The 56,033-nt window shown below is 56.6% G+C and carries 54 protein-coding genes and 2 tRNA genes (2 of these 56 running past the window's edge); 31 read left to right on the plus strand and 25 right to left on the minus strand.

Annotation, left to right across the window (positions count from 1 at the left end; genetic code table 11):
• Positions 1-711, plus strand: partial view of a vitamin B12-dependent ribonucleotide reductase gene (locus ACR0AH_RS02835; protein WP_480590258.1) — the end only. It extends 2,907 nt beyond the left edge of the window; only the last 711 of its 3,618 coding nucleotides appear in the window; its start codon lies off the left edge, out of view; it ends in the stop codon at positions 709-711.
• A gap of 544 nt (positions 712-1,255) precedes the next feature.
• Positions 1,256-1,501, plus strand: a complete 246-nt coding sequence (locus ACR0AH_RS02840; protein ID WP_170405941.1) for an EF-hand domain-containing protein — start codon at positions 1,256-1,258, stop codon at positions 1,499-1,501.
• Positions 1,502-1,555: 54 nt separating this feature from the next.
• Here ACR0AH_RS02840 and ACR0AH_RS02845 read toward each other — a convergent pair whose 3' ends face one another.
• Entirely contained in the window at positions 1,556-3,100 is a 1,545-nt protein-coding gene (locus tag ACR0AH_RS02845; RefSeq protein WP_170510158.1) for a trimethylamine methyltransferase family protein, read from the minus strand.
• Between the two features lie 413 nt (positions 3,101-3,513).
• Between ACR0AH_RS02845 and ACR0AH_RS02850 the strand changes: the two genes are divergently transcribed.
• The gene (locus tag ACR0AH_RS02850) at positions 3,514-4,032 is read left to right on the plus strand and encodes an outer membrane beta-barrel protein (RefSeq protein ID WP_170510161.1); all 519 of its coding nucleotides are present in this window, start codon (positions 3,514-3,516) and stop codon (positions 4,030-4,032) included.
• Between the two features lie 17 nt (positions 4,033-4,049).
• Here ACR0AH_RS02850 and ACR0AH_RS02855 read toward each other — a convergent pair whose 3' ends face one another.
• Complete coding sequence (locus ACR0AH_RS02855) at positions 4,050-5,225, minus strand: pyridoxal phosphate-dependent aminotransferase (protein ID WP_480590260.1); 1,176 nt, start codon at positions 5,223-5,225, stop codon at positions 4,050-4,052.
• A 57-nt stretch (positions 5,226-5,282) separates the two neighbouring features.
• Entirely contained in the window at positions 5,283-5,627 is a 345-nt protein-coding gene (locus tag ACR0AH_RS02860) for an MmcQ/YjbR family DNA-binding protein (protein ID WP_170800744.1), read from the minus strand.
• 218 nt (positions 5,628-5,845) lie between these two features.
• On the opposite strand from ACR0AH_RS02860, the gene cysS reads away from it, so the two are divergent.
• The 3 genes from cysS to ACR0AH_RS02875 are packed head-to-tail and all read left to right on the plus strand — an operon-like array spanning position 5,846 to position 9,655.
• On the plus strand, positions 5,846-7,246 hold the full coding sequence (cysS, locus tag ACR0AH_RS02865; RefSeq protein WP_170595537.1) for a cysteine--tRNA ligase: 1,401 nt from the start codon (positions 5,846-5,848) through the stop codon (positions 7,244-7,246).
• Positions 7,243-8,877, plus strand: a complete 1,635-nt coding sequence (gene cimA, locus ACR0AH_RS02870; RefSeq protein ID WP_170595539.1) for a citramalate synthase — start codon at positions 7,243-7,245, stop codon at positions 8,875-8,877. Before cysS ends, cimA begins: the two co-directional genes overlap by 4 nt.
• A 1-nt stretch (position 8,878) precedes the next feature.
• Entirely contained in the window at positions 8,879-9,655 is a 777-nt protein-coding gene (locus ACR0AH_RS02875; RefSeq protein ID WP_480590263.1) for a squalene/phytoene synthase family protein, read from the plus strand.
• Between the two features lie 2 nt (positions 9,656-9,657).
• Here the strand turns inward: ACR0AH_RS02875 and ACR0AH_RS02880 are convergent, their stop codons facing one another.
• Entirely contained in the window at positions 9,658-10,884 is a 1,227-nt protein-coding gene (locus ACR0AH_RS02880) for an MFS transporter (protein ID WP_223118012.1), read from the minus strand.
• A 98-nt stretch (positions 10,885-10,982) separates the two neighbouring features.
• Here ACR0AH_RS02880 and ACR0AH_RS02885 point away from each other — a divergent pair, with 98 nt between their 5' ends.
• Genes ACR0AH_RS02885 through ACR0AH_RS02895 form a run of 3 tightly spaced genes read left to right on the plus strand, consistent with a single transcriptional unit; the run spans position 10,983 to position 12,607 of the window.
• Positions 10,983-11,615 (plus strand): DNA-3-methyladenine glycosylase family protein, encoded by a 633-nt coding sequence (locus ACR0AH_RS02885; RefSeq protein WP_480590265.1) that lies wholly within the window; start codon positions 10,983-10,985, stop codon positions 11,613-11,615.
• Positions 11,612-12,277 (plus strand): alpha/beta fold hydrolase, encoded by a 666-nt coding sequence (locus ACR0AH_RS02890; protein ID WP_170392997.1) that lies wholly within the window; start codon positions 11,612-11,614, stop codon positions 12,275-12,277. Before ACR0AH_RS02885 ends, ACR0AH_RS02890 begins: the two co-directional genes overlap by 4 nt.
• 27 nt (positions 12,278-12,304) lie before the next feature.
• Entirely contained in the window at positions 12,305-12,607 is a 303-nt protein-coding gene (locus ACR0AH_RS02895; RefSeq protein ID WP_170625868.1) for a putative quinol monooxygenase, read from the plus strand.
• 4 nt (positions 12,608-12,611) lie between these two features.
• Here the strand turns inward: ACR0AH_RS02895 and ACR0AH_RS02900 are convergent, their stop codons facing one another.
• Both ACR0AH_RS02900 and ACR0AH_RS02905 read right to left on the minus strand, forming a co-directional pair.
• The gene (locus ACR0AH_RS02900; RefSeq protein ID WP_170392999.1) at positions 12,612-13,037 is read right to left on the minus strand and encodes a VOC family protein; all 426 of its coding nucleotides are present in this window, start codon (positions 13,035-13,037) and stop codon (positions 12,612-12,614) included.
• Positions 13,038-13,068: 31 nt separating this feature from the next.
• Positions 13,069-13,674: an rRNA large subunit pseudouridine synthase E gene (locus tag ACR0AH_RS02905; protein WP_480590267.1), complete on the minus strand. Its 606-nt coding sequence runs from the start codon at positions 13,672-13,674 to the stop codon at positions 13,069-13,071.
• 211 nt (positions 13,675-13,885) lie between these two features.
• Between ACR0AH_RS02905 and ACR0AH_RS02910 the strand changes: the two genes are divergently transcribed.
• Positions 13,886-14,473: an HNH endonuclease gene (locus ACR0AH_RS02910; RefSeq protein ID WP_170405905.1), complete on the plus strand. Its 588-nt coding sequence runs from the start codon at positions 13,886-13,888 to the stop codon at positions 14,471-14,473.
• Positions 14,474-14,476: 3 nt separating this feature from the next.
• Here ACR0AH_RS02910 and ACR0AH_RS02915 read toward each other — a convergent pair whose 3' ends face one another.
• Positions 14,477-14,941: a disulfide bond formation protein B gene (locus ACR0AH_RS02915; protein ID WP_170405901.1), complete on the minus strand. Its 465-nt coding sequence runs from the start codon at positions 14,939-14,941 to the stop codon at positions 14,477-14,479.
• Entirely contained in the window at positions 14,938-15,516 is a 579-nt protein-coding gene (locus ACR0AH_RS02920; protein WP_170393003.1) for a YqaA family protein, read from the minus strand. The genes ACR0AH_RS02915 and ACR0AH_RS02920 overlap by 4 nt, the downstream gene beginning before the upstream one ends.
• Positions 15,517-15,661: 145 nt before the next feature.
• Between ACR0AH_RS02920 and ACR0AH_RS02925 the strand changes: the two genes are divergently transcribed.
• A tRNA-Leu gene (locus ACR0AH_RS02925) sits at positions 15,662-15,747 on the plus strand.
• Between the two features lie 33 nt (positions 15,748-15,780).
• On the opposite strand, the gene ACR0AH_RS02930 is transcribed toward ACR0AH_RS02925, so the two are convergent.
• The 3 genes from ACR0AH_RS02930 to ACR0AH_RS02940 are packed head-to-tail and all read right to left on the minus strand — an operon-like array spanning position 15,781 to position 19,863.
• Positions 15,781-16,815 carry a lipocalin-like domain-containing protein gene (locus ACR0AH_RS02930; protein WP_480590270.1) on the minus strand — a complete coding sequence of 345 codons (1,035 nt, stop codon included), beginning with the start codon at positions 16,813-16,815 and terminating at the stop codon, positions 15,781-15,783.
• Positions 16,805-19,219 (minus strand): FtsX-like permease family protein, encoded by a 2,415-nt coding sequence (locus tag ACR0AH_RS02935; protein ID WP_480590272.1) that lies wholly within the window; start codon positions 19,217-19,219, stop codon positions 16,805-16,807. The genes ACR0AH_RS02930 and ACR0AH_RS02935 overlap by 11 nt, the downstream gene beginning before the upstream one ends.
• The gene (locus ACR0AH_RS02940; protein ID WP_170776191.1) at positions 19,216-19,863 is read right to left on the minus strand and encodes an ABC transporter ATP-binding protein; all 648 of its coding nucleotides are present in this window, start codon (positions 19,861-19,863) and stop codon (positions 19,216-19,218) included. The genes ACR0AH_RS02935 and ACR0AH_RS02940 overlap by 4 nt, the downstream gene beginning before the upstream one ends.
• Between ACR0AH_RS02940 and ACR0AH_RS02945 the strand changes: the two genes are divergently transcribed.
• Positions 19,862-20,464 carry a potassium channel family protein gene (locus ACR0AH_RS02945; RefSeq protein ID WP_370644421.1) on the plus strand — a complete coding sequence of 201 codons (603 nt, stop codon included), beginning with the start codon at positions 19,862-19,864 and terminating at the stop codon, positions 20,462-20,464. The genes ACR0AH_RS02940 and ACR0AH_RS02945 overlap by 2 nt on opposite strands.
• On the opposite strand, the gene cls is transcribed toward ACR0AH_RS02945, so the two are convergent.
• Genes cls through ACR0AH_RS02960 form a run of 3 tightly spaced genes read right to left on the minus strand, consistent with a single transcriptional unit; the run spans position 20,461 to position 24,542 of the window.
• Complete coding sequence (gene cls, locus ACR0AH_RS02950; protein ID WP_170662620.1) at positions 20,461-21,873, minus strand: cardiolipin synthase; 1,413 nt, start codon at positions 21,871-21,873, stop codon at positions 20,461-20,463. The two genes, ACR0AH_RS02945 and cls, sit on opposite strands and share 4 nt — an antisense overlap.
• Positions 21,874-21,896: 23 nt before the next feature.
• The gene (locus ACR0AH_RS02955; protein WP_170732262.1) at positions 21,897-22,871 is read right to left on the minus strand and encodes an HAD family hydrolase; all 975 of its coding nucleotides are present in this window, start codon (positions 22,869-22,871) and stop codon (positions 21,897-21,899) included.
• Positions 22,872-22,931: 60 nt separating this feature from the next.
• Complete coding sequence (locus ACR0AH_RS02960) at positions 22,932-24,542, minus strand: arylsulfatase (RefSeq protein WP_255612093.1); 1,611 nt, start codon at positions 24,540-24,542, stop codon at positions 22,932-22,934.
• Positions 24,543-24,733: 191 nt separating this feature from the next.
• On the opposite strand from ACR0AH_RS02960, the gene ACR0AH_RS02965 reads away from it, so the two are divergent.
• On the plus strand, positions 24,734-25,414 hold the full coding sequence (locus ACR0AH_RS02965) for a Crp/Fnr family transcriptional regulator (RefSeq protein ID WP_170510220.1): 681 nt from the start codon (positions 24,734-24,736) through the stop codon (positions 25,412-25,414).
• A gap of 7 nt (positions 25,415-25,421) precedes the next feature.
• Here the strand turns inward: ACR0AH_RS02965 and ACR0AH_RS02970 are convergent, their stop codons facing one another.
• Positions 25,422-26,513, minus strand: a complete 1,092-nt coding sequence (locus tag ACR0AH_RS02970; RefSeq protein WP_170393011.1) for an AI-2E family transporter — start codon at positions 26,511-26,513, stop codon at positions 25,422-25,424.
• 158 nt (positions 26,514-26,671) lie between these two features.
• Between ACR0AH_RS02970 and ACR0AH_RS02975 the strand changes: the two genes are divergently transcribed.
• The 3 genes from ACR0AH_RS02975 (at position 26,672) to ACR0AH_RS02985 (ending at position 29,719) form a co-directional block, all read left to right on the plus strand.
• Positions 26,672-27,529 (plus strand): YihY/virulence factor BrkB family protein, encoded by an 858-nt coding sequence (locus ACR0AH_RS02975; RefSeq protein WP_170393012.1) that lies wholly within the window; start codon positions 26,672-26,674, stop codon positions 27,527-27,529.
• Positions 27,529-29,433, plus strand: a complete 1,905-nt coding sequence (locus ACR0AH_RS02980; protein WP_480590853.1) for a cytochrome c3 family protein — start codon at positions 27,529-27,531, stop codon at positions 29,431-29,433. Before ACR0AH_RS02975 ends, ACR0AH_RS02980 begins: the two co-directional genes overlap by 1 nt.
• Before the next feature lie 91 nt (positions 29,434-29,524).
• Positions 29,525-29,719 carry a hypothetical protein gene (locus ACR0AH_RS02985; protein WP_480590275.1) on the plus strand — a complete coding sequence of 65 codons (195 nt, stop codon included), beginning with the start codon at positions 29,525-29,527 and terminating at the stop codon, positions 29,717-29,719.
• A gap of 6 nt (positions 29,720-29,725) precedes the next feature.
• On the opposite strand, the gene ACR0AH_RS02990 is transcribed toward ACR0AH_RS02985, so the two are convergent.
• Together ACR0AH_RS02990 and ACR0AH_RS02995 are read right to left on the minus strand one after the other, a co-directional pair.
• Positions 29,726-30,442 (minus strand): RlmE family RNA methyltransferase, encoded by a 717-nt coding sequence (locus ACR0AH_RS02990; protein ID WP_170393014.1) that lies wholly within the window; start codon positions 30,440-30,442, stop codon positions 29,726-29,728.
• Positions 30,442-31,554 (minus strand): Ppx/GppA phosphatase family protein, encoded by a 1,113-nt coding sequence (locus ACR0AH_RS02995; RefSeq protein ID WP_170393015.1) that lies wholly within the window; start codon positions 31,552-31,554, stop codon positions 30,442-30,444. Before ACR0AH_RS02995 ends, ACR0AH_RS02990 begins: the two co-directional genes overlap by 1 nt.
• Before the next feature lie 241 nt (positions 31,555-31,795).
• On the opposite strand from ACR0AH_RS02995, the gene ACR0AH_RS03000 reads away from it, so the two are divergent.
• The 4 genes from ACR0AH_RS03000 to ACR0AH_RS03015 all read left to right on the plus strand — a co-directional run bounded on the left by ACR0AH_RS03000 (position 31,796) and on the right by ACR0AH_RS03015 (position 34,304).
• Entirely contained in the window at positions 31,796-32,092 is a 297-nt protein-coding gene (locus tag ACR0AH_RS03000) for a virulence factor (RefSeq protein ID WP_170393016.1), read from the plus strand.
• 26 nt (positions 32,093-32,118) lie between these two features.
• On the plus strand, positions 32,119-33,045 hold the full coding sequence (locus ACR0AH_RS03005) for a methylenetetrahydrofolate reductase (protein ID WP_170393017.1): 927 nt from the start codon (positions 32,119-32,121) through the stop codon (positions 33,043-33,045).
• A 9-nt stretch (positions 33,046-33,054) separates the two neighbouring features.
• A complete protein-coding gene (locus ACR0AH_RS03010) occupies positions 33,055-34,119 on the plus strand; it encodes a methyltetrahydrofolate cobalamin methyltransferase (protein WP_170393018.1) in 1,065 nt (354 codons plus the stop codon).
• 111 nt (positions 34,120-34,230) lie between these two features.
• Positions 34,231-34,304: transfer RNA gene (locus ACR0AH_RS03015), tRNA-Gly, on the plus strand.
• A 1-nt stretch (position 34,305) separates the two neighbouring features.
• On the opposite strand, the gene ACR0AH_RS03020 is transcribed toward ACR0AH_RS03015, so the two are convergent.
• Positions 34,306-35,163, minus strand: coding sequence for a class I SAM-dependent methyltransferase (locus ACR0AH_RS03020; RefSeq protein ID WP_480590277.1), 858 nt, complete (start codon positions 35,161-35,163; stop codon positions 34,306-34,308).
• 24 nt (positions 35,164-35,187) lie between these two features.
• The gene (locus ACR0AH_RS03025; RefSeq protein ID WP_480590279.1) at positions 35,188-37,233 is read right to left on the minus strand and encodes an ASKHA domain-containing protein; all 2,046 of its coding nucleotides are present in this window, start codon (positions 37,231-37,233) and stop codon (positions 35,188-35,190) included.
• Positions 37,234-37,448: 215 nt separating this feature from the next.
• On the opposite strand from ACR0AH_RS03025, the gene guaB reads away from it, so the two are divergent.
• From guaB to ACR0AH_RS03040, 3 genes are all read left to right on the plus strand, one after another.
• Positions 37,449-38,897 carry an IMP dehydrogenase gene (gene guaB, locus ACR0AH_RS03030; RefSeq protein WP_170509791.1) on the plus strand — a complete coding sequence of 483 codons (1,449 nt, stop codon included), beginning with the start codon at positions 37,449-37,451 and terminating at the stop codon, positions 38,895-38,897.
• 60 nt (positions 38,898-38,957) lie between these two features.
• The gene (locus ACR0AH_RS03035; protein ID WP_480590282.1) at positions 38,958-40,121 is read left to right on the plus strand and encodes an RsmB/NOP family class I SAM-dependent RNA methyltransferase; all 1,164 of its coding nucleotides are present in this window, start codon (positions 38,958-38,960) and stop codon (positions 40,119-40,121) included.
• Positions 40,122-40,224: 103 nt separating this feature from the next.
• Positions 40,225-42,516, plus strand: a complete 2,292-nt coding sequence (locus ACR0AH_RS03040) for an ATP-binding protein (RefSeq protein WP_480590284.1) — start codon at positions 40,225-40,227, stop codon at positions 42,514-42,516.
• Positions 42,517-42,521: 5 nt separating this feature from the next.
• On the opposite strand, the gene ACR0AH_RS03045 is transcribed toward ACR0AH_RS03040, so the two are convergent.
• Positions 42,522-43,115 (minus strand): sulfotransferase family 2 domain-containing protein, encoded by a 594-nt coding sequence (locus ACR0AH_RS03045; RefSeq protein WP_170405857.1) that lies wholly within the window; start codon positions 43,113-43,115, stop codon positions 42,522-42,524.
• Between the two features lie 190 nt (positions 43,116-43,305).
• On the opposite strand from ACR0AH_RS03045, the gene recA reads away from it, so the two are divergent.
• From recA to ACR0AH_RS03065, 4 genes are all read left to right on the plus strand, one after another.
• Positions 43,306-44,370, plus strand: a complete 1,065-nt coding sequence (recA, locus tag ACR0AH_RS03050) for a recombinase RecA (RefSeq protein WP_170393025.1) — start codon at positions 43,306-43,308, stop codon at positions 44,368-44,370.
• Positions 44,371-44,550: 180 nt separating this feature from the next.
• Positions 44,551-47,223 carry an alanine--tRNA ligase gene (alaS, locus tag ACR0AH_RS03055; protein WP_480590855.1) on the plus strand — a complete coding sequence of 891 codons (2,673 nt, stop codon included), beginning with the start codon at positions 44,551-44,553 and terminating at the stop codon, positions 47,221-47,223.
• Position 47,224: 1 nt separating this feature from the next.
• A complete protein-coding gene (locus ACR0AH_RS03060; protein ID WP_170393026.1) occupies positions 47,225-47,512 on the plus strand; it encodes a DUF1330 domain-containing protein in 288 nt (95 codons plus the stop codon).
• A gap of 359 nt (positions 47,513-47,871) precedes the next feature.
• Positions 47,872-48,492 carry a transglutaminase-like cysteine peptidase gene (locus ACR0AH_RS03065; RefSeq protein ID WP_480590286.1) on the plus strand — a complete coding sequence of 207 codons (621 nt, stop codon included), beginning with the start codon at positions 47,872-47,874 and terminating at the stop codon, positions 48,490-48,492.
• Between the two features lie 53 nt (positions 48,493-48,545).
• Here ACR0AH_RS03065 and ACR0AH_RS03070 read toward each other — a convergent pair whose 3' ends face one another.
• The 3 genes from ACR0AH_RS03070 to ACR0AH_RS03080 form a co-directional block, all read right to left on the minus strand.
• The gene (locus ACR0AH_RS03070; RefSeq protein WP_480590288.1) at positions 48,546-49,244 is read right to left on the minus strand and encodes a hypothetical protein; all 699 of its coding nucleotides are present in this window, start codon (positions 49,242-49,244) and stop codon (positions 48,546-48,548) included.
• A 273-nt stretch (positions 49,245-49,517) separates the two neighbouring features.
• Complete coding sequence (gene typA, locus ACR0AH_RS03075; protein ID WP_480590290.1) at positions 49,518-51,335, minus strand: translational GTPase TypA; 1,818 nt, start codon at positions 51,333-51,335, stop codon at positions 49,518-49,520.
• A 136-nt stretch (positions 51,336-51,471) separates the two neighbouring features.
• On the minus strand, positions 51,472-51,747 hold the full coding sequence (locus ACR0AH_RS03080) for a DMT family transporter (RefSeq protein ID WP_480590292.1): 276 nt from the start codon (positions 51,745-51,747) through the stop codon (positions 51,472-51,474).
• 186 nt (positions 51,748-51,933) lie between these two features.
• Between ACR0AH_RS03080 and ACR0AH_RS03085 the strand changes: the two genes are divergently transcribed.
• Entirely contained in the window at positions 51,934-52,065 is a 132-nt protein-coding gene (locus ACR0AH_RS03085) for a hypothetical protein (protein ID WP_480590294.1), read from the plus strand.
• A gap of 72 nt (positions 52,066-52,137) precedes the next feature.
• Here ACR0AH_RS03085 and ACR0AH_RS03090 read toward each other — a convergent pair whose 3' ends face one another.
• Both ACR0AH_RS03090 and ACR0AH_RS03095 read right to left on the minus strand, forming a co-directional pair.
• Entirely contained in the window at positions 52,138-52,383 is a 246-nt protein-coding gene (locus ACR0AH_RS03090; protein WP_480590296.1) for a hypothetical protein, read from the minus strand.
• Positions 52,383-53,036 carry an alpha/beta hydrolase gene (locus ACR0AH_RS03095; RefSeq protein WP_480590298.1) on the minus strand — a complete coding sequence of 218 codons (654 nt, stop codon included), beginning with the start codon at positions 53,034-53,036 and terminating at the stop codon, positions 52,383-52,385. Before ACR0AH_RS03095 ends, ACR0AH_RS03090 begins: the two co-directional genes overlap by 1 nt.
• A gap of 178 nt (positions 53,037-53,214) precedes the next feature.
• On the opposite strand from ACR0AH_RS03095, the gene iscR reads away from it, so the two are divergent.
• The 3 genes in view from iscR to sufB are tightly spaced (at most 54 nt apart) and all read left to right on the plus strand, a layout consistent with a single transcriptional unit that may run on beyond the window.
• Positions 53,215-53,673 carry a Fe-S cluster assembly transcriptional regulator IscR gene (iscR, locus tag ACR0AH_RS03100; protein WP_170393031.1) on the plus strand — a complete coding sequence of 153 codons (459 nt, stop codon included), beginning with the start codon at positions 53,215-53,217 and terminating at the stop codon, positions 53,671-53,673.
• 54 nt (positions 53,674-53,727) lie between these two features.
• Positions 53,728-54,771: a cysteine desulfurase family protein gene (locus tag ACR0AH_RS03105; RefSeq protein WP_480590300.1), complete on the plus strand. Its 1,044-nt coding sequence runs from the start codon at positions 53,728-53,730 to the stop codon at positions 54,769-54,771.
• A gap of 18 nt (positions 54,772-54,789) precedes the next feature.
• Positions 54,790-56,033, plus strand: the 5' portion of a protein-coding gene (sufB, locus tag ACR0AH_RS03110; RefSeq protein ID WP_170393033.1) for a Fe-S cluster assembly protein SufB. It continues 277 nt past the right edge of the window; only the first 1,244 of its 1,521 coding nucleotides appear in the window; it begins with the start codon at positions 54,790-54,792; its stop codon lies beyond the right edge, outside the window.

Genomic DNA, 56,033 nt, shown 5'->3' on the forward strand with positions numbered 1-56,033 from the left:
CAAAAGGCGATCGTTGGCGGCCACAAGGTCTATCTGCGGACTGGCGAGTTCGAAGACGGCAAATTGGGCGAGATTTTCATCGACATGCATAAGGAAGGCGCTGGCTTCCGGGCGATGATGAACAACTTTGCCATCGCTGTGTCGGTTGGCCTGCAATACGGCGTGCCGCTGGAGGAGTTCGTCGACGCTTTCACCTTCACCAAGTTCGAACCGGCCGGGATGGTGCAGGGCAACGACTCGATCAAAAACGCGACGTCGATCCTTGATTACATCTTCCGCGAACTGGCTGTGTCCTATCTGGACCGCACCGATCTGGCGCATGTCAAACCCGAAGGCGCAACCTTCGACGATCTGGGTCGCGGCGAAGAGGATGGTCTGTCCAACGTATCGGAAATCAGTGAAAGCGCGGCAACCAAATCTCTGGAAGTGCTGAAACAAATCAGCTCGACTGGGTATCTGCGCAAGCGGCTACCGCAGGATCTGATGGTCTTCAATGGTGGTCAAGCCGACGTGTCCGGTATGGCCGAAACCGCAGCGACATTCGAAGCACCCGCTGAGACGGCGGTTGCGACCGGAATGGACGCCCGTACCAAAGCCAAGATGCAAGGGTACGAGGGCGATCCATGCGGCGAATGCGGAAACTACACGCTGGTGCGCAACGGCACCTGCATGAAATGCAACACTTGCGGCGCAACTAGCGGGTGTAGCTGAGTTTAGCGCCCCGGCAACCCGGGGTGCAGGGGTCGGATGCTGCCACAGTAACCGGCCCCGACGAATACGAAGCAAGGCGCTGAGACTTACCATCGATGCCTTGTTTCACTCGGCCGACATGCCCGTGTCGGCCGGGAACAGGGTGGGGCGGAATATTTGCTCCCTCCCACTCTCTCACGGGACGGGTGCGCTCGTCCCATGCGCAGTCCAGGCCGCAGGCAAAAAAACACCGGGCGGTCAACGAAATGAGCCTGGAAGGCGAAACTGACAGGGGGCTTCGGCCCCCTTTCTTTTTTTCAACCCCGAGTCGTGGATTTGAGCAGGGCATTGCCGGATCATCCTGTTTGGATCGGGCAAGAGTTGCCGAAGCCACGACTGGCCATTTCGTCCGGCAATCGTCCGCAAATGCGACTCAGTCAAACACGCAAAGATTGGCTTGAAAGCAGCCATATCAATCTGAGCGGGTGACACGCCTACAGGATGGCCTTTTTTTGGCGCTTGTCCGGACGCAAACACTCAAGAAAACGCAATCAGGAGGCATAACATGAAACCGCAAATTCTGGCCCTTATCTCAACCTTCGCACTTGGCCTGCCGACATTGGCTGTTGGCCAAAGTGCTGCCGATACCAACGGCGACGGCGTACTGACGATCGATGAAGTTCAGGCCGTCGTGCCTGACGTTGATGCCGAAGGCTTTGCGCAGATGGACGCAAACGGCGACGGTGCGCTGGATCAGGATGAGATCACCATCGCTGAACAAGCGGGCCTGCTGCCGCCGTCCAACGGTTGATCAAGCAGGAATACTGGCGGCCCGGAGGCCCCGGGCCGCTTATTTTTCAGTGTCTTACGCGGGTAAGTAAATGTTGAACTTGCTGCGAATTTCCGCGTCCAGAAGCGGGTCGAATCTGGCCGGGGATGGCACGGCGAGGATCTCTTCCTTCCGCTTCACCGCCTTTTCGATCAGATCTGGTTTGCCAAGCTCAACCCATTCCTTCGGAGATGATCGGTCACCAAAGGTAGGATAGACGTAATCTGCCTGCATACGGCCTAGCGTCGCATCGGTGCCAAGATAATGCCCAGGACCACCCATGCAGACTTCGGCCATCTGGTCCAGTGCCAGTGTCTCGTCCGTCACCTCAATTCCGCGCACACAGCGCTGTGCCTGTCCGATCAGGTCATCGCTCAGGATCAGGCTCTCGTGGCAGAACCCCAGCAATGAGGCATGCATGCCTGCGGCCTCATACACCATGTTCAGGCCCGATAGCCCAGCCATGACGTTCGAACACATTTGTTCCCAACCGGCCTGCATGTCGGGCAATTTCGCGTCCGATGCACCAGCTGCGGCACCACCGGGCAGATCGTAAAACTGGTGCATTTGCGCGCAGCCCGCGGTTAGCAGAGCTTGTTCACCCGATCCGATGGACATAGCACCGGTGCGCAGGTCCAGACCAAAAGGCCAAGTGCCAAAAATCGCGGGTGCACCGGGCTTTACGGCGTTTACATAAACCAAACCCGCCAGACATTCGGCGGTGGCTTGTGTGATCGCTCCGGCAACGGTCGAGGGTGCGGTAGCTCCTGCCATGCCCGCAGAAAGCAACAAAACCGGCATTCCGGCCTTGATGCATTCTTCCATCACCTCGCAGCTTTCGGTGGCGAATTTCATCGGGGGCACAACGAAGCAGTTGGAGTTGGACATGAAGGGCCGCTCGCGCCACTTGTCCTCTCCGCCCGCGATCATGTGCAGCATCTCGATGGCGGGGGCCACATGGCTGGGCTCTGTGAACGACGTACCGATGTGTTTGAACGTGCCTGAGGTGGTGGCGTAGACCGTGTTCAGATCCATCTCAAGGTTGTCGGCGATATCTCGGCACACCATGGGGCGTTGAACAAAGTGAATGTTTTCAAGCTGTTCACAGATGCGAGTCGCGTCATGCAGGTCCTGCAGGGTCGAGTCGCGATATTCCTGCCCATGCACGTCGACCATGCTGACCGCTGCGCCTGCGGTGCCATAATGGACACGCGTTCCCGACAGCTCCAGATCCGATTTGCCGTCCCGGCTGTGCAGAGTGATCGAGCGATTGGCCTTGGCGATTGTGTCCTCGACCAATGCGCGCGGAAAGCGGATGCGGCCATCGTCGCCCAAGGTGCATCCCGCAGCCACGAGATAGTCGATCCCACTTTGTGGCGCATCAGCAAGGCCGATGGTTTCCAGTGCGGTCAGAGCGGCCTCGTGGATGCGTTCGATCTGTGCTTGGGTCAGAACCTTCAGGGTTCCGCCCTCCATACCAGGCCGAATCGGGCGAAGATGTTCCGGAAGAGCTGACGCACGGGCGGCACGACGCGCTGCGCGGCCACCGCTGCGGGATGAGTTTCGGGTTTGTTCGTTCATGTGTGTGTCCGGTCAAAAAAGTACGTTGTGGGTGAGTGTACCTAGACCAGTGCTGGCCGTCCTCGTGCCGCACGACCGCGATCCGCACCAATGGTGCGGCTGACCAGCCGAATTTTCCAAACTTCGTTATTCATCAACTTCCTCAGTCTGATGCGCCCATTGTTTCAATGCACTTTTGGACAATCTGTTCTGTTTGCGACTTTGGACTAATTTTATTGGGCCATCAGTCAAAATGAACTGGGCGCAAATCCTCGTGACTAAATGTTTTTTTCCAATTGCGGTAAGAATCTGTTAATCTGCACGTAGTTATTTGGATTTGTACCTTAGGTTTAAGTAAATACTGGGGTTGGCTGATCAGCAGATCGCTGCCTCGGGGATGCGCCCAAACCGGCAACGGATGTTTGGAGGTCTGCATGAAGTCATTACTGGCCGCACTCGCCGCAGCACTGATAACAGGTGCAGGGCAGGTTGTGGCAGAAGACTGGACAGGCGCGTACGCTGGTTTCAGCTTTGGTTATGCAGATGTTGATGGGTCCGGAGGGGCAGGCGGAAGCGGGGGCAGTTTTGGCCCGCTGATCGGATACGACTATGATTTTGGAAATTTCGTACTTGGCGGTGAGTTGGAATATAACCGCCTGAATCTTGATCTGGGACAATCCGAAGGAAGCCTTGATAGTATGTCGCGATTGAAGTTGCGCGGCGGCTACGACTTTGGATCAGCCCTTGGCTATGTTGTCTTGGGAACCGCGCGGGCCAGTACGTCGGGTGACAGTGATACGGCAGCCGTCTACGGGATCGGTGTTGCCTATCCGCTTGGCGAACGGTTTGTAATCAGTGGCGAAGCGCTGCGGCAGAACTTCGATGATATACCGGAGTCTGGTCGAAGCCTCGACGCAAATGTGTTCAACTTGCGCACCACATTCCGCTTCTGAAACTCGGTGGTCGATTGTCATCCCTCTGCCAATTGAGCGGCAAATTCGCATAGGGTCTGTAGCGATGTGACGAATTTCTCGTCATCGATTGTCATGGCCACGCGGATGTGACCTGCGGCGGCAGAACCAAAGCTTTCACCGGGCATCACAGCGATGGCATGCGTGTCCAGCAGCGCATTTGCGAACACATCACCGCTAAGACGCGTAGCCCGGATATCCAGCATCAGATACATCGCGCCTTGCGCCGGTATTAAGGTGACGACCTGCTGCGCAGCCAGCACTTCAATCGCCAGAGCGCGGCGGCGGCGAAACGGCGCGGCAATTTTGTCTTCGAGAGGTTGTCCCACGCTCAGCGCATAGTTGGCCGCATCCTGTATAAAGCCGGGCACACCATAGGTTGTGTGTGTTGCCAAGTTGATCAGGTGGTCGATCACGCCTTCCGGAGCAACGATCCACCCACAACGCGAGCCAGTCATGGCATGAGATTTCGACATTGAACCCACGACCAGAGTGCGCTCAGCCATGCCGGGTAGGGCGCGCGGTGACAGGTGTTCACCCTCCCAAACCTGCGTATCGTAGACTTCATCGGAAATCAGCCATAGATCGCGGCGCTGACAAACCTCGGCGATGGCAGAAAGTGTTTCGGCGGAATAGACCACACCAGTTGGATTGTTTGGGGAGTTTATCAGCAGCGACACCGCCCCGCCTGCCGCGCCATCGATATCGGAAGCGCGAGGTTGGAACAAATCTTCGGCGCGTGTTTCTATGCGTTTGGCTACCGCTCCAACGCCACGGATCGTGCCGGGGTAGGTGGCATAATACGGATCCAGGTAGAGCGCGATATCGCCCGGATCGCAAAGCGCGGTGTGCGCCGCAAACAATGCGGCCTGACCGCCAGGGGTGATGATAACGTTGTTGCGTGTGGTCGCTACACCTGTTCGCATTTGGACACGGGCGGCCACAGTATCACGCAGCAGATCAGTGCCCGGAACCATCGCGTATCCTGTGTGCCCGCTGCGGGCCGAACTTTCCATGGCCGACAATATTGACTGATCGGTCCGAATGTCATGCTCGCCGATCGTCAACTCGGTAACGGCATGGCCTTCGGCAATCATCCGACGCGCGCGGATGAACACCTCCCAGCCGTCTGATCCACCCTCGGTCAGATGCGTAATGCGATGCGATAGTTTCAAGGGATTCTCCCGACCGGCTATGACGCCGAATGGGGCAAAGCACAGCAATTTTGTCAATCAGCTTCGCAGCGGCAAACTCGCCTGTATCTTCTTGGTCAGCGATGCACGGACAATATCGTATGAGGTGATCAGGCGATGTTGCATCTCGTCGGCGTCGGTTTCCCACGGCAGGCGAACCCAGCTGCGGTGAAAATACGGGGCCTTGGTACCAATCCCTGCGTCGATCAACATCTGCGCGGTCTCAATGTCGGTTGTCTTGACCGATACACCATCCCCGACCGAGCCGACGCAGGCAAACATCTTGCCGCCCACTTTCCATGCGTCGTGGCCTCCGCCCCAAGGATCCGAGAGTTCGGCTCCGGGCAGGTCAGCGCAAATAGTGTTAACGAATTCACGGCTCATGGCGGGCAGAGTGCCGCCGCGGATTGTAAAACTCAAGACTTGGCTCAGAGCGGTAGCCGTGCTAGGCAAAGCGCATGAACCGGAAAACTTGCATCATTATCTGCTGCATTACCTGCTGATTTCTCAAGCGGGCCGGTTTCTTTCGTTTTCATCTCTGAGACAAGTTGCTAAGCCCGCGCCAACGCGTGACGTATATGCTGTTTCAGGAGCACGACCCGATGACGACGATCAAACTGCACAACACAAGGACACGGACGAAAGAGGATTTCGCGCCGATCGATCCCGATAATGTGCGGATGTATGTCTGTGGTCCGACGGTCTATGATAGGGCGCATCTGGGGAACGCACGGCCTGTGGTTGTGTTCGACGTGCTCTATCGTTTGTTGCGGCATGTATACGGTGCTGATCACGTGACCTATGTGCGCAATTTCACCGACGTGGATGACAAGATCAACGCCACCGCATTGTCGCGCAAGAAGGCTGGGGCTGACGGGTCTTTGGAACAGTTGGTGCAGGAACGTTCGGACGAAACCATCGGCTGGTATCTGCACGACATGGGCGCGCTGGGGGCGTTGGAACCCAACGCGATGCCGCGCGCCACAGAGTATATCGCGCAGATGATTGCGATGATCGAAGACCTGATGGACAAGGGGCATGCCTATGCCGCCGAGGGTCACGTGTTGTTCGCGGTGGACAGCTGGAAGGAACACTACGGTGCGCTGTCGGGGCGGTCGGTTGATGACATGATCGCCGGGGCGCGGGTCGAGGTCGCGCCTTACAAGAAGAACCCGATGGATTTTGTGCTGTGGAAGCCGTCGACCGATGAGTTGCCCGGCTGGGACAGCCCATGGGGCCGGGGGCGTCCGGGGTGGCATATCGAATGCTCGGCCATGAGCTATGAATTGCTGGGCGAGAGCTTTGATATTCACGGTGGCGGCAACGATCTGATGTTCCCGCACCACGAGAACGAGATTGCTCAGAGCAAATGTGCCCATCCGCATGGCGAATTCGCGCGTGTCTGGATGCATAATGAGATGCTGCAGGTCGAGGGCAAGAAAATGTCCAAATCGCTGGGCAATTTCTTCACCGTTCATGATCTGCTTGAGCAGGGTGTGCCGGGTGAAGTGATCCGGTTTGTGTTCCTGCAGACCCATTATCGCAAGCCGATGGACTGGACCGAGAAGAAGGCGCGCGAAGCCGAGGCAACATTGCGCAAGTGGCGGGCGTTGACAGCGGGCATCGAGCCCGCCGCCACCGCGGCACCTGCGGTCATCGATGCGCTTGCGGATGATCTGAACACGGCAGGTGCCATCGCGGAACTGCATCGTTTGGCTGCAGATGGTGATGCTTCGGCTTTGCTGGCAAGTGCGCAGCTGGTTGGACTGTTGGGGGACGATATGGGCGCTTGGGCCGAGACCGCTTCGGCTAATCTGTCGTCTCATGCAGAAAAGCTGGCCGCTGCGCGCGCGTTTGCGATGCAGAGCAAGGATTTCTCTGAGGTTGATCGTCTAAAGGCGGCATATATCGCCGCCGGGCTTGAGGTTCGGATGAGCAAGGATGGTGTGGAATTGGTGCCCGGCGCCGGATTCGACGCCGCCAAGCTGGAGGGGGTCGAATGACCAAGGAACGCCTTTACCTCTACGACACCACGTTGCGCGACGGGCAGCAAACTCAGGGTGTGCAGTTCTCGACAGCCGAGAAGGTGCAGATCGCGCAGGCGTTGGATTCGTTGGGGATTGATTACATCGAAGGGGGTTGGCCCGGAGCGAACCCGACCGACAGTGCGTTTTTTGAAAGCGCGCCTGAGACGTCGGCCTGTATGACGGCGTTTGGAATGACCAAACGCTCGGGCAGGTCGGCTGAGAATGATGACGTTCTGGCGGCTGTAATGAACGCGGGAACACCAGCCGTTTGTCTGGTTGGGAAATCGCACGATTACCACGTGACCCACGCACTTGGTATCACGCTGGAGGAAAACACCGAGAACGTTCGCGCCTCGGTCGCGCATATCGTGGCGCAGGGGCGGGAGGCTCTGTTTGATGCCGAGCATTTTTTTGATGGCTACAAGGACAACCCGGAATATGCGGTTGAAGTCTGCCGCGCTGCGCTTGATGCAGGGGCACGGTGGGTGGTTCTGTGTGACACCAATGGCGGAGCATTGCCGGCAGAGGTCGGGCGGATCGTATCCGAGGTGATTGCGGCCGGTCTGCCGGGGGATCGGCTGGGCATTCATACGCATAACGACACCGAGAACGCAGTGGCGTGCTCGCTGGCTGCAGTCGATGCGGGGGCGCGGCAGATTCAAGGTACGTTGAATGGGTTGGGAGAGCGCTGTGGCAATGCCAACCTGACCGCTTTGATCCCAACGCTGATGCTGAAAGAACCCTATGCCTCGTGCTATGAGATCGGAGTGATGCCCGAGGCGCTGGCCGGGCTGACGCGCATCAGCCGGATGCTGGATGATATCCTGAACCGAGTGCCCAGCAAGCAGAGCGCCTATGTGGGCGCGTCGGCTTTTGCGCATAAGGCCGGGCTGCATGCCAGCGCGATCCTCAAGGACCCGACAACCTATGAGCATATCGATCCGGCAAGTGTTGGAAATGCGCGCATCATTCCGATGTCGAACCAGGCTGGGCAATCGAACCTGCGTAAACGTCTGACCGATGCGGGATTGGCCGTAGAAGCGGGCGATCCGGCGTTGGGACGTATCCTTGAGCGGATAAAACTGCGCGAGGCCGAGGGGTATTCCTACGACACCGCGCAGGCTAGTTTTGAGCTGCTGGCGCGGGATGAGTTGGGGCAATTGCCCGAATTCTTTGAGGTCAAGCGCTATAAGGTGACCGTTGAGCGCCGGAAAAACAAATACAACAAGATGGTCAGCCTGTCCGAAGCGGTTGTTGTTGTGAAAGTGGATGGCGAGAAGAAGCTGTCAGTAAGTGAGTCGCTGGATGAAAGCGGTAGCGATCGCGGTCCGGTGAACGCGCTTGCCAAAGCTCTGGCTAAGGATTTGGGGCAGTATTCGCAGATACTGTCGGATATGCGGCTGGTCGACTTCAAGGTGCGCATCACTCAGGGCGGGACCGAGGCGGTCACGCGCGTGATCATTGACAGCGAAGACGGGCAAGGGCGGCGCTGGTCTACGGTTGGGGTGAGTGCGAACATAATTGATGCCTCGTTCGAAGCGCTGCTGGATGCGATTCAGTGGAAACTGGTGAGCGATTGCGCCCCGCAGTCAGCGGCCGCCGAATAAGGTGGAGTTCGACGACGACATCAAGGCTTGTGCTGCGCTGGTTCATCGGGCCGATCCCGATCGCTTTATGGCTGCCATGGCCGCGCCAGTTGAGGCACGGGCAGTTTTGTTCCCGATTTATGCGCTGAACGTCGAGGTGGCCCGTGCCCCGTGGGTGACGCAAGAGAGCATGATCGCCGAGATGCGGCTGCAATGGTGGCGCGATGCCTTGCAAGAGATTGCCGAAGGTCCATCTGTTCGTCGGCACGAGGTTGTTACGCCATTGTCGCGCGTGATTTCTCCGCATCTGGCAGCGCTGCTGGATGAATATGTGGCCGTAAGGCGTTGGGATATCTATCTTGATCCGTTCGAGGATGAGGCGCATTTTGACGCCTATATTGCCCATAGCGCTGGGACATTAATGGTGGTGTCGGCGCAGGCTCTGGGTTCGGCGGATGAAACTGTTCTGCGTGATTTCGGATATGCAGCGGGGATCGCGAATTGGCTGCGCGCAATTCCCGAGCTTGAGGCACGTGGGCGCATTCCTTTGCTGGACGGAACCCATGACGGGGTTCGGGCGCTGGCGCAGAAGGCTTTGGACCGATTGGCGCGGGCGCGGTCCGCCCGCAACGAGGTCTCGGCACAAGCACGGCCTGCGCTCTATGCGGGGTGGCAGACGGAATGGGTGTTGCGGACTGCATTGGCCAGACCGGACCGGGTGGCCGCAGGTGCGTTGGCTCAGGGTGAAATCCGACGTCGGTTTACCCTGATGAAAACGGCAGCGACCGGGCGCTGGTAACGTCAGACGGTTTGTGGGTCCGATGGCCTCAGAACCAGCCACAGCAGCGCGCCACCTGCAAGGGTCAGCAGCGGGATCATGGCGAGGTTTACGGCCGTCCAACCCTCGACCGCTGAACCGCCCGAGCAGTTCATCAATCCGCCAGAGGCAAGCGAGGCAAAGGTCACGCCGCCAAACACCAGCAAGTCATTCAGGCCCTGCATTCGCCCGCGTTCGTGCACTTCATGCGAGTCTGCCAACATGCTGGTGGCGCCAATGAAGCCAAAGTTCCATCCGATGCCAAGCAGGATTAGGGCGACGAAAAAGTTACCTAGATCAACACCTTGCAGGGCGACAATGCCTGCGCCGCCAAGGATTGCCAAACCGAGAGCTACGATCTTTTCGACCCCAAACCGCGCGATCAGGTGGCCGGTGAAGAAGCTGGGAATGTACATCGCCAGTACGTGGCTGGTGACGATATCCGCGGCATCACCTTCGGTATATCCGCACCCGACGACGGCCAAAGGTGTAGACGTCATTACAAGGTTCATCAGCGCGTAGGAAACCATTGCGCAGATGATCGCTACTGCGATGCGTGGAGTTTTCAGCAACTCCAGCCGTGTGCGACCTTTGGGTTCATCTTCGGTCGGTTTCGGCGGAGTAGGGATGTCGAGAAAGAAGAACAGGGCTGAGCCGATTACGTTGATCGCGATCACCGCCAGATAAGTGCCCAAAAACGGGACCACATACGCCTGCGAGGTCAGCTTGACGATCTGAGGGCCGATGATCGCCGCCGCAAGCCCTCCGGCCATGACGTATGAGATCGCCTTGGGCCGAAATGCATCAGAGGCGGTGTCTGCTGCTGCAAAGCGATAAAAGCCATGTGCACTCATGTATATGCCGGTCAGGAAGCTGCCAATTAGGAAGATCGGGAACGAGCCGAGATAAAGGCCGTAAGCCCCGATAACGCCCCCTGCGGCACCTGCGGTTGACCCCACAAGGAACCCTGCACGACGTCCCCAGCGTTGCATGATGGCCGAGATCGGTGTCGCCGCCAGCATCGAACCCAGAACGATCAGTGAAATCGGCAGTGTTGCGAGGCAGGCGTTGCTGGCCAGCGATTGGCCTGCCAGCCCGCCGACGATGAACATCATGGGCATCTGTGCACCCAGGATTGCCTGTGCTGCCACCAAAACGGCGACGTTGCGTTTGGCCTGACTGTCGTCAGGGGTGGCAGCGATCATTGTCATGGGCGAATGGTTATCTACGATTGAGACTTGGCACAAGCGGGTTGCATATGCGGCACATCCGCCTAACGTGCGGACAAGGATCACTTATCGGAGAGCGCATGTCCGTCGGACGCATCATCGAAACCCCGGACTGCGTGACGGAAGGGGCCGATTGGCTGGCCGGGGCCTGCCCCAGGATGGCTTATGCGATGAAGCAAACCGGACCCCTGCCACTCAGGCGCAAGCCTGACGGGTTCGCCCAATTGCTCAGCGCGATTGTCAGTCAGCAGGTCAGCGTGGCCTCGGCAAACGCAATCTGGAAGAGGCTGCAGGACGCAAAACTGACCGGTCCGCGCAAGATTATGTGGGCCACTGATGATGATCTGCGCGCTGTGGGTCTCAGCCGTCAGAAAATTCGCTATGCCCGCGCCTTGGCTGAGGCGCGGATCGATTACAAAGCGTTGCGTGATGCGCCAGATGACGAAGTGGTCGCAATTCTGACCGAGGTACCGGGAATCGGTGTCTGGACTGCCGAGATTTATGCGATGTTTTCGCTGGGTCGCGCCGATGTGATTGCACCGGGCGATCTGGCCTTACAGGAAGCTGCACGCATCCTCTATGAATTGCCAGAACGACCAAAAGACAAAGAGTTACGCCAGATGGCTGAAGCATGGTCGCCGTGGCGATCGGTTGCGGCGCGGGTGCTGTGGGCCTATTACCGGGTCGCAAAAGACAGAGAAGGGATCAGATGACACGGGTTTTGAACGCGCTCAGGAAAGAGCCGGTTTCAGGCGACACACGCTCGGTCGTGGTGTTTGTGCATGGTTATGGTGCAAACGGGGCCGATCTTTTGGGGCTGGCTGATCCGTTGGGCGAGCATCTCCCGGATACGTTGTTTGTAGCTCCGGACGCGCCTGAACAGATCATCGGTATGCCCAACGGTTTCCAGTGGTTCCCGATCCCGTGGATTGATGGCTCATCCGAGGAGGAAGCCCGACGGGGTATGGAAATGGCGGTTGAGGATTTCAACGCGTTCCTTGATGCGCTGATGGTGGATGAGGATGTCCTGCCAGAGCAGGTAGTGCTGTTCGGTTTCAGCCAGGGCACGATGATGAGCTTACATGTAGCCCCGCGCCGCGAGGACCCAGTGGCCGGGATCGTAGCGTTCTCGGGCCGTTTGCTGGAACCTGATTTGCTGCCAGACGAAACCGTAAGTCGCATGCCGATCCTGCTGGTGCATGGCGATGCTGATGACGTTGTACCGCCGCAATCGTTGCCAGAAGCAGCTGAGGCACTTCAGGCGGCCGGGTTCAAAGAGGTTTATGCCCATATAATGAAGGGCACCGGCCACGGGATTGCTCCGGATGGCTTGAGTGTTGCGCTGGCCTTCATGCGGGATAAGCTGAGCCTCTGACTTGCGGGGCGATCTAAGGAGAGCTTGATGCTGATCGTGACAGGAGTGGTCGAAGTTTCAGATGCAGCGGTCGAGATAGCCATTGCTGCCGCGCAGGAAATGGTTGCGGAAACTCTGAAAGAACCCGGATGCCTAATCTATGAATTCAGTCAAATCCTGGGTCAGGCGACCCGCTTTCGGGTCTATGAGGAATGGCAGGATCAGGCCGCGCTTGAGGCCCATTTCGCGACCCCTCATATGGCTGCTTTTCAGGCGGCACTTGGTGAGGTCGGCGTTGTCTCTAGCGAAATCTACCGTGTGATCGGGGGCGAGAAGCAGCCGCTTCGCTGATCGATCACTCCCACAGCCTTCCTTCCGAGAATTCGACCGAGTTGCCTGCAGGGTCTCGTACATAGAGCGACCGGGCTCCGTTGGGCCAGTCGAACTCGGCATCGACAGGGATGTTCCAGTCCAACAGATGCTTGCGCATCACGGTGATTTCATCGCGGCTCAGGACAAGGCAAACATGGCTGGGACCACGCGCCCCATGCGGTGGGACCGGCAGATCAGGGTTGCCTGGTGGTTTCTCGGTTTCGCTGGCATTGAACAGCAATAGGACGGACCCGCCGATTCGATAGAACACATGGCGGTCGGTGACGCGCTGGATTTTCTCTAGCCCCAATATCTGACCATAGAAATCCTCGGCCGCATCTAGATCGTCGACATACAGCGCGGCTTCCAGGATGGCAGACGGGGCAGGGATATCCGGTGTTACCTTCATGCCCTAAGCCTATCACATCACGCAGTTTTTGTCACCGGCGCGGGCGGCGGTCCCGCTTGCGCGACGGTGCTGCGTCAACAGCTGGCATCGGCAGGCTTTCCCACTGACCGGGGTCAAGGCCGTCCAAAGACCAATCTCCAACACGGGCTCGGATCAGGCGCAGAGTTGGGTGCCCGACTGCGGCTGTCATCCGGCGAACCTGACGGTTGCGGCCCTCTTTAATCGTCAGTTCGATCCAACTGTCGGGCACTGTTTGGCGAACTCGGATCGGCGGCGTACGCGGCCATAGTGCTGTGGGCTCGTCAATCAGACGTGCCTTGGCAGGGCGCGTCAGACCATCTTTCAGCTCCACTCCGTCTCGTAGCGCCTTCAGCACGGCTGCATCGGGAATGCCTTCGACCTGAACCCAGTATGTCTTAGGCATCTTGTGCTTGGGGTCTGATATCTGCGCCTGCAATCGCCCATTATCAGTCAGCAGCATCAAACCCTCGCTATCCCGGTCCAAGCGTCCCGCAGGATAGACACCGGGCAGGTCGATGAATGCCGAGAGCGTGCTGCGGGGCGAGTCAGAATTGGCGCGGTCGGTGAACTGCGGCAATACATCGTAAGGTTTGTTGAAACGGATGAACCAGGACATGCCCCGCCATAGCTTGCCGACCACATCTGCGCAACCTGTGGATAAGTGTCACTTATCTGTTACGTATTCGGCCTAACCAATACCCGAGATGTTGTGTGAACTCGGCACTTGTCAGAGATTTAACACGATATATAGTTAACTTAAGGCCGGGGCGGGTGTTCTCCGCTCTGATGTCACAAACGGGCAGTACAGAGCGAGGAGCGATTCTGTTATGGACGGAGACTTCAGGACCGAATTTGTCAGGGAAACCGGTGCGCTCAAGCATCATCCGGCATTGGTTTTGAACGCCGATTACAGACCTCTTTCCTACTACCCGTTGTCTTTATGGCCGTGGCAGGAGGCGATCAAAGCTGCCTGGCTGGACAGGGTGGATATTGTTGCGGAATATGACGAGGTTGTCCGCAGTCCCAGTACCGAGATCCGAATACCCTCGGTCGTTGTCCTGAAAGACTATGTAAAACCCAGAAAGCGCGTGGCCTTCACGCGCTTTAATTTATTTTTGCGGGACGAATTCAAATGCCAGTACTGCGGCAGCCGTGAAAACCTGACCTTTGATCATGTTGTACCGCGCGCTGCGGGCGGGGTCACAAGTTGGCAGAATGTCGTTGCAGCGTGCAGTCCGTGCAATCTGCGCAAGGGCTCAAAATCCCTGCGACAAGCCAGAATGTCTCTGAATAAACCGCCGCGTCAGCCGGATGCTGAGGCTTTGCGCAATATCGGCCGGAAGTTCCCCCCGAACCATCTGCACGAAAGCTGGATCGACTTCCTCTACTGGGATGCCGAACTGGATCAGCTATAAACGCTAGCGTGCGCGCCAGGCTGCGATCCAGATCAGGACCAGACCCGTCGAAATCAATCCATTCCAGCCCGCCATGGAAATCCCGAACATCTCCCACGGGATGTCATCGCAACGCACGAGCGGGGCGGACATGATCTGATCCATTAACTCTTCTGCACTCAGGCCGCCGATATTACCAGATGTGCAGGTCGATGGGCCTTCCCACCAGCCTTGCTCGACCCCAGCATGGTAAAACCCTATTCCCGCCGTTGTGGCCGCCGCCAGAGCGCCTAGTAGGGGCAGGGGGCGGACGCCCGGGAAGGCAAAGGCTAGAGCACCAAGAATCACTGCGACACCATGGGGATACCGCTGCCAAATGCACATTTTGCACGGCGCTAGCCCACCGATGTACTGAAAGCCCCAAGCCCCAAGTAGCAACGCGGCCGAGCCGGATGCGGCAACCAGAACCAGAAGTCTTTTGCGCGTCATAAGTATTTCACCACAAGAAAGCCGCCAAACAGCAGGATTATGAATAGGGTAAACATCAAACCCAACCGTTTTTCGATGAAGTCACGGATGGGTTCCCCAAATTTCCACAGCAGCCCGGCCACAAGAAAGAAGCGCAAGGCGCGTGCCAGGATCGAGGTGGCTATGAACGTCCCAATCGGCATCCCGGTCCAGCCCGACATGATGGTGATGACCTTATATGGGAAAGGCGTCACACCAGCCGCCAGCACGGCCCAGAAGCCGAAATCATTGAAGCGGGTATTGAATTCTTCCATTGCGTGGGCTTTGCCCATGGCTTCCAGAACAGGCTGCCCAAGGCTTTCGTAAAAGAATGCCCCAATTGCATAACCCAATATCCCACCCAGCACCGAGGCAACCAAGGCGACCGTCGCGATCAGCCAGGCCCGCGACGGACGCGCAAGGATCATGGGAATCATCAAAACATCGGGTGGGATCGGAAAAAACGAACTTTCGACAAAAGCCACAACAGCCAGCGCCCAGAGCGCATGAGGATGTTCGGCCAGACGAATGGTCCAGTCATAAAGGGATCGCAACATGAAGAATATGTATCCTGGTAACCGCTGCGGCAAGCCAAACCATGCACCCGACTGACCGTCAACCTCCTTCGATGAAACATTCAGGGCAGTGGTTGTTTTTTGCCTCTGGACCTTCTCTCGGTAGGGCGCTAATCCAGTGTTCGTGGCCCAAGTGGCGGAATGGTAGACGCAGGGGATTCAAAATCCCCCGCCTTCACGGGCGTGAGAGTTCGAGTCTCTCCTTGGGCACCACAGCAATTCTGAATATATTGCTGAAGTTCGGCTTCAATACCCCGTCATCTCAAGATATCCGCGCCCTGTGTGGCTACCTGTAATGGTGATTGGGCCTTCCCAGTATTCGAACCGGGTTCCCATCCAGGCTTTCGGGGTTATGGCATCGACTTCAACATCGATCCCGCGATCCGGCAAGGATACCTGCCATTTGATCGGAACGTCACGATGCGCCACGCGGGCGGTTTCAAGGGGCATTAGCAGAACTGAGCCATCGGGCAGGGGGGTCGTTTGCCCATCGGCCTCAATCCACGTAGCGGCCGTGAAATCCCCTCGATCCCCGCGTAGACGGAAGGCCATCAGCTTGTCACCGTCGTCAAAGCTGAGCGAGAACCAGTCCCAGCCGCTTTGATCTTCGGCCAAGGGTTGCGAAGACCATTCGCGATCCAGCCAACCCTGGCCGGCGACTTCGACATCTTCGTTGGGCAGGTGGAGCGTGCCCTCGACCGAGTAGAAGGGTTGTGAATAGTAATAGCTGGCCTGACCATCGGCGGATTTCACCGAATACCCCTCGGCCCCGTGAAACACCAATGGGCCTTGGGCCTTCAGAGTCAGATCATACCCAAAGTCTGATCCGTTTGCTGTCAGGCTGAGGGTTTCCAAATCATCGCCGCGCATGTGCCATTCATCGATCCATGCCTCAAACGGATGGGCCGTTACGCCAGCCTGTCCGACACCGCCGCGAGAGAGTCGTTCGGCGAAATAGTGTGTTTCTGGCGTTGTGAGCGCGGCATGGCCCATCCAGATCTGTGGGTTTTGCCAGCCGTCAGCTTCGGATGGTTTCAGTGCCGAACGGAATAAGGTCCATTGTATGCCATAGTCGCGACCCTCTGCGTCTTTGAGGTTTGCCGTCAGATACCACCATTCAATCCGATAATCCGGATGGGCGCCGTGATCTTGCGGAAACTGAAAGCTGTAGCCCGGTTCAGGATGCGTAAAGCCATCCGCATTGCCGCCCAACCCGGCATAACCCTGCGCCCAACCAGGAATTGGAAGGAGGATGAACAGAATGAAGGCTTTAACGTTCATTGGCAAAAACCCTCAACAGCGCAGCAGGTGGTAGGCGGAGCAATCGTAATGCGGGTAGGGCCGCTGCGAGCACGGCGGCAACCAGAGTCAGCAGGAATAAGCTCAGCCAATCAGTTGGGAACAAATACATGGGCAAGCGCCATCCGAAGGCCTGCACGTTGATCACGGCCAGCAGCACCCATGCCAATACAAGGCCCAATGGAAGGGCAAGACAAGCGGTCATCACCGCTAGCAGGACACTGCGCAGAAGCTCTAGCTTGGCCAGTTGCGCGCGCGTAAGGCCCAGCGCCCAGACCGGTGCGACCTGAGGCAGGCGCTGGGTCCACAATGTCAGCAAACTGGTGAGTATCGCGAACCCCGCGACGCCCAGTGTCAGCACATTCAGCGCTGAGGTGACGACGAAAGTTTTCTCAAAAACAGCCATCGATTGCGCTTTCATAGCGGCCTGCTGCACAACTGCCGATGGGGGTAGGTCAAATTGGTCACGCAACGCCTGTGCCAGCTCCGAGGCCTGATCCGGTATGATGCGGATGCCGAAGCGGCGTGTATCCGTATCCGGGGCAATCTGATCTAGCATCGGCATAGCGACGATGGCCTGACCTGTCGGGTTCCCGTAATCGGAATAGACACCTGCAATCGGCAAGCTGTGCTCGGGTGTGATCGCGACGGTATCTCCGGGCCACAGATCCGCGCGTCGTGCGAGTTGCTCGTTGATCAGAACGGCGCCGCGATACAGGACGTTGTCCCATACGTCAGGACCCTTGGCGATCAGTGGCCAGTTGTTGCGATAGCTATCGTGATCAACAATCCCGTACAGAAACAACGGCCCGGTCTCGTGCGGCAATTCGGTGCTGCGAATGGGTAGGACAGCTGACGCCCTTGGGTCGAGCCAATCGATAAGGGCTGCGCCTTGTGCATTGTCGGCTGCGGTCACGTAAAGTTCGGAGGTCAACCGTTGATCGAGCCAGCCAGTAAAGGTGAGGCGGAAGCTTGAAACCATTGTGCCGACGCCGATATTCGCGGCGAGCGCCAGCAGCAAGGCCATCAGCGCAAGTGACAGACCGGGCAATTGCGCCCGCATGTCCGCGAGCACCCATTGACCAACAGGCGTGCGGGCCCGGCGCAGGCACAAGGTCAATATCCCTGACAGTGCGAGCGGCAGCAACAAGGCCGCTCCGGTCAGCATCCCGGCAAGCAAGGCAAATCCTGCGATAAGTCCGCCGATTGTGAAATATGCGATAAAGCCCACTGCTAGCAGGGCTAGGCCACATGCGCCTGTAATCTGGGCCGAGGCTTTATTGCCACGCCAAGCTTGTAAGCCCGGCCCTGCGAGGATGGGCATGCGCGAAAGTCGCCAAAGAGCGTGGCCACTGGTCGCCAACGTGCCGCCTGTTGCCATCGCAAGACCTGCGGCGACCCATTGGGGGCGTAATGACATCTGCCCGTCGATTGTTGCCCCGTAGAGGCCGCGCAACGTGGCGGCGACATCAGGCAACAAGGCTCCAGCCAGAAAATACCCCAGAATTAACCCGAACAGGCCACCGATCAGGGCCAAGAGAAGCAATTCACCCAGAACGATCCAGATCAGGTCCCGCATGGGAAGGCCCAACGCCCTTAATGTACGGATAGTGCCACGCCTCTGCGCGAAGGCGAGGCCGACCGTTCCGTGAACGATGAACAGGCCGACGGCGAAAGACAGCAAGCCGAAGGCTGAGAGGTTCAGGTGAAAGCTGTCGGTAAGCTGCGCGGTATCCAACTGGGCCGAGGGGCTAATGCGTTGAAGTTCAGGCGCAAGTTCTGACAGAGATGGGACCCCACGGGGCTGATTGGGCAAGATCACCAGACGGGAAATCTGACCGGGACGGTTCAGAAGACGCTCGGCCACTCCAATATCGGTGAGCACCAGATCAGCTGGCAGCGCGGTGCTGGAAAGTACCGGTGGGAAGTCGTCACTAGATTGAAACAGCGGGGCCAGGGCGGGTGACATCAGCAGCCGCCCCGGAGCTGTCAGCATATCAGCTGGGTCGGGGGCATCCGCGCCTTGCTCGATCTGGGTGATCGCGGGCAGGACAGGGTAGGCCACCAAATCCACCCCCATCAGACGTACGGAACGGCCCTTGATGCGCAGCGTGCCTTCTAAGACGGCCGCCACTTGCCAGCCTGCGCGCCTGAGCTCGGCGTAGCGGGAAAGAGGGATCGTGGAACCGGAGGCGCGCAGTTCGTCGAATTGTCCGATGGCAAGCTGGGCGCTGGCGCGTTCATAGCTGGCGCGCGCTTCGGCATTGATGGCTTGCACGGCCGACCACAGACAAGTTGCCAGCGCGATACCCGTCAGAAGCGTCATCAATTGCAATGGGTGCATCCGCCAATGGGACACCAACGCCAGGACCGCAGCGCGTGTCATGCGATATGCCCGCCCGTCAGGTGGGCACGCCGGTCGAGACGGCTGGCGATGTCATTCGAGTGGGTGACCAGCAGGAGCGCAGCGCCGGTATCGGCTACCAATGAAAGCATCAGGTCTAGCACCACCGCACTTGCTGTTTCGTCCAGATTGCCCGTCGGCTCATCCGCTAGCAGCAATCGTGGTCGGATCGCCATGGCGCGTCCGATGGCAACCCGCTGCTGCTGTCCGCCCGAAAGGTTCTCGGGGTAGCGGTCTTGCAGTTCTCTCAGGCCAAGGCGCTCGGTCAGGTGGACAACCCAATCCGGGTCGTTCCGACCCGCAAGTCGCGCATGGATCGAGAGGTTCTGGGCAACGGTCAGCGACGGGATCAGGTTGAACTGCTGAAAGACCAGAGACAAGGTGCCGCGACGCAATTCGGCGCGTTCCGCATCATTCAGGGCCGACATGGCGCGCCCTTCCAGAGTAATCTCTCCGCCATCAAACCCATCCAGCGCCGCCACCAGATGCAATAATGTGCTTTTGCCACTGCCACTTTCTCCGGTCAGCGCCAAGGTCTGCCCCTGTTCCAACGTCAATGAAACATCGGTCAGGACAGGTCGCCCACCGGGATAGGCTTTTCGAACGTGATCAATTGATAGCAACATGCAAACTCTCATCTGGTCCCGTCACAATGTGCAACGCGGCGCGCCAGTGTCCAGAGCCGAGATCGGTTCTATTCGCCGCAGCCTTACGCATCGCATGGGGTTGTCGGCAACGCGCGAAACCCCCATGCTTGCACAGTTTTCAGCGATCAGAACAAAGGCCGTTTACATGACATTGTCGCAACAAATCATTTGGGGCAGCTTCTATCTGGGTATTTGTTTTCTGATCGAAATCATGCTGCTGACATGGTGCGTTCTGGTCATCCGAAAACTGGTTGCGAAATGGGAGACACGCAGCACTATCCTTGCAACCGCAGGCCCGATCAGCGTGGCGCTGGTGTTTATCGTGCTGACCCATACGGTTCAGGTCTGGATCTGGGCGATTGTCTGGGTTTGGGGTGATGTGCTGCCGGATTGGAATTCGGCCCTCTATTTCTCATTGGTGACGTTCACAACGCTGGGTTACGGCGACATCGTCTTGGGCGAAGGGCTGCGCATCTTCGGAGCGTTTGCATCGGTCACGGGCCTACTGGCCTTTGGGCTGTCGACCGCGTTCCTGGTGGCTCTCATGACGCGGGTGTTTGAAGAACGGTTCCTGAACTAGAGGATCGGTGCAAACAACCGTGCAAGCGGCGCACCAAAACGGATGTGGAACGGTTGCTGGGGCAAATTGCGGGTCAATTCGTAACTTGCTTCAAAATCGGTTTCCAGCATCGCAGCCACTGCGTTTGCTGCGCGACGATCAAAGAACAGGGCCATCGCCTCAAAGTTCAGACGGAAAGATCGGTTGTCCAGATTGGTGGTGCCAACGGCGGCCAAGGTATCGTCTACAACAAACGCTTTTTGATGCATGAAGCCGTCGGTATAGCGAAACACACGGGCGCCACAGTCTCGGATTTCGTCGAAATAGGCAAAAGCGGCCAGCCAGGGCAGACGATGGTCGATGACATCCGGCACGAGTATTCGTACATCCACACCACGCAACGCCGCGTGCTGTAGCGCGGTCATGATGTCGATGTCGGGCACAAAATAGGGCGAGGCGATCCAAAGCCGTTCTTTCGCCTCAGTGATGGCCGCAAAGAACATCATTGCGCCGGTTTCTGTTTCGTCGCCCGGGCCCGTTGCCACCAGCAGCGCATTCATGTCCTGATCAGATTCATTTCCAGCCCAATCGAGTTGGTCGATCAGATCTTCGTTGCGCGCCCAGTGCCAGTCTTCCGTGAAGATCAGTTGCAATTGACGGACCACGTGACCGGTCATCTTGATGTGTGTGTCCCGCCAACGACCGAACCGAGGGCTTTGTCCCAGATACTCGACCCCGATGTTGTGACCACCGATAAAGCCGACATCGCCATCCACGATCACAGTTTTTCGGTGGTTGCGATAGTTCAGTTGAAACCGGAAATTGGGCCCGCGTTGTTCGCGGGGATCTGCAACATCCACACCGGCCTGGCGCAGCGTCTCAAAATAGCTGGACGGCAGGCCATAGCTACCCACCGCGTCGGTCATGAATCGAACATGTACGCCACGCTTGACCGCGGCGATTAGCCGGTCCCGCACCCTTCGCCCAAGATCATCATCCCGGACGATGTAGAACTGGATCAGAACGTAATTCTCGGCCTTATCTATGGCGTCGAGAATGGCATCAAACGTAGCTTCGCCGTCGATCAGCAGCTCGGCTCCATTCCCACGTGAGACGGGCAAATGGGCCAGCGCTTCAAACGCGCGAGGATTGACTCGCATCGTCTGAGGGTCGGGTTTCGAGAAATCGGCAAAGGTCTTGATCCCTTCGACGACGCGCTCACTTTCTTGCCGAGCGATCCGGTATCCTCTGAACCGATGGTGACCGAGGAATAGATACAGCGGCACGCCAAACATCGGGGCCGACAGCAGGAACACAACCCAGCCAACCGCTCCTTGTGGTGTGCGTGCAGTCTGCGCAGCGCGAACTGCAAAGACGACCGCTACGCAATAGAGTGAAAACAGAAAAAACGAGACGAGTAATGTCCACATCGGGGCGCAGCGATCCGGGTTGCTTAGTTTGCCCCAGTGTAGATGCGGGACCAGTCGTTGGCCATATCAACAATGACCCATCCCATATCCGGGCCTTTGTCCAACCCATCGACCAGCCGTCCAATCGGGCTTTCGCGGTCGTAGGCCCATTCACGATCCGCATCAGTGTGATGGATCAAAACGCCCAGCCGTGGCCCGTCGCCTGCGGTGGTCCATTCAAGCATGGCAAAATCCCCGTCCGAGTTTCCCCCGGCAAATATGGGGCGCTTGCCGATGGTGCGCTCGATATTGATAGGTTTGCCTTCTTTATCATCGATGAAGGCGATGCCGGGGGCCTTGTTGATTACAGGCGTGCCGTCCACATTGTCATACGTGGTCTCACCATAGGTGCCCAGAATCTGTTCGGGCGGGATGCCATAGGCCTGTTCGGCGAAGACACGCATGAAATGCAGGCCTCCGCCTGAAACGATATAAGTTTTGAAATCCTCATCCCGCAGATAGCGCAACAGCTCGACCATCGGCTGATAGGTCATCTGGTCGTAGGGCAGATCGGTCTCGGGATGTCGTGCAGTGTCCAGCCAATCGGCCACCGACGCCTGAAATACTTCAACGCTGCTGCCGGAATGCGATGCGTTGACCACTTCGATCAGAGCGTCGTGCCCGCCTTCCAGAATGGTTTTCAGATCACCTTCAGCAGCCGCTTTCAACGCTGGGGTCGATAAGATCGATGGGTCTTGTTTAGCAAGCTCTGCCAGTTGGTCCATGGCAAATATGAACTGAAAATAGACCGGTTGTTCGGCCCAGAGCGTGCCGTCATTGTCAAACACCGCAATCCGGTCGACGGGAGTGACATAGAGTTCATTCGCCGGGTCGCTGACCGCGTCAACAAAGTCGATGATCTGCTGTTTTGATGCTGAGTCGGTCCAGCTGGGCAGGGGGTCTGCGAACGCCACTAAGGGGACGGTGGCTATAAACGCCGTGAGTTTGAGAAATCTCATTTAATAGCCTCTGATACTGGAAAAAGGGGCCGCGCTTTACGGCGGCCCCTGTCTTGTTTTCTAGTTCGAAGTCGGTGTGGCCAATTTCTGCATTACCTGATCCAGGCTGAAGCTCGCCGCCTTCTGACGTGGTGGGAATTCTTGGAAAGTACTCAGGAAACTCGCCACATATTGCTGCGCCGGTACTAGGAAATACACCCGGTCGATCATCCAGTCGTAGTATGTGTTGGATGTACGGTATCCACGCTCATAAGGGTCGCGGCGCAAATTCACGATGATCGGCACGCGCAGTTCTGTGAATGGTTCCATCCATGCGCGCAGGGTGGCCCATGCTTTTTGCTCCAAAAAGATCAGCTTCCAGTCGTCAAAACGCAAAGCAGACAGGTCGCCGTCATCCGTGAAATAAAAGATTTCACGGCGGGGGCTTTCAGTGGTCTCACCAGTCAGCAGTGGCAAGATGTTGTAGCCATCCAGATGCACTTTGTAGTCGCGACCCATGGCAGGTGAGGAATAGCCGGCTTTCAGCTTTTCCTTGATTTCGGGGTCGCCAGCGACCGCCAGATAGGTGGGCAGCCAATCCATGTGATGCACGATTTCGTTCGAGATCGAACCCGCTTCGATCTTACCGGGCCAACGCACCATGGATGGTACGCGCCAGCCGCCTTCCCAGTTGGTATTCTTTTCGCCCCAGAACGGTGTCGAAGCGGCATCCGGCCAAGTGTTGTAATGCGGGCCGTTATCGGTGGAATAATGAACGATAGTGTTGTCGGCGATGCCGAGTTCGTCCAGCAGATCAAGCAGTTGGCCGACCTGAATGTCATGTTCGATCATGCCCGCCGTGTATTCATCGGCCGGACTACCTAGGATTTCGTTGGCTGTTTCGCGCATTTCTTCCCCGACATGGGTGCGGAAATGCATGCGTGTGCCATTCCACCAGACATAGAATGGTGTGCCGTTCTGGTTGGCCTCACGAATGAACTCAACGGCAGCTTCCAGGGTTTCCTGATCCACCGTTTCCATGCGTTTGCGTGTCAGTGGACCGGTGTCTTCGATGGGGCCGCCTGCGCTGGACTTGATCACACCGCGCGGACCATAGGCCTCGCGGAACGTGCGCCCGTCGGGCAGAACCGCGTCCCCGGGATAATCTTCATGCTCGGGTTCTTCTTCGGCATTGAGGTGATAGAGATTCCCAAAAAACTCATCAAATCCGTGATTTGTCGGCAGATGCTCATCCCGGTCGCCCAGGTGGTTCTTGCCAAACTGGCCGGTCACGTACCCATGATCCTTAAGCAACCCTGCAATCGTGGGGTCTTCGATCTGCATCCCTTCTTTAGCGCCAGGCAAGCCAACCTTGGACAGTCCAGTCCGGAACACCGATTGGCCCATGATGTAAGATGAGCGGCCAGCTGTGCAGGATTGCTCGCCATAATAATCGGTGAAGATCATGCCTTCATCGGCGACCCTGTCGATATTGGGGGTCTGGTATCCCATAAGGCCCATTGTGTAGGCCGAAATGTTGGATTGGCCGATGTCATCGCCCCAAATGACCAGAATGTTGGGTTTTTGATCCTGCGCCCATGCGGGCAGTGCGACCAGAACGGCAATCGACGCTGCTGCGGTACGGCGCAGTCCGATACGCCAGCTTTCCAAGAACCGGGTTGTAGTTAACATGTATTACTCCTGAACTTGTGGACAATTTGTCCCTGTGAACTATCTGAGACTTGTGTCCAGAATAGGATTAGTTGCAGTCGTTAAGCATTGGATATCCCGCGAAAATAGCCAGATTGCGGGATTCGTGTGTAAGTAATGTAGGCCAGTGAGCCTGATTGAAATTTATCATATGATGAAGTTTAAATATATAGATGGCATTAATTGAAACTGATCTAGACGCGCTGCAGGAAAGTTCCTGGTTCAAAACCAGATCTCCCGCCTTTCAGGATGCTCTGATGCGCAGCGCCGTGCGCCGAACTTACGGTGCTGACGAAGCTTTGTTTGTCCAGGGTGATCCCGCCAACGGGATTCACGCTGTATTGGATGGTAGTGTTAAGATCACCGTCCCCGCAGATGACGGTCAGGAATTTGTCATACACCAAGAGGGACGTGGCTTTTGGATCGGCGATCTCGCGTTGTTTGCGACTGCGCATCGGCTGATCAGCGTGGTGGCGACTCGGCCAACCGAGACGCTTTTCTTTCCGGCCCCGCGGTTAGAACGCTTGGTGCAGGATTCTCCTGACTTTGTTCGGGATTTCTACGCCTTAAGTCATGAAAACATGCAAAAAGCCCTACGTATCGTTGCCAATCTTGCGGTGACCGGCACCGAGAAACGGCTGGTTCTGAGGTTGCTGCACCTGGATGAGGTGACATCCGATGCAGAGGGTTGGATACCGGTTTCGCAGGAAGAGCTGGCGGCTATGATTGCAGTCTCTGCGCCAACGCTTCACCGAGCATTACACAGGCTTATCGAATTAGACTTGATCGAAGGCGGGTATGGTCGGCTTAGGTTGAAAGATCGACGCGCCCTCGTCGCTAGCTGTCAAAGTTGACGGACTTTCAAGCCGAATGTTCTGTTGACGACCGATCATCCTCACCGAGCCTTCCATCCAAAGACATCAAGATCGCGACAGGGCGCAGCGCGGGGATGTGGCTGAAGATGATCAGGATGCAGACGGTCAAAGGCACACTCAGGAACGCTCCGATCAGACCCCAGACCGTGGTCCAGAAGGTCAACGCCAAAATCACTAGGAACGTCGACATGTTCAGCGATCGGCCTAGCATGGCCGGATCTAGAAAGTTGCCGATTAGAAACTGTAGTGTGCCGCACCCCAGAACGATCACGAGAAATGGCCCGATCGTCTCAAACTGAACCAGAGCGATCATTGCGGGAAAGATGACGGCGATGATCGAACCGATTGACGGGATGAAATTCAGGGCGAAAGTCAGCACGGCCCAGGTTTCAGCATATTCCAGACCCAGCGCTTTGAATACGGCGTAGCTGATGGTGGCGGTGATCAGACTGATAAATGTTTTCACGCCGACGTATCGCTGCAGGCTGTACGAAATCGCATCCAGAACCAAGGCCAGGTCAGCCCCCAGCCGTGGGTTGCCGGCGGCAAGCTGGATTTTCTTGCGAAAGGCCAACCGCTCGGCCATCAGAAAGGCGACATAGAGGCTGATTAGGAAGAACTGGTTAAGCAGCGATGTGGCGCTGCCCAGCAATATCCGAGCGACATAGGACATATCGATGCTGACCAGATTGTCTCGGATAAAACTTGTGACATCGTTGCCGACCAACCCGGTAATTCTATGAACAGCCCCGTCAAACTGGCTTTCGTAGGTGTTGATCGAGCGTGCAAATTGCGTGGCCTGACTGCCCAGAATGTACATGATCATGAACAAACCGGCCAATACAACTGTTACTCCCGCGACATTCGCCAACCAGATTGGCACCCGCGTCACTGCAATGACCCGGTCGCTAAGGGCCAGGATCAGCACGTTGACCAGTAACGCCATGGTCAACGGCACCAGAAAGTTTGCCCCTGCATAGAGGCCAAGCACCATTAGCGTGGCCACGATCGCTACATCCCGCAATACGCTCAGTTGCGGACGCGCACGGGAAGGGCTGTTTTCTGGGTCAGAGGTCATAAGATGGCCTTGGTCTGAGTGCTGCCTGGATGCGTTTTGATTGATCCTGCACAGGCTGGCGGGTTTATGCAATCCATACAGAAGGTTATACGCATGAAATCGGTGGCCTGATCCGATTGGCGGTTCTGCCAAAGGAAAAGGCAGGCTAGGCTAGCGCAATGCCAACTGTTTTGATTCCCTCGTTCGGCCAATTCCTGCGTGCGCTCTGGCTTGCTGTGCGCCGATTTAATGACAAAAACGGCTTCGTCATGAGCAGCCACGTCGCCATGTCGTTGATGATGGCCCTGTTTCCATTCGTTCTGTTCACGGTTGCGCTGGCAGGGGCCTTGTCACAGGGCTATGTGACCGATGAACTGATCGAACTGATATTTGGCGCCTGGCCCAAAGACGTGGCCGATCCCATCGTTTCAGAACTGCGTGCTGTTCTGGCCGGTGCGGGCTCGGGCGTGATCACTTTGGGTGGCTTGTTGGCGATCTACTTTGCCTCGAACGGAGTCGCCGCCGTGCGAAAGGCGATGGCGCAGGCCTATCACGACACGGACAATTGGCCCTTCTGGAAGACCCGACTGCTGTGCTTTGTGCTGGTCATAATCGGCGGTGCTGCCATTCTGGCCATCGCGGCGGTCGAAGTCGTTCTGCCGGTCTATACCCGTTTGGTTTCGGAAAAGACGGCAGTGGATGTGGACAACTGGCTGTCGGTGGATCGTCTGCGATGGACCTTTACCGTGGCTGTCCCCGCTGGCACCGTTCTTTTGGCCCATCTGATCTTGCCCACCCGACGGCACAGCCTACTACAAATCTTGCCGGGCGTAATCCTGACATTGGCTTTGTGGGCTGCAGGTGGATGGGGCTTTTCAATCTACATCGCCAAGTTTGCGACCTATAGCGCGACGTATGCCGGGCTTGCAGGGGCAATGGCAGCGCTGATTTTCCTGTACTTATGCTCGGCCATGCTGATCCTCGGGGCCGAATACAACGGTGCGCTGATCGATTTGCAAAACGAAGAGGGGCAATGATGTATCTCCGCGCTATCGTGATGACCGCGATCCTTTGGGCGACCGCGCAGCAGTCGCAGGCGCAGGACTATGTTGGATCAGACGCGTGCTCGGATTGTCATAAGGAAGAAACCGAAGCCTGGGAAAGCTCATACCATGCGCTTGCCTGGACTGAGGTGGAGGACGGCCATGTTCAGGCTGATTTCGATGGAACACGATTCTCGCATGATGGAATGAGCGTGGCCTTTGCGGATCAAGATGGAGCTCTTACGGCGCAAGTCACCGAAAAAGACGGCGTTACAACGACCTATCCGGTCCATTCAGTGGTTGGTATCGCGCCGCTACAGCAATATCTTTTCGAAACCGAACCCGGCCGATTGCAGAGTTTTGATGTGGTTTGGGACGTCGAAAAGGGCCGTTGGTTCCACCTTTACCCGGATCAGGATCTGCCTCCGAATGATGGGCTGCACTGGACCGGTCCGTACAAAAATTGGAACGCCCGCTGTGCCGAGTGTCATGCGACCGGCTATGTGAAGAACTACGACTCTGAGGAAAGGCGCTATGACTCGACACAGGTCGAAATTGGTGTCGGGTGCGAGGCTTGCCACGGGCCGGGTTCTGCGCATTTGGAGTGGACGACCGGAAAAGTGTTGCAAGACGGTTTGAGCGAGTTCGGATTCCCTACGACATGGGGCAGGGGGCAGACAGAAGCGGAAATTCAGCAATGCGCCGGCTGTCATTCCCGGCGCGAGGCGTTGGAAGATGGTAATCCGCTTCCCGGCAAGCCGTATCACGACGCCTATAACCTGGCGTTGCTGCGACCGGGTTTGTATCACCCAGATGGCCAGATTTTGGACGAGGTCTATGTTTATGGCTCATTCCTGCAGTCGCGCATGTATGCAGAAGGGGTGGGTTGTATGAATTGCCACGATCCGCACCGGGCTGAGGTGAAAGCCGAGGGTAATGGGTTGTGTACCCAATGCCACTCCCCCGCTGGCAACCCGGATTTCCCGACCCTTCGGCTGGCCGAATATGACACGCCCGCGCATCACCAACATGCTGAAAATTCTGCGGGTGGCCAATGCAAGAACTGCCACATGATCGAGCGTGTCTATATGGGGGTAGATGGCAGGCGCGATCACAGCTTCCGCATTCCCCGCCCTGATCTGGGGCTCGGAACTGATGCCTGCACCGATTGCCATGCGGATGAAGATCAGTCTTGGGCGGCGCAGCAGATTGAACTCTGGTTCCCGGAATCATCCTATAGAGTGGCGCATTATGGCACGACATTTGCAGCAGCAGGCAGTGGTCAATTGGACGACCCTGAAACGCTGGTCGCGATCGCTCTGGATGAAGGGCAGGCAGGTATCGTTCGCGCAACCGCTCTGTATTTGTTGCAACCTTTTGCAACGCCTGATCTTGCCGAGCGTCTGGCACCGTTGCTGGCTGATCCGGACCCACTGATACGTGCCAATGGACCGGTACTGCAGCGTCAGGTTCCTGCCCAGTTGCGCGCTTCGCGGTTAGAGCCGTTGTTATCCGACCCCATGCGCAATGTACGCATTTCGGCTGCGAAAGAGTTTTTATCGATCCCAGCGCAGGCCATGACGCAAGACCAACGCGCAAGCGCGCAGCAGGGCATGGCGGATTGGCAACGTAGCATTTCCAATCGTTTGGACTTTCCTGAGACCCATTTGGTGCTGGGTGGTTGGGCGCTTACGCTCAGAAACGCGCCGGCTGCAGAACGTGCATTCCGCGAGGTTGTAACGCTCGACCCGCAGCGCGTTGAGGCTTGGCCGATGCTGGTTCAACTTGCCCACATCAATCGCGGTGTTCAGGCTGCGTTGGCGACATTGGACGAGGCCTTGTTAGTGCTTCCCGATGATCCGAACTTAATGCAACTTGCGCAGGAACTCGGGAGATAGCTGGCATGGAACTGGCAGAATTGCGCCATCTTCGCGGCGCATTCTACGGTTAGCCAACCGGTATCAGCACTCGGATTGCTACAGGTGATGTATGCCGGATCGCACCGCTACCTTCGCAAAGCCGCTGACGGCGGCTCGTAAAACAACGCTTGACCAGCGTATAGAAGAGCTGCGCGCGCGCAAGCCTGTCGATATCAATCATGGCGAAGCACTGTTGCTGCAAGGCATGGCTGCGGCGTCTCTGCGGAAACAGAGCATAGCGCCGGGAAAGATCGATCTGGATTAACGCCGCTTAACCCCGGAAGCCGGTGGCGACAACAAACTTCTCGGAACTATCAGAACGTGAGGCCGGAGGCTTCACATTGGCAACCTTGTTGAATTTCTGCTTGAGCAGTTTCTGAAGGTCCCCCTCAGCCCCGCCAGCAAGCACCTTGGCAACGAAGGTGCCGCCCTCTTCCAGCACGTCGAACGCGAAATAAGCCGCCGTTTCGCACAGGGCCATGATCCGCAGGTGGTCAGTCTGTTTGTGGCCCGAAGACGCGGCCGCCATATCAGACATGACCACGTCCGCTTTGCCACCCAGCCAGTCCTTGACCTTCTGATCGGCGTCATCTTCCATGAAATCAAGGACATGCGCGGTGGCACCGGCGACGGGCTCAACCTCTTGAAGGTCAACCCCCAGAACGGTGCCGATGCGCTTGCCGCTTTTCTCGCCGAGTGCATTGACGCGTTTCACGGCGACTTGCAGCCAGCCACCGGGCGCACAACCCAGATCGACCACGCGCGCGCCGGGTACGAGAAACCGGAACTTGTCGTCCAACTCAAGTATCTTGAATGCCGCGCGTCCGCGATAGCCTTCGACCTGCGCGCGTTTGACATAGGGGTCGTTCAACTGCCGTTCCAGCCAGCGGGTCGAGCTGAGCTTGCGCCCGCGCGCGGTCTTGACCTTCACCTTCAGGTCGCGTTGCCCGCGACCCGAGTTGCTTTTGCCAGTTGGTGTCTTCGCCATCAGAACGGTCCGTCTTCCAATACACCGTCCGCACTCATTTGCGCATAAAGCAAACCCTCGCGCAGCCCACGGTCCGCCACAGAAAGGCGATCGGTGGGCCAGCAGCGCAACAGCGCCTGCAAGATGGCCGAGCCGGACATGATCAGGGCCTGCCGGTCTTCTCCGATCCGGGGATCACGGCGGCGCCCACGAGGGCCGAGTTCTAGATAGCCTCGTATCACCTTGTCAATCTGATCGCTGGTCATGCGCAATCCGTCCACCTTCGTCCGGTCATAGCGCTTGAGGCCAAGGTGTGAGGCGGCGACAGTGGTCACCGTTCCGCTGGTGCCCACAATCTGAAACCCTTCGCGGGCCTGTTCATCCTTGTAAGGTGCGAAATCGGCCAGATTTTCTTCGAAAAACCAGCTCATTAGCGCAAAACGCGCGGCATCGTCTTCGACGTCGTTGAACTGATCACGCAATGTTGCCACGCCCAGCGGGACGCTGATCCAATCGACCACTTTGGCCGCAGGGAAAGGGCTTTCAGGCGTGTGGAACCCGTTATGCAATCTCATAATCGCGGCAGGCCGATCCCGACGAGGAACAGAGGAGATGTCGATCCAGACCAATTCGGTTGAGCCGCCGCCGATATCGACGACCAACAATTGCTCGGTCTTGGTCGACACTAGCGGTGCACAGGAAATCACAGCCAGACGCGCTTCTTCCTCGGGCTGGATGATGTCGAGCGTCAGGCCGGTTTCGCGTTTAACTTGCCGGATGAAATCGCGTGAATTCTTGGCGCGACGGCAGGCCTCGGTTGCGATCAAGCGCATGCGCTTGACTTTGTTACGCTTGAGTTTTTGCTGACAAATCCGCAGCGCCTGTACGGTACGTGCCATCGACGCCCGCGACAACCGCCCGGTGCGTTCCAGACCGGCACCCAACTGCACCGATTTGGAGAAGCTGTCCACCACATGAAATCCACTGCCCTTGGGCTGGGCGATCAACATGCGGCAGCTATTTGTCCCCAAATCCAGTGCCGCATATAACGCATCTGGATCGGGTCTTGCCGGCGCGGGGCTTTCGACCGCTTTCGGGAACGCGCCCGCACCTCTGGGACGCTTGGGCGCCATCTTAAACGCCCTCCGATTTTCGAGTTACCCCGACCATAGGTCGCGCAATTGGATCACGCAAGACGCTCATTAAAGTCATTAGGATTTTGATGTTCGGTTTTGCCCACCAAGGCTTTAAAAGCTGCGGTACGCAGCCGTGGGCAAAAAGGTCGCTGCAAATACGCCGTATGTCGAAAATCGACCGACTTGGACCCACATTGAAGTTTAGAACCGGTCCATCTGGTTAGGAGGAATCACGGTAATGCCTGACGTCACCATCGTATATTGGCGCGATATTCCCGCCCAAGTCATCGTCGGCAAGGGCCGTCGTGGCGCTAAGCGGCAGTTGGAAGAGCGGTTTGAACAAGCCATCGACCGGGCCGCAATGAAGGTGAACGCCAAGGATAGTGATGCCTATCTGGCCGAGTGGCGCAAAGCCGAGCCTTTCGCAGTTGAGGGCGACCCGTCCGAAATTGCCGAAGCCGAGGCCGCGCGTTTGGAAACAGAGTACGATCAGGACCGTATCAAGACCCTGATCGCCAATGACGGTTGGGCATGAGCCCCAGATCTTTATGGGAGGCCGCTATGGCTTTGCTGAACTTCAAGAAACGTGATGCGGTCGAAAACGGCCCTGTGAACCCGACCGTCGAAGCCTTTTTGCAGGGCTACTCGATCGAGGTGATGCCGCGCACTGCAGAAAAGGTCGAAGATTTCCGCGCGCTGCTGCCAGAAGGCACCCGTGTCTACATCGCCCATATCGAGGGCACGCCAATCGAAGACATGGTCAAAACCGCCAAGCGTATCGCGGCCGAAGGTTACCCTGTCATGCCGCATTTCCCGGCACGGATCATCAAGGATGCCGCAACGCTGGAAAACTGGATTTCCATGTATCAGGGTGAAGCGGGTGTCGAGCAGGCGCTTCTGCTGGCCGGTGGGGTCGCCAAACCGCATGGTGATTTCGACAGCTCGATGCAGCTGCTGGAAACCGGACTGTTCGACAAGGCGGGGTTCAAGCGACTGCACGTAGCCGGTCACCCCGAAGGCAACAAGGATATCGATCCCGACGGCTCGACCAAGAATGTCGATGACGCGCTGCGCTGGAAGCAGAAGTTTTCGGAAACCACCGACGCCGAAATGGCGCTGGCCACTCAGTTTGCGTTCGACGCCAAGCCGATCATCGCTTGGGCAGATAGCCTGAAAGAAGCGGGTATTGATCTGCCGATCCATATCGGTATCGCGGGCCCGGCGAAGCTGCAGACGCTGATCAAATTCGCTATCGCCTGCGGCGTTGGTCCATCGCTGAAAGTCCTGCAGAAGCGCGCCATGGACGTGTCCAAGCTGCTGTTGCCTTACGAGCCAACCGATGTGGTCACCGAACTGGCCAATCACAAGGCAGCCAACCCGGATTTCAATATCACCAAGGTACACTTCTTCCCGCTGGGCGGAATCAAGACCAACGCCAACTGGGCGATCAACAACGGCGGCGCTTCGGCAAAGCCGGTTAACTCCTAAGGAACGGACATGACCCGTACAGTCGTAGAATCAAAAACAAAAACTGCCGTTCTGGGCTTTGACGAACCGTTCTGCGTTATCGGTGAGCGGATCAACCCAACGGGCCGTAAGAAACTGGCTGCCGAATTGGAAGCAGGCGATTTCTCGACAGTCGAAAAGGATGCTCTGGCGCAGGTCGCTGCAGGCGCGACCGTTCTGGATATCAACGCAGGTGTCGTCTACAACTCGAACCCCAACCCGAACGAGACCGAGCCGCCGCTGATGACCAAGATCGTCGAGCTGGTGCAGGGGCTTGTTGATGTACCGCTTTGCATCGATTCCTCGGTTCCGGGCGCTTTGGAAGCCGGTCTTGAGGCGGCGGAAGGTCGTCCGCTGTTGAACTCGGTCACCGGTGAAGAAGAGCGTCTGGAACTGGTTCTGCCACTGGTCAAGAAATACAACGTACCCGTTGTGGCGATCTCGAACGATGACACCGGAATCTCGGAAGACCCTGATGTGCGTTTTGCCGTCGCCAAAACCATCGTTGAGCGTGCAGCCGATCACGGCATCCCGGCTCATGACATCGTGGTCGATCCGCTGGTCATGCCGATTGGTGCGATGGCAACTGCTGGCCAGCAGGTGTTTGCTCTGGTCCGTCGTCTGCGGGAAGAGCTGGGCGTGAACACCACATGCGGTGCGTCCAACATCTCGTTCGGCCTGCCGAACCGTCACGGTATCAACAACGCCTTCCTGCCGATGGCAATGGGTGCTGGAATGACTTCAGCGATCATGAACCCGGTGGCTCTGCCGGTGACGCAGAAGAAGATTGCCGAAAAGAAAGAGGCCGTTGCTGCCGCCGGTATCATTCTGCCCGAGGATATGGACGACGAAACCTTTGTACAGATGTTCGGTCTGGGTTCGACCCTTCCGCGGGCGGGCAAAGAGATGGAGGCCATCCGCGCCGCCAACCTGCTGACCAACAACGACGCACATGGTGGTGAGTGGATCAGGTTCAACAAACCACCCGCCGAGGCCGGAGCCGAAGGCGAGGGTGCACGCGGACGTCGTGGCGGTGGTCGTCGTCGCCGCGCTTAAGGTAAATAAAACAATGGATTGGGCCGGATTTTTTGATCCGGCCTTTTCGATTCGTCAGCGTTTGTTGACGCTTGAACCCCAGTAAAGAGCAGTGCTAATCAATGCCCAGCGGCGGGTATGATGTAATGGTAGCCTGTCAGCTTCCCAAGCTGAACGCGCGGGTTCGATTCCCGCTACCCGCTCCAATCATTCTGCGCGTCGGGCCTGATAGAGGTTGATCATCGCCGGGATGAGGATCTCCGAACCAGACTTATACTGTCGGAACTCTTTTGCGACCGCTTCTTGAATAGCGTCAGTATCAGCCTCACTCCCTTCGAAATGAGCAACAACACGGCCCGCAGGACCAACACGTGTCACCAGCCTCGCCGTGCCTTCAACGCCGCCAAAACCCGTCAGGTTCACTGTAATCGCGTCGCCGGTTATTTCAGACAGCCCCGCTTGGGTCATCAGACCTTTGACATGGTCGATGTCGTGGAACGCCAGCGGCCCGGGCGCATAGCGGTCTACGCGGGGCGGTTGACCCATTCGCCGAACGGCGGCGACATGGGGTATCTTGAACCAAGGGTTGACGTCCAATGGCCCCCAGGAAGCGAACGTCATTTGCCCACCGGGTTTCAGTGCCGAGGCGATGTTTCGGAATGCTGCGATCGAGTCGCTAAAGAACATGACACCAAACCGGGAGATTGCGGCATCCATTTGCCCTGGTTCAAACGCGTAGGTTTGCGCATCCGCGTGCTGAAAAGTGATAGTCTGTATCCCGTTGCTTTCAGCGCGTTTGGCTGCGCGGTCCAGAAAGGGCTGTGAAATGTCAGCGGCCAGAACGTGCCCGTTCGGTCCTACCGCGCGGGCGGCAGCGATTGCGCTGACGCCCGTGCCACATCCGATATCCAGCACTTGCATACCCGCCGACAGGGCGGCCCGGTCCAGAACGAGATCAAGAACGGGCGCGAAGGCGTGGTCAAGCTGATCCTCATAGGTCAGCCATTTGGTGCCTTGTTCCGAGTTTCCCCAGAATTCCGCCTGTTCCTCGTTCACTGATGTCATGTTCGCCTCCTGTGGATGGGGCGACTATGACCTCCGGCGGCGTCGGCGGCCAGATTTTTCCTCATCCCCGCCGCCGGTATTGAAGGACGGAGCGGGCAGGGTGACGACCTGCGCCAATTCAGGGAACGGATCGGTTTTGTGCGGGATCGCATTGGCGGCGACGAAATGGTCCTGAAACTTGGGCTCGATTGCCGTTTCGACCTTGGTGATCTCGCGCACCACGCGTTCGATCTCGGCCCGCGATCCGATGTTACACAGCGCGATCCGGGCACCGGTTCCAGCGGCATTACCCGCGCTGGAGACCTTCTCCAGCGGTGCATCAGGGATCATACCCAGCACCATCGCGTGTTTGGTCGAAATATGCGCGCCGAAGGCACCGGCAAGTACCACGCGATCCACACGGTCAACCTCCATCTCATCCATTAGGAGACGCGCTCCGGCGTAGAGCGCGGATTTAGCCAACTGGATGGCACGGATATCACCCTGAGTTACCGTGATACGCGGACCGCCCTCGGTGCTGGCATCGTGGATCAGATAAGAGTTGGTGCGGCCTTCGGGAATGCAACGCGGTGTGCCCGTCTGCGCGGCCGAGCCGATCAGCCCGCTTTCGTCCAGAAGACCTGCAATGCGCATCTCGGCCACGGCCTCGATAATGCCTGAGCCGCAGATACCGGTGATGCCCGTGGTGGCAATGTCCTGATCAAAGCCTTCGTCATTCGACCATTTCTCGGACCCGATCACGCGGAAACGCGGTTCTTTGGTGACAGGATCGATTTCGATTCGTTCAATCGCACCGGGCGCGGCTCTCTGGCCCGAGCTGATCTGGGCACCCTCAAATGCGGGGCCGGTGGGTGACGAACAGGCCAGAACGCGGTGGGTGTTGCCCAGCAAGATTTCCGCATTGGTACCGACATCCACGATCAGTACCAGATCGTCGGACTTGCCGGGTTCCTCGGATAGGGCAACGGCAGCGCAGTCCGCACCCACATGGCCCGCAATACACGGCAGGATGTAGACCTGCGCGCGTGGATTCATCGTGGTCAGGTCCATCTCATGCGCAGGCAGGGACATGCTTTCCGAAGTTGCCAACGCAAATGGGGCCTGACCCAGTTCAACCGGGTCCAGACCCAGCAGAAGGTGGTGCATGACTGGATTGCAGACAAACACCGTTTCGACGATCAGAGCGGCATCGATCCCCGCTTCGTCAGCAATAGAAGTGGTCAGGTCATTGATCGCTTCGCGAACGGCCCGGGTCATTTCTTTGTCGCCACCGGGGTTCATCATGGCGTAGGACACGCGGCTCATCAGGTCTTCGCCGAAACGAATTTGCGGGTTCATCAGGCCCGAAGAAGCCTTGACTTCACCGGTTTCCAGATCGGTCAAGTGCGCAGCGATGGTGGTCGAGCCGAGGTCGATAGCCAGACCGTAAAGCCCATGTTCGTGCAGGCCGGGCCAAATTTCGACGATACGGGCCACGTTGTCCTTGTGGCCTTTGTGGACGGCGACCGTGACCTCCCATTTCCCTTTGCGCAGCGCTGGCTGCAGCTTGGACATCAGCGACAGATCGGCGGTAATCGCATCGATCTTCCATTGTTCGCGCAAGGCGCGTTCTAACCGTTCCAGATCGCCTGTGGGCGAGTGCATGTCGGGTTCTTCCACCACCACGAAATACAGGCGTGTTGCAGGGTCCATGGTGATGGCGCGGGCGGCGGCGGCCTTGCGGACCACCTGACGGTGAACCTGGCTTTCAGGAGGCACGTCGATCACCACGTCACCCTGAACCGAGGCCTGACAGCCCAAACGGCGCCCGGGTTTCAAGCCTCGTTTGTCGTCATAACGCTGTTCAACCGCGTTCCATTCGCTCAGCGCGTCCTCCGAGACGGTCACGCCATGCTTGGGAAACTCGCCATAGCTGGGGGTGATCTGACATTTCGAACAAATACCGCGTCCACCGCAGACTGAATCAAGATCGACACCCAACTGGCGCGCTGCCGTCAGGATTGGCGTGCCAACGGGAAAGTGTCCGCGTTTGCCGGACGGGGTAAAAACGACAAGAGGATCGGTGGTCATGAATGGCCTGCCTTTGTATTCGCGCGTATGCCGGCGAACATATGGGTTTGAACGCAAAGGGAAAGGGCATTCAGCGGCACGTTTTGCATTGCTTGCGTCGTTTTCGGGCGTGGCAGAAGCCCGCAGGGGAAAACAACTTGGGTTCGGGGCTTTCCCTCTGGTGAAATCCATGCAATAGGGTCACCGTCAAACGGGCTTTTGCATGGGGTTATCAAATGCAGATTCGTGAGGCACTCACCTTCGACGACGTTCTTCTGGTTCCGGGCGCATCTTCTGTGCTGCCGGCAACCGCTGATACCACCACGCGCGTGACGCGTGAGATTACGATGAACATCCCGCTGCTAAGCTCGGCGATGGACACGGTGACCGAGGCGCGTATGGCTATCGCCATGGCGCAGGCTGGGGGCATCGGCGTGGTGCACAAAAACCTCACGGTCGAGGAACAGGCCCGCGAAGTGCGTCGGGTTAAGCGGTTCGAATCCGGTATCGTCTATAACCCGGTCACGCTGCGCGCGGATCAAACATTGGCAGATGCTCAGGCTTTGGTAGAGCGCTACAACTTCACCGGCTTCCCGGTCGTTGAAGAAAGCGGTCGTGTCGTCGGCATTGTCACCAACCGAGATATGCGCTTTGCGACCTCGGATGACACGCCGATCAAAGCGATGATGACCTCTGACAATCTGGCGATGCTGCAAGAGCCCGCCGATCTGGAAGAGGCCAAAAGCCTTATGCGTGCGCGTCGGATCGAAAAGTTGCTGGTCGTCGATGGCGAGGGCAAGCTGACAGGCTTACTGACGCTGAAAGATACCGAACAGGCCGTGCTGAACCCTACGGCCTGTAAAGACCGGTTGGGCCGTCTGCGTGTGGCTGCTGCAACCTCGGTCGGAGACGCGGGGTTCGAGCGGTCAGAGCAGTTGGTCGATTCCGGGGTCGATATCATTGTTGTGGATACCGCACATGGTCATTCGCAAGGTGTTCTGGATGCGGTGAAACGTGCCAAGACGCTGTCGAACGAGGTTCAGATCATCGCCGGTAACGTCGCCACTGCCGAGGCCACCAAAGCGCTGATCGATGCAGGTGCAGACGCGATCAAAGTGGGCATCGGGCCCGGCTCGATCTGTACCACACGGATGGTCGCGGGCGTTGGCGTCCCTCAGTTGACGGCCATCATGGATTGTGCCGCTGCGGCGGGGGAAGTTCCGGTCATCGCGGATGGTGGCATCAAATTCTCGGGCGATTTCGCCAAGGCGATTGCGGCAGGGGCATCCTGCGCCATGGTCGGTTCGATGATTGCGGGCACGGATGAAAGCCCGGGCGAGGTGATCCTCTATCAAGGCCGCTCGTTCAAATCGTATCGCGGCATGGGAAGTCTGGGTGCGATGGCGCGCGGCTCGGCGGATCGATATTTCCAGAAGGACGCCGCGAATGACAAGCTGGTGCCCGAAGGGATCGAAGGCCAGGTGCCGTACAAAGGGTCCGCAAGCGCTGTTGTGCACCAACTGGTTGGAGGTTTGCGCGCGGCGATGGGCTATACCGGTTGTGCCACCGTCGATGAGATGCGCCAGAACTGCAACTTTGTCAAAATCACTGGCGCAGGTTTGAAGGAAAGCCATGTGCATGACGTTCAGATCACACGGGAAAGCCCCAATTATCGCGTGATGTAAGTTTGTGAGATCCTTCAGGGGGTCTCTCGAAATTGATCGTGTAGACGAACGGAAATCGCGATGACACCTGCTGCTCGGGTTCAGGCCTCGATCGAGATCCTCGATGACATTCTTGCCGGTGCACCGGTCGAGAAGGCGTTGACCGGCTGGGCTCGACGCAGTCGGTTCGCGGGATCTAAGGATCGCGCTGCGATCCGGGATCATGTGTTTGATGCATTGCGGTGCAAACGATCCTTCTCGGCGCTCGGTGGGTCCGAGACGGGGCGCGGCCTGATGATCGGTGCCGCCCGATCCTTGGACTCAGACCTAACGTCATTATTTTCGGGTGCGCGGTATGCACCTGCAGAGGTAACCGAAGCTGACCAACCCAGGTCATTTCGGAGCGACGCAGAACGTCTGGATATCCCCGAGTGGTTGTGGCCCCAATTTCAGGCCGCGTTGAAGGACGAAGCTGAACTTGCCGCAGCCGCGCTACAATCGCGCGCTCCGATTCAACTGAGGGTCAACCTGCTGAAAACTGACATGCCTACAGCCATTCAACGACTGGCTGCCGAGGAGATCACGGCGCATCCACATCCGGCCTGCGATACTGCATTGGAAGTTACCGAGGGCGCACGCAAGATATCTCAGAGCGGTCCGTATACAGATGGGCTGGTTGAGTTGCAGGATGCCGCAAGCCAGGCGGTTGTTGCCGCGCTTGATTTGCAGCCAGGCATGCGAGTTCTGGACTACTGTGCAGGCGGCGGTGGTAAGGCTTTGGCTTTGGCGGCAAGGGCCCCCGGCGTTCACGTCTTTGCCCATGATGCCAGTCCCAAACGCATGCGGGATTTGTCAGCACGCGCGGCAAGGGCGGGCGCAGATGTCACGATCTTGACCACAGGCCAAGTCTCCAGTCAGGCGCCGTTCGATGTCGTTTTGACAGATGTGCCCTGTTCCGGCAGCGGATCGTGGCGCCGCGCACCGGCAGGGAAATGGGCGCTTACGCCGGAGCGCTTGGACGAGCTGACGCAGATTCAGGCCGCTATACTACGAGACGTTTCACCTCTCGTTGCGCCCAAAGGCGTGCTTGCCTATGCGACCTGCTCGATGCTGACGATTGAAAACGACGGCATTATTGATGGATTCTTGGCCAGCAATCCCGAATGGCAGAGCGGATACCGCAAAACGTGGCTGGTTTCACACGGGACCGATGGATTTTTTACAGCACACTTGACGCGAATATAAACTTTAAAACACAACCTTAAGAAGTTTATGTCACTGATCATTAAGCAGCAATTAACCATTGCAGGCAGATATTGATCAGAAATTGTAATAATCCGGGCTGTTTATGTCTATTCAATCTGAATTTAACCCCTCTCGATCAAGTGGATGGGGCATTGATCGTGGGCGCTATGCCTCGCTGGCATTGATCGCCATTTTATTGAGCGTACTTTCCTTCTTTGACGTTTTGCCGCCACGGTTAAGTGCCGGGGTCGCAGCCGTTGGCTTGTCCTTCCTGGTAGTAGTGGTCTTTGCCTTGGCGCGCGCTTGGATATTGAATCAGATCGAAGCGCAAACATACGCTGCGATGACGGGTTTTCTAGAGCAAGAAACCGATGCCTGTGTCATTTCGGATGCGACGGGCGAGGTGCTAGTTGCAAACGCTCAGGCCAATGCGCGTCTTATTCGGAACGCGGGTACGCGACTAGATGAGTCTCTGCGTACCGTATTTGCAAACCCGTCGGCGGTGCTGTTGCGTTTGCAGTCTCGTGCCCTGAAACGGGGCTTTTGGGAAGAAGATGTTGTCACGCGCGGACAAACAATACCGGTGTCTGTTTCAAAGCTGGGTGAAAATCGGTTTTGCTGGCGTTTTAGAATAGATGCACCCCAGATCTGGCGCAGCGTGAAGCGGCCGGTTCTGACGGTCGGACGAAATGACGTGGTGCTGGATGCCAATGATGCGGCAATTGAACTTTTTGGTCAGATTCCCACATGCCTCAAGCCGATGGTTCAGGCTGGCGGTGCAGTTGATGGTAGCATCATACAGATTAAAACCGGGGAAACCGAAGCACCATTCACTGTCACAACGCTAAGGCACAGCGGTATTGTGCGTGAGTTGCTTTTGACGCCGCTGCAGCACGCCGAAGGACCGCAGCACACGACATCATTTGCAGATTTGCCAGTTGCGATCATGTGCATGTCTCCCGATGGAGATGTTAGCGAAGCAAACCACCTCGCAGTTGAATTGGTCGGTGAGATCCAACCGGGGCGGACGAATATCGAAAGCATGATGCAGGGGCTCGGCTATCCGATCAGGGACTGGCTGGCGAGTGCTGCCGAACAAGGCGCAGCACCGCGGTCTGAATTCCTGCGTTTGGTGCGCAAGGACAAAGAGGTATTTGTGCAAGTTACGCTGTCACGGATTCTCAGGGATGGTCAGGTCTGTCTTATTGCGGTTCTGAACGATGCCACCGAACTGAAAACGATGGAGGCGCAGTTTGTTCAAGGCCAGAAGATGCAAGCCGTTGGGCAATTGGCTGGCGGGGTCGCACATGATTTCAATAACTTGCTGACGGCGATTTCGGGGCATTGTGATCTGTTGCTGTTGCGCCATGACCAAGATGACCCGAATTACGGCGATCTTATACAGATCAATCAGAACGCCAACCGTGCTGCAGCGTTGGTCAGCCAGCTTCTGGCCTTTTCGCGCAAACAAACGCTCCGGCCCGAGGTGCTGGATCTGCGAGATACGATTTCAGACCTTATCCATTTGCTAAACCGTCTTGTGGGCGAGAAGGTCCGCCTGACGCTCAGTCATGATCCGGTGCTCAAATCCGTCTGTGCGGACAAGCGCCAGTTAGAGCAGGTCTTGATGAACCTGGTCGTCAATGCGCGTGATGCGATGCCTGAGGGTGGGGAGATTCGGATCGAGACCGAAGTAGTGACATTGGATCAATCGATCACGCGCGATCGGGCGACGGTACAGCCGGGGGAATATGTTACGGTCAAAGTCATCGATAGCGGCATCGGGATTCCTGCAGACAAACTGCAAAAGGTGTTTGAGCCATTTTATACGACCAAACGCACAGGCGAGGGGACGGGGCTGGGGCTATCGACTGTTTACGGGATCGTAAAACAGACTGGTGGTTTCATATTTGTCGACAGTGTGCAGGACCGGGGAACGGAATTCACCGTGCTCTTGCCTGTGAGTTCCCGGGTCCAAGAATCGGAGCCTGAGGTACCCGATACGTCAGAGGTGCAAAGTTCCCGATTGGGTGAAGGCGTGGTTTTGTTGGTCGAAGACGAAGCCCCGGTGCGCGCCTTCGCGACGCGGGCGCTTCGCTTGAAAGGCTACACTGTGCTTGAAGCTGAATCAGCCGAAGATGCGCTGCAATTGTTGGACGACCCCAATTCGCTGGTGGATGTTTTTGTTACCGATGTCGTCATGCCCGGAATGGACGGCCCGACCTGGGTGCGCGAGGCCATGAAAACACGGCCTGACGTGCGGGTGGTCTTCATGTCAGGCTATACTGAGGGGGCATTCGGCGAATCTGGTCCTCAGATCGAAAATTCCACCTTCCTGCCCAAGCCGTTTTCGTTGACCCAGCTGACCGAAGCGGTGTTTCAGCAAATGAATTGAAAACGCTATTCGGCAGCACGATACAATGCGTATTCTGCGGCGTTCAATGATTGGAACCGGAGTTCAGTTTGTTTTGAGAAGTCCATCGGGCAAGCGGGCGAGACGTTCTCACGCGGTAGATCGATTTTACATTCCAGCCGATTCTGAAGGAAATCCAGTATCTTTTGCTGGCTGTCATATTTGAAGATATGCGCAACACCTTTACCGTTACTGCGGGGTTGCAAAAAATCGGTTTGGCATCCCACATCTGCGTAGACCGGGCGGGGGGTTTGCATATAGGCGTCAAGGAATGCCTCGAAGCTTAAACCTTTTGTGGAATGCGGATGACCTGCCAATTCGGCGCGCGTTCGATATCGATACCAACTTCCCAACCAATCGACAGGTTCGCGCACAATGGCCATGACGTCCATTTCTGCATCAAACATCTTGCGAAACATGGTCTGGAAGAAACGATCATAGCGACGCATGTTCGCATGTTTCAGGTCTGTTGGTCCGGACACGACGATATCGGCCCTATCGCGTAAAGCTGATTGATACGCGGTGGAGCCGGTCTTTGGAACAGACAGAAGCGCAAGCCGCTTTTCATAGAAAACAAGCATTTATCTTTTCTCTTCAATGCCTTTCATGTCTCAGATTGTCGTAAACGACTCTTTAACACAATTGCTGAAGAGTAGTTTTCATAAGTTTTAGTTGAAATGTTCTCTTTTTGGTCCCATAAGGAACAAGAGGCGAACAAAGCAGCGATTGCCGCCCGATCAAGGGTGTGACAAAAGAGAAGGCGACAGGACAATGGCGGATCTTCTGACGATGAGCGACAAGAAAAACGCAGACAAGCAAAAGGCGCTCGACAGCGCATTGGCCCAGATCGAACGGCAGTTCGGCAAAGGCTCGATCATGAAGTTGGGCGAAGATTCCAAGCAGGATATCGATGCGAGCTCGACCGGGTCGCTGGGCTTGGATATCGCGCTGGGGATCGGCGGCCTGCCGATGGGGCGGATCGTCGAGATTTATGGCCCGGAAAGCTCGGGTAAGACCACGCTGACGCTGCACTGCATCGCTGAACAGCAAAAACGCGGCGGAGTCTGCGCGTTCGTCGACGCAGAACATGCGCTGGACCCTCAATATGCGCGCAAGCTGGGTGTGGATCTGGATGAATTGCTGATCTCTCAGCCCGACACTGGCGAGCAGGCACTTGAGATCACCGACACCTTGGTGCGGTCGGGAGCCGTGAACATGGTCGTGGTCGACTCGGTTGCGGCGCTGACGCCGAAATCCGAGTTGGAAGGCGACATGGGTGACAGCAGCGTCGGTGTTCAGGCCCGGCTGATGAGCCAGGCGATGCGCAAGCTGACCGGCTCGATCAATCGCTCGAACTGCATGGTGATCTTCATAAACCAGATCAGGATGAAGATCGGTGTGATGTTTGGCAGCCCGGAAACCACTACCGGTGGTAATGCGTTGAAATTCTACAGCTCGGTCCGTCTGGATATTCGCCGTATCGGTGCGATCAAGGATCGGGACGAAGTTGTGGGCAACCAGACCCGCGTCAAGGTCGTCAAGAACAAGGTGGCACCGCCGTTCAAGCAGGTGGAATTCGACATCATGTATGGCGAAGGCATCAGCAAAATGGGTGAGCTGCTGGATTTGGGCGTCAAGGCCGGTGTGGTCGAAAAGTCGGGTTCGTGGTTCAGCTACGGTGATGAGCGGATCGGGCAGGGGCGTGAGAATGCCAAGCAATATCTGCGTGACAATTCCCGTGCGGCGCTCGAGATCGAAGACAAAATACGTGCCGCGCATGGGTTAGACTTTGAAATGCCACCCGAGGCGGAAGAGGATGACATCCTCGAAGCTTAAAGCGTGCCTGAGGGGGAACCAAAGAAATCCCCCAGCACCCCGGTAATGCTAAAATATCTGGAACAGGGTGGTCCCTCGGGGCCGCCTTGTTTCGTTTCGGATGGACCAATGCTGTGGACACTCTTGGGGGGTGGGGCTAAACCTTTGCTGACCATAACGACTGCGCGCCGAGAGAGCCTTATGCCAACGCTGAACGACATTCGATCTACCTTCCTGAACTACTTTGCCAAGCAGGGGCACGAAGTGGTTGCGTCTAGCCCGCTGGTTCCGCGCAATGATCCGACACTGATGTTCGTCAACTCGGGTATGGTTCAGTTCAAGAATCTGTTTACTGGCGTCGAAACCCGCGACTACAGCCGTGCTACCACTGCACAGAAATGCGTGCGTGCAGGCGGCAAACACAACGATCTGGACAATGTGGGCTATACCGCTCGCCACCATACGTTCTTTGAAATGCTGGGGAATTTCTCATTCGGGGATTACTTTAAGCATGAGGCGATACCGTTCGCTTGGGAACTGATCACCAAAGAATTTGGTATCGATAAGAACCGTCTGTTGGCCACTGTCTATCACACCGATGATGAGGCATTTGAAATCTGGAAAAAGGTTGGTGTCCCTGAAGACCGGATCATCCGCATCGCTACTAATGACAATTTCTGGCAAATGGGCCCTACCGGCCCCTGCGGCCCGTGCACCGAGATTTTCTATGACCACGGTGATCACATCTGGGGCGGGCCTCCGGGTTCGGCTGAGGAAGATGGTGATCGGTTCATCGAAATCTGGAACATCGTTTTCATGCAGAACGAACAGTTCGAAGACGGCTCGATGGTCGAACTCGACATGCAGTCGATCGACACCGGCATGGGATTGGAACGCATTGGAGCGTTGCTGCAAGGCAGCCACGACAATTATGACACCGATCTGTTCAAAACGCTGATCGAAGCCTCCGCGGATGCGACCGGTGTTGATCCTTATGGGGATCAAAACGTGCATCATCGCGTGATTGCGGACCACTTGCGTTCAACTTCGTTCCTGATCGCGGATGGTGTGATGCCGTCAAATGATGGGCGAGGGTATGTTCTGCGCCGTATCATGCGCCGCGCGATGCGCCATGCGCATCTGTTGGGGGCCAAAGATCCGGTGATGCACCGCCTGGTACCCACGCTGGTGCAATTGATGGGTGCGCAATATTCAGAGCTTGGTCAGGCGCAGCCACTGATCGAAGAGACACTGCTGCTTGAGGAAACTCGGTTCAAGCAAACTTTGGATCGCGGTCTGAAGCTGTTGGATGAGGAAGTTTCGGGCCTACCTGAAGGCGATCCACTACCCGGAGACGCGGCGTTCAAACTGTATGATACCTATGGTTTCCCGCTCGATCTGACGCAGGATGCGCTGCGCGAGAAAGGTCGAACCGTCGACACCGATGGATTTGACGTGGCCATGGCCGAACAAAAAGCCAAGGCACGCGCGGCGTGGGCCGGGTCTGGCGAATCTGCCGATCAGGTGGTTTGGTTCGATGTGCTGGATGCGGCCGGTGCGACCGATTTCCTTGGCTACGATACTGAAAAGGCCGAAGGTCAGGTCGCTGCGTTGGTGGTCGATGGTGTATTGGTCGACAAGATCGAGAAGGGTGGTACCGGCTGGGTCGTAGTCAACCAGACACCGTTCTATGGCGAGGCCGGCGGCCAGGTCGGCGACACCGGTGAAATTCGCAGGCTGGATGAGCGCGACGATATCGCCCGTGTTGAAGACACCAGAAAGTTTGCTGATGGCAAAGTCTATGCTCACAAGGTCACGATTGATCATGGGGAGATCTCAAAAGGTGACGCAGTTGAGCTGGAAGTCGATCACGCGCGACGCACGGCCATTCGTGCCAACCACTCCGCGACGCACCTTCTGCATGAAGCCCTGCGTGAGACATTGGGTGATCACGTGGCGCAGCGCGGGTCGCTCAACGCATCAGATCGTTTGCGGTTCGATTTCAGCCATTCCAAGGCTCTGACACTGGAAGAAGTGCAGAAAGTTGAGCGAGAGGTGAACGCATTCATCCGCCAAAACTCAACCGTGGAAACCAGGATTATGACACCGGATGACGCCCGTGAACTGGGTGCTCAAGCTCTGTTCGGTGAGAAATACGGGGATGAGGTGCGCGTGGTTTCGATGGGCAAAGCACCCACCGGCAAAGGCCAGGATGGTGAGACATGGTCGATTGAACTGTGTGGCGGCACCCATGTGCGCCAGACCGGTGATATCGGAACCTTCGTCGTGCTGGGCGACAGTGCCAGCAGCGCGGGCGTGCGGCGGATCGAGGCTTTGACCGGTGATGACGCATTTAAGTATCTGTCGAAACAGGATCATCGCCTTTCCTCAATTGCGCTTGAGTTGAAAGCGCAGCCTGATGACGTTGTGGCGCGTGTGAAGACTCTGTTGGATGAGCGTAAGTCGCTGCAAAACGAAGTTGCGCAGTTGCGCCGTGATCTGGCCATGGCCGGAGGCGCGGGGCAGGGCGGTGGAGCGGAAGCGCGCGATGTGAACGGTGTGGCGTTCTTTGCGCAGTCGCTCTCGGGTGTGTCCGGAAAGGACCTGCCTGCATTGATTGATGAGCACAAAAGCCGTTTGGGAACCGGTGCAGTATTGTTGATTGCTGATACCGGCGGCAAAGCGGCTGTTGCTGCGGGCGTCACGTCTGACCTGACAGACACGGTATCTGCGGTGGATCTGGTCCGCGCGGCGGTCGCTGAACTGGGCGGCAAAGGCGGTGGCGGACGGCCTGACATGGCACAGGGGGGGGGCAAGGATGCCTCGAATGCAGAGGCTGCAATCAAGGCCGCTGAACAGGTTTTGGGAGGATAAGATGCCAGCACTTTGGATCGCACACGTCACTGTGACAGACGCCGATGCTTATGGAAAATACGCCGAGCTTGCAGGGCCGGCAATTGCGGCGCATGGGGGTGAATTCATCGCCCGCGCGGCACGTTACGTGCAGTTAGAGGGCAAAGAGCGACCACGCAATGTGGTCGCCCGCTTCCCAACCGTAGAGGCTGCGGTAGAGTGCTACAATTCTCCTGCATATCAGCAGGCATTGGATCATGCCCGTGGCGCCAGCGAGCGAGAGCTGGTGGTCGTTGAAATTACCGACTGAGAATCAGGCTAAATCTACCTTCGCATGAAATTTGCAAATTCTGCCCGGCCCCGAGCCGTGCGACCTGCCATGCATTTTAGCGTGGGCGGCTCTTCACGATCGCTCTGAATTTATACACATTATTACAATGGGTTGTGCGTACTTCCTGTTGATTTTGAACATATTTCTCTGTCCGATTGTGGCACTTCGCGCCACTTTCTTGCGCGGAAATGGTCACGAAATGTGACGAATTTCCGCCGTTTTTTCCGCTCAATCTCGGATTTGATTGCGTGACAACCACGGTTTGCGGATATGGTCCGGTATACAGATGGGTTCTGATCCACGCAGTTTGCAGGGATTAATAGGACTCGAGGGACAGCATGAAATTCTTTGGTACGACCATAGATGCCCACTTAAAGAGCGCTGCCAAGCTTGGCGGGCTGTTTGGTTTGGCTATCCTGATTAACGGTTCGCTGTTGTTTGGGACTGAAGCATCGGCGAAAGATGCCGCGTTTATCCCGAGTATCGCTGCCTCGCCACCACCCTCGGGTGCGCGTCAGCTTTGCGGTAAGTATTCCTGGGCATGTGCGCAAAAAGGTATCGGTTCCTTATCTACCAGCCAAGAATTGAAGCTTGTCAAAGAGATCAACCGCCGCGTTAATCGATCCACGCGAGAGGTCACGGATCAGTCGCAATACAAAACCAGTGAACTTTGGGCGCTTCCAACGTCGCGCGGTGGTGACTGCGAAGATTTTGCGCTTCTAAAGAAAAGAGATTTGATCCAGGCTGGTTTCGACCCTCGTAAACTACTGCTCGCGACAGTGTTGGATACGCGCAGAAACTCTCATGCTGTTTTGGTCTATCGGTCAAGCGACGGCGATCTGGTTCTGGATAATTTGACCAATCAGATCAAGCCTTGGAAGGCGACGCGCTATCTGTTCCTGAGGATGCAAGATCCTAAACAGCCACGTAATTGGGTCGGAGTTTTCGGTAAGAGCTAGAAAATCGTGAAACAAAAAAGGGCGCCTGTAATGAGCAGCGCCCTTTTTCAGCATTAGTTATCAAATATACTAGTATTAACTTTGTTTTTCGACTTTTTGTTTTTTGACTTTTTGTTTTTTGACTTTTTGTTTTTTGACTTTTTGTCTTTGGACTTTTTGTTCTTCATTTTTTTGTCTTTGGACTTTTTGCCCTTGGATTTCTTGTCATTAGACTTTAGTTCCTTCAACTTTCCGTCGTCCGAATTGTCGTCATCAGGCTCATTGTCATCGGGCTGGTTGTCATCGGGCTGGTTGTCATCAGGATCATTGTCATCAGGATCATTGTCATCAGGATCGTTGTCATTTCCGTTGTTGTTACCTCCCGGCGTCGACGAACCGGGGTCGTTGTCCGGAGAAGAATCACCGCTAGGGCCGGAACTTGAACTTTCCCGCTCAGATTCATCTGATGGACCGTCGCCAGATCTTTGGTCGGCGAAGCCGATGCTTGCAGTTGGCAGGTCGGTCAAAACAGCTGCAAATCGCGGGCAATCAAGAATGGTACGTTCCAAGATAGACTCGAAGTCGGCGCGTCGCTGGATATACCGGAGCATGCCCGAAGTAACCACGTCACACGCACAAAGCGTGTTCGAAGATACAGATTGTTTGGCCGTTCTCACGGTACATGTGCCAGCTGCCTGAGCGGAATTTACGAAGGTGAAGGGTAAGATTGCGGAAGCAAAAGCAATCGATAACAGTTTGGATCTAATGCGCATCGCACGCTCCTTAAGCACTCGTTAACTAATCTGCCGTTTACTCAAACGGCGTCACACTTTGAACACAAAGTCCTCTTTCTATCGCCTATATTCAAGCAAACTTTCTGTTGGATTTCTGTGATCCAGCTCACTCAAACGCGATTAACCCATAAAAAACAAAAAGAAGACCTGCTGTTGCACCAGGTCTTCTTTTTCTGTGTTGTTTCTAGCCTGACGCAAAAATGTCACGAATGTGGCAATGTTTCCAAAACGTGAACAAGTTCACAGCATTGATCAGGCTGATTTTGACATCCGTTTACGCTCATGCGGATCCAGATAACGTTTGCGAAGCCGGATCGCATTGGGCGTAACCTCGACCAGTTCATCGTCGTCGATATAAGCGATTGCCTCTTCAAGCGAGAACTGAATATGAGGGGTCAGCCTTACTGCGTCGTCCGAGCCGCTGGCACGCACGTTTGTCAGCTTCTTCCCTTTCAGCGGATTCACTTCCAGATCGTTGTCTCGCGAATGCTCTCCGATCACCATGCCCCGATAGACATCAGTTTGCGGGCCAACAAACATGCGGCCACGCTCTTCCAAATTCCACAGCGCATAGGCGACCGCCTGACCGTTTTCCATCGAGATCAGAACACCCGCACGTCGACCAGGAATCTGCCCTTTATGAGCCGCCCAGCCGTGGAAGACCCGGTTCAAGACACCAGTTCCGCGTGTATCGGTCAGGAACTCTCCGTGATAGCCGATCAGGCCACGAGACGGCACGTGGGCGATGATCCGGGTTTTGCCTGCCCCTGCAGGGCGCATTTCAGCCAGTTCACCTTTGCGCGTACCCGTGATTTTCTCGATCACCGCGCCAGAATATTCATCATCCACATCGATCGTGACTTCTTCGATAGGTTCAAGGCGCTGGCCGCTCTCCTCGCGGAACAAAACCTGAGGGCGCGAGATGCTGAGCTCGAATCCTTCGCGACGCATGTTTTCGATCAGAACACCCATCTGCAATTCGCCGCGACCAGCAACCTCGAAAGCCTCACCGCCGGGCGTGTCGCTGATGCGGATGGCTACGTTCGATTCGGCTTCTTTCATCAGGCGATCACGAATGACCCGAGACTGAACCTTTTTGCCGTCACGACCGGCCAGTGGGGAATCGTTTATGCCGAAGGTCACTGTGATGGTTGGCGGATCGATAGGCTGGGCGGGCAGGGCCTCTTCGACTTGCGGGGATACAAGGGAATCTGCCACGGTGGCTTTGCTCATACCCGCAATCGTGACAATATCGCCTGCTTCGGCGACGTCGATGGGTTGTTGAGCTAATCCACGGAATGCCAGGATTTTCGACGCGCGGAAGCTTTCAATCTGGGTGCCGTCTCGGCTGAGTGCTTTGAGGCTGTCACCTGCTTTCAGAGTTCCACTTTCCACGCGACCGGTCAAAATGCGACCGATGAATGGATCGCTGCCCAAAGTGGTGGCGAGCATCCTGAACGGTTCGTCCTTTTTCTCGATCTGCTTGGGGGCGGGGACGTGATCAACGATCAGATCGAACAGGGCGGTCAAGTCCTTGCGCGGACCGTCAAGCTCCATATCGGCCCAGCCGGACCGGCCCGAAGCATACATGGCCGGGAAGTCCAGTTGATCGTCATCGGCGCCCAAGTTGGCGAAAAGGTCGAAACATTCGTCCAGAGCGCGATCAGGCTCGGCATCGGGTTTGTCGACCTTGTTCAGCACGACAATCGGGCGCAGGCCCAAAGCCAGCGCCTTTGAGGTCACGAATTTGGTTTGCGGCATCGGGCCTTCGGCGGCGTCGACCAGCAGTACAACGCCGTCGACCATGCTGAGAATACGTTCGACTTCCCCACCGAAATCAGCGTGGCCGGGGGTGTCGACGATGTTAATGCGGGTATCCTTCCACTCAACGCTGGTGGCTTTGGCCAGGATGGTAATGCCGCGTTCGCGTTCCAGGTCGTTGCTGTCCATGGCGCGTTCTGCCACGGCCTGGTTTTCCCGGAACGCGCCGGATTGTTTGAGCAGCTCATCCACCAGGGTCGTCTTGCCGTGGTCCACGTGAGCGATGATTGCGATATTGCGCAGGTCCATGAGAGGTCAGCCTTTGAACGGGAAGTTGCCGCGCGCATAACGCGGCGCGACAAAATATACCAGCCCTAACCGGCGGTCAGTGGCCCGCTGTGGCTGAAAACAGGTGGATGATCAGAATGCCACTCAAAATCATGCCCTAACCCAAGACTGCGGGCCAATCGAGTTTTTGGCCAAAAACCAGAAATCCAATCAGTGCGATCAGGGCAATACCAAGGCCCGACCAGATTGCATAGACAATGCCCACAGGCATGACCTTTAACGTGAGGGCCATAAGATAAAAGGCCGACCCATAGCCAACCACGACAAGAGCCGACGGCCAAAATCGCGTAAACTGATGGCTAGCCTGCAACGCAGTCGTGCCGATGGTTTCCGCGATAACAGCCAACATTAGGATTAGGTAGGTCTTTGGCACGAGCGATGCCTCTCTGAATTATCGCGAAAGGTTGAGCATACTTGCGATCATTTGGGCAAGGGGATTCAGATGCAGATGATCAAAACCCTAACTTTACCAAAGGTCAGGTAAACCCGACTATTCGGGCTTTTGCATTCGTGCTAAACACTCGATTGTTTTTAGTGTGTTTTTAATGAGTTTGATAAGATGACGACTTTTGCAAAATCGGTCATTATCGCTTCGGTTTTGATTGTGGCGTTGGGGTGGCTTGCAGACGGGGGGTCCGTCGACATTGATGCAGCCCAGAGTGTTGAGCGGTTCACAGGTTTTCCGGTTTAGGCGCCCACCGAGCGATATCCTCGAAAAGGAGCTTTCGGGCTCCTTTTCTTTTCTTCAGACGCTAAGAAATCTTTACTGCTTTTCGATCGCTTTCAGCTTGGATCGATGTTCAGACAGTCTTTTCAACACGAATTGCCGCGCCTTGCGTTCCGCCAGCCTAACCCGGATTTCGGTCAAGAACGCTTCTTCCAGAGATTGCGAGGCTGCACCGAGAACGTCTCCAACCTCCACAAAGAATCGATCCTCGCCCGTCTCGTCCATAACCTTCATCGTGTCCTCGGCCAATCTGGCGGCGAGGGTAGTGATGGTATCGGACATCAGCGCGTATTCTCTGTCAGGCGGCGTTTCACGTAATCCGTCACATCTGTCATCAGCGTGGCCATGTGGCGGTCTTGGAAGAAGTGATCGGCACCTTCCACCTCATTATGGGTGATGGTGATACCCTTTTGTTCATGCAGCTTTCCGACCAGAGACGCAGTGTCTGCAGGTGGTGCCACACGGTCCGCCAATCCGTTGATGATCAAGCCAGAAGACGGGCAGGGTGCCAGGAACGAAAAGTCGTACATGTTTGCGGGCGGCGATACACTGATGAAGCCAGTGATCTCGGGGCGGCGCATCAGAAGCTGCATTCCGATCCATGCACCGAACGAAAACCCAGCTACCCAGCAATGCTTGGAGTTGTTGTTCATCGACTGAAGGTAATCCAGCGCTGATGCTGCATCGCTCAGCTCACCTACACCCTGGTCATACTCGCCCTGGCTGCGACCAACGCCGCGAAAGTTAAAACGCAGAACCGTGAAGCCCATGTTGTAAAAGGCGTAATGCAGGTTATAGACCACCTTGTTGTTCATGGTCCCGCCAAATTGTGGATGCGGATGAAGCACGATAGCGATCGGTGCGTCTTTTTCCTTTTGCGGGTGGTAGCGGCCTTCCAGGCGGCCTTCGGGTCCGGGAAAAATCACCTCGGGCATGTGTGCTTTGGTCCTGTTTTTTGACGCGTCGGCCCCGAGATTATCTTGACGGTAATCCTCAGGTACCTTAGAACGGTTCTAATTACATTGTGTCGCGTGAAAACGCTGTCAGTGGGAGATACGCACTGGCTCGGGCGACGTCAATGTTTTCGCGCAGTTCTTGCCTGAAGGAAACAAAATGAAGCTGTCGACCAAAGGCCGCTATGCGATGGTTGCGCTGGCGGATATCGCCCTTCAGTCCTCGGACAAACTCGTCACGTTGGGCGAGATTTCCGAACGTCAGGATATTTCACTGCCGTATTTGGAGCAGCTTTTCGTGAAACTGCGCCGAGCTGATCTGGTCAGTTCAGTACGCGGACCGGGTGGGGGCTATCGCCTGGCGCGACCAGCCTCGGAAATCCGTGTGGTCGAGATACTGGCCGCGGTTGATGAGACGGTGGATGCGATGCACAAGGGGGCAGGTGCCTCGGGCGCGTCTTCGGGCAGCCGGGCGCAGTCACTGACCAATCGGTTGTGGGAAAGCCTGAGCGCGAATGTTTACGTATTCCTGCATCAAACGCGGCTGTCGGATGTAATTCGGAATGATCTTGCACCGTGTCCCGCTGTTCCTAGCTTGTTCGCAGTCGTGGACGATTGATCTGATGACGTTTTTCTGTGTTCCGTCAAAACCCATCTTGGAAAAGATACATCTATGAAACGGGTTTATCTCGACCATAACGCAACCTCCGCTCTGAGGCCCAAGGCCCGCGATGCAATGATCGCGGCGATGGATTTGGTGGGCAATCCGTCCTCGGTCCATGCCGAAGGGCGCGCCGCAAAAGCGGTGGTCGAGAAAGCGCGGGCTCAAATCGCAACAGCGTTTGGGGCCGATGGTGCCGACATCGTGTTTACATCCGGCGCGACTGAGGCAGCGGCTTTGGCCATGGCGGGGCGCGATCTTCAAGGTGCAGCGATTGAACATGACGCGGTAAGAGCTTGGATTAATGAGGTTCTGCCTGTCTCCCAAGGCGGTTACGTTGACGTGCCGGACGCTTCCCGATCCACGCTGCAACTGGCCAATTCGGAAACTGGAATTGTTCAAACTTTGCCTGCCGGTCTTGCGGTCACCGACGCGACTCAGGCTTTTGGTAAGTTGCCGATAGCCTTCAACTGGCTGGGGGCTGAGATGGCGCTGATTTCAGCCCACAAACTTGGCGGGCCAAAAGGGATCGGGGCGTTGGTGATGAAACGCGGCACCGATCTTGCTGCGCAAATCAAGGGCGGCGGGCAGGAGATGGGGCGTCGCTCGGGTACAGAAAATGTCACTGGAATTGCGGGGTTCGGAGCAGCAGCTGAAGCCGCGTCCCGTGATTTAGCAAATGGCGTTTGGGAAAACGTTGCAGAACTTAGAAATATTCTAGAAAACGCTCTTGAGGCTGGTACGAAAGCTACTATTTTTGTCGGGAAAGACCAAAGGCGACTCCCCAACACTCTGTGCTTCGCCACACCGGGATGGAAGGGCGAGACACAGGTCATGCAGATGGATTTGTCAGGCTTCGCGATCAGTGCGGGTTCGGCCTGTTCCAGTGGCAAGGTTCGTGCAAGCGCCGTACTGACGGCCATGGGATTTGATGAGATGAAGGCCTCCAGCGCAATCCGCGTATCGCTGGGGCCGGAGACGGCAGAAGAAGATGTGCTGCGTTTCGCGGAAACGTGGCTTGAAAAAGAGAAAAAGCATCGCGCGCGGGCCGCGTGATCTGACGGAGGGTGAATTATGGCCGCTTTGGACCAGACCCAGGTGAAAGAGGGTGTCGATCAGGAAACCGTAGACGCGGTTCGCGAGGTCAGCACTTATAAATACGGCTGGGAAACTGATATCGAGATGGAGTATGCGCCAAAAGGCGTGAATCCCGATATCGTTCGTCTGATCTCGGACAAAAATGATGAACCTGAGTGGATGACCGAATGGCGTCTGGCCGCGTTCGAGCGCTGGACCCAGATGGAAGAGCCTAAATGGGCGATGGTGCACTACCCGCCGATCGACTTTCAGGACCAGTATTATTATGCCCGTCCGAAATCGATGGAAGATAAACCCAAATCTCTGGATGAGGTCGATCCCAAGCTTCTGGCGACTTACGAAAAGCTGGGTATCCCTCTGAAAGAACAGATGATCCTGGCAGGTGTCGAGGGCGCTGAGAATGCACCGGCAGAAGGCCGTAAGGTTGCTGTTGATGCAGTATTTGACTCGGTTTCGGTCGGGACGACTTTTCAGGAAGAGTTGAAGAAAGCCGGCGTTATCTTCTGCTCGATTTCCGAGGCGATCAAAGAGCATCCGGAACTGGTCAAGAAATACCTGGGGACGGTCGTACCGGTCTCGGACAATTTCTATGCCACGCTCAACTCAGCTGTGTTCTCGGACGGCTCGTTTGTTTATGTCCCTCCGGGCGTGCGCTGCCCGATGGAACTGAGCACATATTTCCGCATCAATGCAGAAAATACCGGCCAGTTTGAGCGCACGCTGATCATCGCCGACAAGGGCTCTTACGTCTCGTATCTGGAAGGCTGCACCGCGCCCCAGCGCGACACCGCTCAGTTGCACGCGGCGGTTGTCGAGATTATCGTCGAAGAAGATGCCGAGGTGAAATACTCGACCGTTCAGAACTGGTTCCCCGGAGATGAGAATGGCAAGGGCGGTATCTACAACTTCGTGACCAAGCGCGCCGATTGTCGGGGTGATCGCTCCAAGGTGATGTGGACGCAGGTCGAAACCGGCTCAGCCGTAACCTGGAAATACCCGTCTTGCATCCTGCGTGGCGACGATAGCCAGGGTGAGTTCTACTCGATCGCGATCACCAACAACATGCAGCAGGCCGATACCGGCACCAAGATGGTTCATCTGGGCAAGAACACCAAGTCGCGGATCGTATCGAAAGGGATCAGTGCCGGTAAGGCGCAGAATACCTATCGTGGTCTGGTGTCGATGCATCCAAAGGCCAAGGATAGTCGCAACTATACGCA

It is taken from the genome of Ruegeria sp. AM5 (genome assembly GCF_056540645.1).

Bases quoted from the DNA above. Each gene is read 5' to 3' on its own strand.
- ACR0AH_RS03010 (WP_170393018.1), top strand. From the start codon at position 33,055: ATGACCCGTACAGTCGTAGAATCAAAAACAAAAACTGCCGTTCTGGGC.
- ACR0AH_RS02955 (WP_170732262.1), bottom strand. From the start codon at position 22,871: ATGAGATTTCTCAAACTCACGGCGTTTATAGCCACCGTCCCCTTAGTG.
- ACR0AH_RS02900 (WP_170392999.1), bottom strand. From the start codon at position 13,037: ATGAAGGTAACACCGGATATCCCTGCCCCGTCTGCCATCCTGGAAGCC.
- ACR0AH_RS02885 (WP_480590265.1), top strand. From the start codon at position 10,983: ATGTCCGTCGGACGCATCATCGAAACCCCGGACTGCGTGACGGAAGGG.
- ACR0AH_RS02860 (WP_170800744.1), bottom strand. From the start codon at position 5,627: ATGAGCCGTGAATTCGTTAACACTATTTGCGCTGACCTGCCCGGAGCC.
- typA (WP_480590290.1), bottom strand. From the start codon at position 51,335: ATGGACCTGCGCAATATCGCAATCATCGCTCACGTGGACCACGGCAAG.
- ACR0AH_RS02850 (WP_170510161.1), top strand. From the start codon at position 3,514: ATGAAGTCATTACTGGCCGCACTCGCCGCAGCACTGATAACAGGTGCA.
- ACR0AH_RS03000 (WP_170393016.1), top strand. From the start codon at position 31,796: ATGCCTGACGTCACCATCGTATATTGGCGCGATATTCCCGCCCAAGTC.
- cimA (WP_170595539.1), top strand. From the start codon at position 7,243: ATGACCAAGGAACGCCTTTACCTCTACGACACCACGTTGCGCGACGGG.
- ACR0AH_RS03090 (WP_480590296.1), bottom strand. From the start codon at position 52,383: ATGTCCGATACCATCACTACCCTCGCCGCCAGATTGGCCGAGGACACG.
- ACR0AH_RS02990 (WP_170393014.1), bottom strand. From the start codon at position 30,442: ATGGCGAAGACACCAACTGGCAAAAGCAACTCGGGTCGCGGGCAACGC.
- ACR0AH_RS03020 (WP_480590277.1), bottom strand. From the start codon at position 35,163: ATGACATCAGTGAACGAGGAACAGGCGGAATTCTGGGGAAACTCGGAA.
- ACR0AH_RS03035 (WP_480590282.1), top strand. From the start codon at position 38,958: ATGACACCTGCTGCTCGGGTTCAGGCCTCGATCGAGATCCTCGATGAC.
- ACR0AH_RS02905 (WP_480590267.1), bottom strand. From the start codon at position 13,674: ATGTCCTGGTTCATCCGTTTCAACAAACCTTACGATGTATTGCCGCAG.
- cysS (WP_170595537.1), top strand. From the start codon at position 5,846: ATGACGACGATCAAACTGCACAACACAAGGACACGGACGAAAGAGGAT.
- cls (WP_170662620.1), bottom strand. From the start codon at position 21,873: ATGTGGACATTACTCGTCTCGTTTTTTCTGTTTTCACTCTATTGCGTA.
- ACR0AH_RS03065 (WP_480590286.1), top strand. From the start codon at position 47,872: ATGAAATTCTTTGGTACGACCATAGATGCCCACTTAAAGAGCGCTGCC.
- recA (WP_170393025.1), top strand. From the start codon at position 43,306: ATGGCGGATCTTCTGACGATGAGCGACAAGAAAAACGCAGACAAGCAA.
- alaS (WP_480590855.1), top strand. From the start codon at position 44,551: ATGCCAACGCTGAACGACATTCGATCTACCTTCCTGAACTACTTTGCC.
- ACR0AH_RS02895 (WP_170625868.1), top strand. From the start codon at position 12,305: ATGCTGATCGTGACAGGAGTGGTCGAAGTTTCAGATGCAGCGGTCGAG.
- ACR0AH_RS02980 (WP_480590853.1), top strand. From the start codon at position 27,529: ATGTATCTCCGCGCTATCGTGATGACCGCGATCCTTTGGGCGACCGCG.
- ACR0AH_RS02965 (WP_170510220.1), top strand. From the start codon at position 24,734: ATGGCATTAATTGAAACTGATCTAGACGCGCTGCAGGAAAGTTCCTGG.
- ACR0AH_RS02890 (WP_170392997.1), top strand. From the start codon at position 11,612: ATGACACGGGTTTTGAACGCGCTCAGGAAAGAGCCGGTTTCAGGCGAC.
- ACR0AH_RS02945 (WP_370644421.1), top strand. From the start codon at position 19,862: ATGCAAACTCTCATCTGGTCCCGTCACAATGTGCAACGCGGCGCGCCA.
- ACR0AH_RS03060 (WP_170393026.1), top strand. From the start codon at position 47,225: ATGCCAGCACTTTGGATCGCACACGTCACTGTGACAGACGCCGATGCT.
- ACR0AH_RS02910 (WP_170405905.1), top strand. From the start codon at position 13,886: ATGGACGGAGACTTCAGGACCGAATTTGTCAGGGAAACCGGTGCGCTC.
- ACR0AH_RS02845 (WP_170510158.1), bottom strand. From the start codon at position 3,100: ATGAACGAACAAACCCGAAACTCATCCCGCAGCGGTGGCCGCGCAGCG.
- guaB (WP_170509791.1), top strand. From the start codon at position 37,449: ATGCAGATTCGTGAGGCACTCACCTTCGACGACGTTCTTCTGGTTCCG.
- ACR0AH_RS02840 (WP_170405941.1), top strand. From the start codon at position 1,256: ATGAAACCGCAAATTCTGGCCCTTATCTCAACCTTCGCACTTGGCCTG.
- ACR0AH_RS02985 (WP_480590275.1), top strand. From the start codon at position 29,525: ATGCCGGATCGCACCGCTACCTTCGCAAAGCCGCTGACGGCGGCTCGT.
- ACR0AH_RS02960 (WP_255612093.1), bottom strand. From the start codon at position 24,542: ATGTTAACTACAACCCGGTTCTTGGAAAGCTGGCGTATCGGACTGCGC.
- ACR0AH_RS03025 (WP_480590279.1), bottom strand. From the start codon at position 37,233: ATGACCACCGATCCTCTTGTCGTTTTTACCCCGTCCGGCAAACGCGGA.
- ACR0AH_RS02935 (WP_480590272.1), bottom strand. From the start codon at position 19,219: ATGACACGCGCTGCGGTCCTGGCGTTGGTGTCCCATTGGCGGATGCAC.
- ACR0AH_RS03105 (WP_480590300.1), top strand. From the start codon at position 53,728: ATGAAACGGGTTTATCTCGACCATAACGCAACCTCCGCTCTGAGGCCC.
- ACR0AH_RS03085 (WP_480590294.1), top strand. From the start codon at position 51,934: ATGACGACTTTTGCAAAATCGGTCATTATCGCTTCGGTTTTGATTGTG.
- ACR0AH_RS03040 (WP_480590284.1), top strand. From the start codon at position 40,225: ATGTCTATTCAATCTGAATTTAACCCCTCTCGATCAAGTGGATGGGGC.
- ACR0AH_RS02975 (WP_170393012.1), top strand. From the start codon at position 26,672: ATGCCAACTGTTTTGATTCCCTCGTTCGGCCAATTCCTGCGTGCGCTC.
- ACR0AH_RS02920 (WP_170393003.1), bottom strand. From the start codon at position 15,516: ATGTTGCGATCCCTTTATGACTGGACCATTCGTCTGGCCGAACATCCT.
- ACR0AH_RS03045 (WP_170405857.1), bottom strand. From the start codon at position 43,115: ATGCTTGTTTTCTATGAAAAGCGGCTTGCGCTTCTGTCTGTTCCAAAG.
- iscR (WP_170393031.1), top strand. From the start codon at position 53,215: ATGAAGCTGTCGACCAAAGGCCGCTATGCGATGGTTGCGCTGGCGGAT.
- ACR0AH_RS02995 (WP_170393015.1), bottom strand. From the start codon at position 31,554: ATGGCGCCCAAGCGTCCCAGAGGTGCGGGCGCGTTCCCGAAAGCGGTC.
- ACR0AH_RS02940 (WP_170776191.1), bottom strand. From the start codon at position 19,863: ATGTTGCTATCAATTGATCACGTTCGAAAAGCCTATCCCGGTGGGCGA.
- ACR0AH_RS02915 (WP_170405901.1), bottom strand. From the start codon at position 14,941: ATGACGCGCAAAAGACTTCTGGTTCTGGTTGCCGCATCCGGCTCGGCC.
- ACR0AH_RS02880 (WP_223118012.1), bottom strand. From the start codon at position 10,884: ATGACAATGATCGCTGCCACCCCTGACGACAGTCAGGCCAAACGCAAC.
- ACR0AH_RS03070 (WP_480590288.1), bottom strand. From the start codon at position 49,244: ATGCGCATTAGATCCAAACTGTTATCGATTGCTTTTGCTTCCGCAATC.
- ACR0AH_RS03095 (WP_480590298.1), bottom strand. From the start codon at position 53,036: ATGCCCGAGGTGATTTTTCCCGGACCCGAAGGCCGCCTGGAAGGCCGC.
- ACR0AH_RS03005 (WP_170393017.1), top strand. From the start codon at position 32,119: ATGGCTTTGCTGAACTTCAAGAAACGTGATGCGGTCGAAAACGGCCCT.
- ACR0AH_RS02930 (WP_480590270.1), bottom strand. From the start codon at position 16,815: ATGAACGTTAAAGCCTTCATTCTGTTCATCCTCCTTCCAATTCCTGGT.
- ACR0AH_RS02970 (WP_170393011.1), bottom strand. From the start codon at position 26,513: ATGACCTCTGACCCAGAAAACAGCCCTTCCCGTGCGCGTCCGCAACTG.